At 56.6% G+C, this 57,671-nt stretch carries 48 protein-coding genes and 1 pseudogene (1 of these 49 running past the window's edge); 22 read left to right on the top strand and 27 right to left on the bottom strand.

Annotated elements, in window-relative coordinates:
• The 9 genes from pqqC to IB266_RS05785 form a co-directional block, all read right to left on the bottom strand.
• Positions 1-508 (bottom strand): pyrroloquinoline-quinone synthase PqqC (pqqC, locus tag IB266_RS05745; protein WP_192260531.1); only part of this gene is annotated, 508 nt, incomplete at its 3' end.
• 11 nt (positions 509-519) lie between these two features.
• Complete coding sequence (pqqB, locus tag IB266_RS05750; protein WP_060743024.1) at positions 520-1,431, bottom strand: pyrroloquinoline quinone biosynthesis protein PqqB; 912 nt, start codon at positions 1,429-1,431, stop codon at positions 520-522.
• 72 nt (positions 1,432-1,503) lie between these two features.
• Complete coding sequence (gene pqqA / locus IB266_RS05755; RefSeq protein ID WP_020295432.1) at positions 1,504-1,578, bottom strand: pyrroloquinoline quinone precursor peptide PqqA; 75 nt, start codon at positions 1,576-1,578, stop codon at positions 1,504-1,506.
• A 333-nt stretch (positions 1,579-1,911) separates the two neighbouring features.
• Positions 1,912-3,240: a carbohydrate porin gene (locus IB266_RS05760; RefSeq protein WP_060743022.1), complete on the bottom strand. Its 1,329-nt coding sequence runs from the start codon at positions 3,238-3,240 to the stop codon at positions 1,912-1,914.
• 322 nt (positions 3,241-3,562) lie between these two features.
• A complete protein-coding gene (gene tcuB, locus IB266_RS05765) occupies positions 3,563-4,720 on the bottom strand; it encodes a tricarballylate utilization 4Fe-4S protein TcuB (protein WP_060743021.1) in 1,158 nt (385 codons plus the stop codon).
• On the bottom strand, positions 4,707-6,161 hold the full coding sequence (tcuA, locus tag IB266_RS05770; RefSeq protein WP_060743020.1) for an FAD-dependent tricarballylate dehydrogenase TcuA: 1,455 nt from the start codon (positions 6,159-6,161) through the stop codon (positions 4,707-4,709). Before tcuA ends, tcuB begins: the two co-directional genes overlap by 14 nt.
• Before the next feature lie 323 nt (positions 6,162-6,484).
• Positions 6,485-8,920 carry a pyrroloquinoline quinone-dependent dehydrogenase gene (locus tag IB266_RS05775; RefSeq protein ID WP_060743019.1) on the bottom strand — a complete coding sequence of 812 codons (2,436 nt, stop codon included), beginning with the start codon at positions 8,918-8,920 and terminating at the stop codon, positions 6,485-6,487.
• Between the two features lie 58 nt (positions 8,921-8,978).
• Positions 8,979-10,220 carry an SMP-30/gluconolactonase/LRE family protein gene (locus IB266_RS05780; RefSeq protein ID WP_203225771.1) on the bottom strand — a complete coding sequence of 414 codons (1,242 nt, stop codon included), beginning with the start codon at positions 10,218-10,220 and terminating at the stop codon, positions 8,979-8,981.
• A 144-nt stretch (positions 10,221-10,364) separates the two neighbouring features.
• Positions 10,365-10,922: a hypothetical protein gene (locus IB266_RS05785; protein ID WP_013692809.1), complete on the bottom strand. Its 558-nt coding sequence runs from the start codon at positions 10,920-10,922 to the stop codon at positions 10,365-10,367.
• Between the two features lie 554 nt (positions 10,923-11,476).
• On the opposite strand from IB266_RS05785, the gene IB266_RS05790 reads away from it, so the two are divergent.
• From IB266_RS05790 to IB266_RS05815, 6 genes are all read left to right on the top strand, one after another.
• On the top strand, positions 11,477-13,591 hold the full coding sequence (locus IB266_RS05790) for an acetate--CoA ligase family protein (RefSeq protein WP_060743018.1): 2,115 nt from the start codon (positions 11,477-11,479) through the stop codon (positions 13,589-13,591).
• Positions 13,592-13,659: 68 nt separating this feature from the next.
• Positions 13,660-14,700 carry a CDP-6-deoxy-delta-3,4-glucoseen reductase gene (locus tag IB266_RS05795; RefSeq protein WP_060743017.1) on the top strand — a complete coding sequence of 347 codons (1,041 nt, stop codon included), beginning with the start codon at positions 13,660-13,662 and terminating at the stop codon, positions 14,698-14,700.
• A gap of 49 nt (positions 14,701-14,749) precedes the next feature.
• Complete coding sequence (locus tag IB266_RS05800; RefSeq protein ID WP_060743016.1) at positions 14,750-15,487, top strand: enoyl-CoA hydratase/isomerase family protein; 738 nt, start codon at positions 14,750-14,752, stop codon at positions 15,485-15,487.
• A gap of 63 nt (positions 15,488-15,550) precedes the next feature.
• Positions 15,551-16,345, top strand: a complete 795-nt coding sequence (locus IB266_RS05805) for an enoyl-CoA hydratase/isomerase family protein (protein WP_060743255.1) — start codon at positions 15,551-15,553, stop codon at positions 16,343-16,345.
• Between the two features lie 55 nt (positions 16,346-16,400).
• Positions 16,401-17,333 carry a LysR family transcriptional regulator gene (locus IB266_RS05810; protein WP_013692814.1) on the top strand — a complete coding sequence of 311 codons (933 nt, stop codon included), beginning with the start codon at positions 16,401-16,403 and terminating at the stop codon, positions 17,331-17,333.
• A 193-nt stretch (positions 17,334-17,526) separates the two neighbouring features.
• The gene (locus IB266_RS05815) at positions 17,527-18,279 is read left to right on the top strand and encodes an IclR family transcriptional regulator (protein ID WP_060743254.1); all 753 of its coding nucleotides are present in this window, start codon (positions 17,527-17,529) and stop codon (positions 18,277-18,279) included.
• 121 nt (positions 18,280-18,400) lie between these two features.
• Here IB266_RS05815 and IB266_RS31060 read toward each other — a convergent pair whose 3' ends face one another.
• The 6 genes and pseudogenes from IB266_RS31060 to IB266_RS05840 all read right to left on the bottom strand — a co-directional run bounded on the left by IB266_RS31060 (position 18,401) and on the right by IB266_RS05840 (position 25,661).
• Positions 18,401-19,168, bottom strand: coding sequence for a methyl-accepting chemotaxis protein (locus IB266_RS31060; RefSeq protein WP_374005037.1), 768 nt, complete (start codon positions 19,166-19,168; stop codon positions 18,401-18,403).
• A gap of 87 nt (positions 19,169-19,255) precedes the next feature.
• Positions 19,256-20,365: pseudogene (locus tag IB266_RS31065) on the bottom strand (sensor histidine kinase); the annotation flags it as partial.
• A 160-nt stretch (positions 20,366-20,525) separates the two neighbouring features.
• Positions 20,526-21,896 (bottom strand): MFS transporter, encoded by a 1,371-nt coding sequence (locus IB266_RS05825; RefSeq protein ID WP_060743014.1) that lies wholly within the window; start codon positions 21,894-21,896, stop codon positions 20,526-20,528.
• A gap of 423 nt (positions 21,897-22,319) precedes the next feature.
• Positions 22,320-23,654, bottom strand: coding sequence for an NAD(P)-dependent oxidoreductase (locus tag IB266_RS05830; protein WP_060743013.1), 1,335 nt, complete (start codon positions 23,652-23,654; stop codon positions 22,320-22,322).
• A gap of 111 nt (positions 23,655-23,765) precedes the next feature.
• Positions 23,766-24,542: an SDR family oxidoreductase gene (locus tag IB266_RS05835; RefSeq protein WP_013692819.1), complete on the bottom strand. Its 777-nt coding sequence runs from the start codon at positions 24,540-24,542 to the stop codon at positions 23,766-23,768.
• Between the two features lie 3 nt (positions 24,543-24,545).
• Positions 24,546-25,661 carry a CapA family protein gene (locus tag IB266_RS05840; RefSeq protein WP_103308710.1) on the bottom strand — a complete coding sequence of 372 codons (1,116 nt, stop codon included), beginning with the start codon at positions 25,659-25,661 and terminating at the stop codon, positions 24,546-24,548.
• A 360-nt stretch (positions 25,662-26,021) separates the two neighbouring features.
• Between IB266_RS05840 and IB266_RS05845 the strand changes: the two genes are divergently transcribed.
• Positions 26,022-26,861, top strand: a complete 840-nt coding sequence (locus tag IB266_RS05845) for an SDR family NAD(P)-dependent oxidoreductase (RefSeq protein ID WP_060743011.1) — start codon at positions 26,022-26,024, stop codon at positions 26,859-26,861.
• 52 nt (positions 26,862-26,913) lie between these two features.
• Here the strand turns inward: IB266_RS05845 and IB266_RS05850 are convergent, their stop codons facing one another.
• From IB266_RS05850 to IB266_RS05860, 3 genes are read right to left on the bottom strand one after another with little or no spacing between them, the layout of a single operon-like run.
• Positions 26,914-28,086 (bottom strand): lactonase family protein, encoded by a 1,173-nt coding sequence (locus IB266_RS05850; protein ID WP_060743010.1) that lies wholly within the window; start codon positions 28,084-28,086, stop codon positions 26,914-26,916.
• Complete coding sequence (locus IB266_RS05855; RefSeq protein WP_060743009.1) at positions 28,087-28,500, bottom strand: Zn-ribbon domain-containing OB-fold protein; 414 nt, start codon at positions 28,498-28,500, stop codon at positions 28,087-28,089.
• A gap of 4 nt (positions 28,501-28,504) precedes the next feature.
• The gene (locus tag IB266_RS05860) at positions 28,505-29,674 is read right to left on the bottom strand and encodes a thiolase domain-containing protein (RefSeq protein ID WP_013692824.1); all 1,170 of its coding nucleotides are present in this window, start codon (positions 29,672-29,674) and stop codon (positions 28,505-28,507) included.
• Positions 29,675-29,957: 283 nt separating this feature from the next.
• Here IB266_RS05860 and IB266_RS05865 point away from each other — a divergent pair, with 283 nt between their 5' ends.
• The 8 genes from IB266_RS05865 (at position 29,958) to IB266_RS05900 (ending at position 38,482) form a co-directional block, all read left to right on the top strand.
• On the top strand, positions 29,958-32,069 hold the full coding sequence (locus IB266_RS05865; RefSeq protein WP_060743008.1) for a 3-hydroxyacyl-CoA dehydrogenase NAD-binding domain-containing protein: 2,112 nt from the start codon (positions 29,958-29,960) through the stop codon (positions 32,067-32,069).
• A 183-nt stretch (positions 32,070-32,252) separates the two neighbouring features.
• Positions 32,253-32,432 (top strand): rubredoxin, encoded by a 180-nt coding sequence (locus IB266_RS05870; RefSeq protein ID WP_343226763.1) that lies wholly within the window; start codon positions 32,253-32,255, stop codon positions 32,430-32,432.
• An 87-nt stretch (positions 32,433-32,519) separates the two neighbouring features.
• Positions 32,520-33,992, top strand: a complete 1,473-nt coding sequence (locus IB266_RS05875; protein WP_060743007.1) for an NAD-dependent succinate-semialdehyde dehydrogenase — start codon at positions 32,520-32,522, stop codon at positions 33,990-33,992.
• 205 nt (positions 33,993-34,197) lie between these two features.
• Positions 34,198-35,358: an MFS transporter gene (locus tag IB266_RS05880; protein ID WP_060743006.1), complete on the top strand. Its 1,161-nt coding sequence runs from the start codon at positions 34,198-34,200 to the stop codon at positions 35,356-35,358.
• Positions 35,359-35,820: 462 nt separating this feature from the next.
• Positions 35,821-36,138 (top strand): antibiotic biosynthesis monooxygenase family protein, encoded by a 318-nt coding sequence (locus tag IB266_RS05885; RefSeq protein WP_192260532.1) that lies wholly within the window; start codon positions 35,821-35,823, stop codon positions 36,136-36,138.
• Positions 36,128-36,406, top strand: a complete 279-nt coding sequence (locus IB266_RS05890; protein WP_060743004.1) for a LysR family transcriptional regulator — start codon at positions 36,128-36,130, stop codon at positions 36,404-36,406. The genes IB266_RS05885 and IB266_RS05890 overlap by 11 nt, the downstream gene beginning before the upstream one ends.
• A gap of 61 nt (positions 36,407-36,467) precedes the next feature.
• Positions 36,468-36,956, top strand: a complete 489-nt coding sequence (locus IB266_RS05895) for a cupin domain-containing protein (RefSeq protein WP_063321885.1) — start codon at positions 36,468-36,470, stop codon at positions 36,954-36,956.
• A 497-nt stretch (positions 36,957-37,453) separates the two neighbouring features.
• Complete coding sequence (locus IB266_RS05900; protein ID WP_013692831.1) at positions 37,454-38,482, top strand: alpha/beta hydrolase; 1,029 nt, start codon at positions 37,454-37,456, stop codon at positions 38,480-38,482.
• A gap of 167 nt (positions 38,483-38,649) precedes the next feature.
• On the opposite strand, the gene IB266_RS05905 is transcribed toward IB266_RS05900, so the two are convergent.
• Both IB266_RS05905 and IB266_RS05910 read right to left on the bottom strand, forming a co-directional pair.
• On the bottom strand, positions 38,650-39,555 hold the full coding sequence (locus IB266_RS05905; protein ID WP_013692832.1) for a LysR family transcriptional regulator: 906 nt from the start codon (positions 39,553-39,555) through the stop codon (positions 38,650-38,652).
• Positions 39,556-39,717: 162 nt separating this feature from the next.
• Complete coding sequence (locus IB266_RS05910) at positions 39,718-40,800, bottom strand: AbrB family transcriptional regulator (RefSeq protein ID WP_192260533.1); 1,083 nt, start codon at positions 40,798-40,800, stop codon at positions 39,718-39,720.
• A gap of 129 nt (positions 40,801-40,929) precedes the next feature.
• Between IB266_RS05910 and IB266_RS05915 the strand changes: the two genes are divergently transcribed.
• Positions 40,930-41,826 (top strand): LysR family transcriptional regulator, encoded by an 897-nt coding sequence (locus IB266_RS05915; protein ID WP_013692834.1) that lies wholly within the window; start codon positions 40,930-40,932, stop codon positions 41,824-41,826.
• 35 nt (positions 41,827-41,861) lie between these two features.
• On the opposite strand, the gene IB266_RS05920 is transcribed toward IB266_RS05915, so the two are convergent.
• Positions 41,862-43,055, bottom strand: a complete 1,194-nt coding sequence (locus IB266_RS05920; protein WP_192260534.1) for an MFS transporter — start codon at positions 43,053-43,055, stop codon at positions 41,862-41,864.
• Between the two features lie 252 nt (positions 43,056-43,307).
• Positions 43,308-44,201 carry a LysR family transcriptional regulator gene (locus tag IB266_RS05925; RefSeq protein ID WP_192260535.1) on the bottom strand — a complete coding sequence of 298 codons (894 nt, stop codon included), beginning with the start codon at positions 44,199-44,201 and terminating at the stop codon, positions 43,308-43,310.
• 189 nt (positions 44,202-44,390) lie between these two features.
• Between IB266_RS05925 and IB266_RS05930 the strand changes: the two genes are divergently transcribed.
• The 6 genes from IB266_RS05930 to IB266_RS05955 all read left to right on the top strand — a co-directional run bounded on the left by IB266_RS05930 (position 44,391) and on the right by IB266_RS05955 (position 52,701).
• The gene (locus IB266_RS05930; protein WP_192260536.1) at positions 44,391-45,065 is read left to right on the top strand and encodes an NADPH-dependent F420 reductase; all 675 of its coding nucleotides are present in this window, start codon (positions 44,391-44,393) and stop codon (positions 45,063-45,065) included.
• 16 nt (positions 45,066-45,081) lie between these two features.
• Positions 45,082-46,722, top strand: a complete 1,641-nt coding sequence (locus tag IB266_RS05935; RefSeq protein WP_060742999.1) for a GMC family oxidoreductase — start codon at positions 45,082-45,084, stop codon at positions 46,720-46,722.
• Positions 46,723-46,794: 72 nt separating this feature from the next.
• Positions 46,795-48,246 carry an aldehyde dehydrogenase family protein gene (locus tag IB266_RS05940; protein WP_060742998.1) on the top strand — a complete coding sequence of 484 codons (1,452 nt, stop codon included), beginning with the start codon at positions 46,795-46,797 and terminating at the stop codon, positions 48,244-48,246.
• A 272-nt stretch (positions 48,247-48,518) separates the two neighbouring features.
• Complete coding sequence (locus tag IB266_RS05945; protein ID WP_013692840.1) at positions 48,519-48,965, top strand: (2Fe-2S)-binding protein; 447 nt, start codon at positions 48,519-48,521, stop codon at positions 48,963-48,965.
• Positions 48,966-49,094: 129 nt separating this feature from the next.
• Positions 49,095-51,353 carry a xanthine dehydrogenase family protein molybdopterin-binding subunit gene (locus tag IB266_RS05950; RefSeq protein WP_192260537.1) on the top strand — a complete coding sequence of 753 codons (2,259 nt, stop codon included), beginning with the start codon at positions 49,095-49,097 and terminating at the stop codon, positions 51,351-51,353.
• Between the two features lie 13 nt (positions 51,354-51,366).
• On the top strand, positions 51,367-52,701 hold the full coding sequence (locus IB266_RS05955; RefSeq protein ID WP_192260538.1) for a c-type cytochrome: 1,335 nt from the start codon (positions 51,367-51,369) through the stop codon (positions 52,699-52,701).
• Positions 52,702-52,900: 199 nt separating this feature from the next.
• Here IB266_RS05955 and IB266_RS05960 read toward each other — a convergent pair whose 3' ends face one another.
• The 5 genes from IB266_RS05960 to IB266_RS31070 form a co-directional block, all read right to left on the bottom strand.
• Complete coding sequence (locus IB266_RS05960; protein ID WP_060742996.1) at positions 52,901-53,851, bottom strand: aldo/keto reductase; 951 nt, start codon at positions 53,849-53,851, stop codon at positions 52,901-52,903.
• A 59-nt stretch (positions 53,852-53,910) separates the two neighbouring features.
• Positions 53,911-54,654, bottom strand: a complete 744-nt coding sequence (locus IB266_RS05965; RefSeq protein ID WP_060742995.1) for an SDR family oxidoreductase — start codon at positions 54,652-54,654, stop codon at positions 53,911-53,913.
• Positions 54,655-54,759: 105 nt separating this feature from the next.
• The gene (locus tag IB266_RS05970) at positions 54,760-55,323 is read right to left on the bottom strand and encodes a cyclophilin-like fold protein (protein WP_318646577.1); all 564 of its coding nucleotides are present in this window, start codon (positions 55,321-55,323) and stop codon (positions 54,760-54,762) included.
• A 256-nt stretch (positions 55,324-55,579) separates the two neighbouring features.
• Positions 55,580-56,554 (bottom strand): alpha/beta hydrolase, encoded by a 975-nt coding sequence (locus IB266_RS05975; RefSeq protein WP_192260539.1) that lies wholly within the window; start codon positions 56,552-56,554, stop codon positions 55,580-55,582.
• A gap of 979 nt (positions 56,555-57,533) precedes the next feature.
• Positions 57,534-57,671, bottom strand: the 3' portion of a protein-coding gene (locus IB266_RS31070) for a hypothetical protein (protein WP_412548292.1). 195 nt of this gene lie beyond the right edge of the window; the window shows 138 of its 333 coding nt (coding positions 196-333); its start codon lies beyond the right edge, outside the window — the gene reads right to left on this strand; the stop codon is at positions 57,534-57,536.

A 57,671-nucleotide genomic window follows, 5' to 3' on the forward strand; every position in this document is an offset into this window, starting at 1 on the left:
CCGGGTCGATCCACGGGTAATGCTGGGGCCAACTGTCCAGGCGCGACTGGTGGATCTGCGGGGCGAACAGTTCGGTCAGCGAGCTGCTGGCGGCCTCTTGCCAACTGGCCCGGCGGGCGAAGTTGACATAGGCGTCCACCGCGAAGCGCACCCCTGGCAACACCAGTTCCTGGGAGCGCAGTTGGTCGGGGTCCAGGCCCACCGCCTGGCCCAGCCGCAGCCAGGCTTCGATGCCGCCGTCTTCGCCGGGCGCGCCGTCATGGTCGAGCAGGCGCTGGATCCACTCGCGACGGATTTCCCGGTCTGGGCAGTTGGCCAGGATCGCGGCGTCCTTGAGCGGGATATTCACCTGATAGTAGAAACGGTTCGCGACCCAGCCCTGAATCTGCTCGCGAGTGGCGCGGCCTTCATACATCGCCACGTGATACGGGTGATGGATGTGGTAATACGCGCCCTTGGCACGCAGGGCCGCTTCGAACTCGGCGGGGGACAGGGGGGTGTCAGTCATTTCGGTTGCTCCTACAGTTCAATACTCATGCCGTCGTAAGCCACTTCGACATTGCGCCGCACCAGCTCGGCCCGCTCGGCGGAGTCTTCATCGAGGATCGGGTTGGTGTTGTTGATATGGATAAGGACCTTGCGCTGATTGGGCAGTTGCTCCAGCACTTCCAGCATCCCGCCGGGACCATTCTGCGCCAGGTGGCCCATTTCCCGGCCGGTGCGGGTGCCAACGCCACGGCGCTGCATTTCATCGTCGTTCCACATCGTGCCGTCCACCAGCAGGCAATCGCTGCCGGCCATGATCTCCAGCAATGGCCCATCGACCTTGCCCAGGCCGGGGGCGTAGAACAGTTTGCCGTCGGTGCGCAGGTCTTCGACGATCAACCCGATGGTATCGCCGGGGTGCGGATCGACGCGGTGCGGTGAATAGGGCGGCGCGGCGCTGCGCAATGGCAACGGGGTGAAGCGCAGGTTCGGGCAGGTCGGGACGGTGAAAGACTGGTCGAGTTCGATACGGTTCCAGCTCAGCCCGCCGTTCCAGTGGGTCAGCATGTTGAACAGCGGGAAACCGGTGCTCAGGTCTTCATGGACCATGTCGGTGCACCAGACCTGATGCGGGCACCCTTCCCGCAGGCTGAGCAGGCCCGTGGTGTGGTCGATCTGACTGTCCATCAGGATGATCGCGCCAATGCCGGTGTCCCGCAGGGCTCGGCCCGGCTGCATAGGGGCGAAACTCTGAAGCTGGGCGCGAATGTCCGGAGAGGCGTTGCACAGCACCCAACTCACACCGTCATCGGAAATCGCGATGGATGACTGAGTGCGCGCCTGGGCCCGCAGGCTGCCGTTGCGAAAACCTGCGCAATTGGCGCAGTTGCAGTTCCACTGGGGGAAACCGCCACCGGCCGCGGAACCTAGAATCTGGACGAACATGGCTGCTCCATCATTCTGGAACTTAAAATAAAGCGCCTCGGCAGGCCGAGGCGCTGTCCATCAGATACAAACTTAACGGTTTGCGAAGTACATGGTGACTTCAAAACCGATACGCAGGTCGGTGTAAGCAGGTTTGGACCAAGACATGAAAGTACTCCTATCAAGTGATGAGACGTTTGTCAGGTACATATTTCTGAGTTTGGTTGGGATCATTTTGCAGCGTTCCAAGGCGCGCCCAACCTACGGCGCCGTGTTTCGGCTGTTATACCTCGTCTTGTGCTGCCGGACGATCGGACAACAGGACGGCTTCGGGAAATTGCTCCAAGTACGAGAACGAGTGACTCGACAATTTAGAGGCCAGGGCGGCGACGCACTTCGTGAGCAGTTGAACTCGATTCTGTAGGCTGCAAAACGTCATTGTCGTAGTCTCCCGTGTTTGTGCGAATTCAGGCTGAAAATAAATTGCATAGGAAGAGCCTCTTACAGACTGGTCTCGAATTTCAAACCGGCCACCCATGCATCCCTGACCTCGCTGACTCCGCCAGGATTGCCTACAAATTGCAGGTTGGGGCGCACGGTCAGCCACTTGGTCACGCCGAAGCCATAGTAAATTTCCATGTTGGTTTCTGAGCTTTGTGTCGGTGTGTAGCGAGGGTCGTCGTAATCGCTCACCCCCGCCCGGTCGTTCAGTTGCTGCTGACGATCTGTGAAACGGTTATTCACATGGAGACTGGCGATGGCGACGCCGATCTCGTCATTCGGGCGAGATTTGAAGGGGGCCGTGTAGTAAGCGCCTACTTGCGCATAGCGATCGATCATATTGGTGGCTTTGTCATGCACGGTGGCATAGGCAAACACCGTCAGCCCGCGAGCAGCGAAGTCCGGATCTTTCCAGACTTGTTGTTGCCCGGCAATCCATGCGCCGTGTTTACTGTCGCGGGATTTTGCTATGCCGTTTTCTTCTGTGTTGACGTCGTTTGCGTCACGGCTGCTGTAATACGCCCCTACGCGATATTCCCCTGGCAGCCGTCCGGCTCCCAGCGACGTGGTATGGACCAGCTCGACAGGTACCAAGGTACCCTCATTGCCGCTGCCGCTGAGTTTGAAGCCGTTACCTATTTCCAGGTAGGAAGGGTTTTGTTCGTACGCACCGATCTGCGCATAAGTGTTATCGCTCAATGCGACCTTTACACGGCCCGCCCATTGAGTGATTGGCCAGTTATAAATGATATCGCCGGCCCAGTTACCAGGCTGCGCGCCGCAAAATGCCAAGTTCTGGAATTTGCAGGGGAAGCTGCCGAAGTCCTCGCCAAAATTCATGCGACCCAGTTTGATATCCAGCCCGCCGTCAAAGAACTTTTGACGATACCAGAGTTGCGTAAGTCGCCAGGTCTGGCCGCGCCCGTATACCTCTTGAACCTGACTGATGCCTCCCACACGAGGATCGGTGAGTACATCGTTGGTTAGATTGCGCCCGTTACGATCCGATATGGTGAATTGAAAATCAGCATCTTCCCAGCCAAGTATTTTCTCAAGGTCAAAATTGCTCATCAGCGCAAGTTGGTCGGTATACCGCGCCGTGGTGTGCGAATCGTAGCCACCAGCAAGATTCGTCGCTGCGTCGCCCGTGTAGAGCACGTTAAAGGTATAACCTTTTTCCAGCAATTCTGTGCGTAGGCCGCCCCAGTCTCCCAACATCCAAGGGGATTCGGGACTGAAGGCTTCTTGTGCATGACTGTTGGCCGCTCCGCAAAGCAGCAGCAATGCGATGGAAGTATTAAGCGTGTTGCAGTTCAAATGAGTGGTCATGATAATCTCTGCTTTTGTTTTTATTAGTCAGATAATCGAACACATCTTCAGGTTGGTCTTCCGCTCGGAAGAGCATTAAAGAATGTCTGCAACGGTTGATCCCAGCGAAGCTCTACTGGATTTTTTGTGGACGCGTCGAGCTTGACGTGACACACGGTAAGTTGATGAGAAGACGGGACCTAAGTCATGTCACGTCTGTTCTTGAGAAATGTCTCGGTAATTTATTTGAGCATCTGTAAAACTCTCCTTGTGATTCTCATGAAGGTTACTTTCAACTTAACGGCGCCGAGGATGCCGTCGGCGCGCTCTTGAAAAACACCTGTCATTCGCCGCCCGCACTGATCGGGTTGGGTTGGCGTTTTTCAATGGTGTATTTCAGCAACGCAGCGCTGCGGAATATGCCGTGGGCGAATTTGCTGTAGGGCATGGTCAGGAAGAACGCCATGACCAGGCCCAGATGGATCGCAAGCAACAGGCCCAACGCACTGGTTTCGCGCCCGGCAAGCAATGCCAGGCCGCTGGCGCTGACCAGGAACAAGAGCGCGATGAAGCCACGGTCCATGGGTTTCTGGTTCTCATCACCCTGTTGCGGGTTACGCCGCAAATTCATCCAGAGCAAACCTGCCGGGCCGATCAACAGACCTACACCACCGAAAATGCCGAGCAATACCGGCAGGCTCAAAATCGGGTACGGCGCCGACCAATCCAGCAAAAAGTGATAAAGGGTGGCAACGCCCGTGGCTGCGAAGCACAACATGAACCCGTAGAAAGTGAGGTGATGAAAGCGGCGGCGCCAGAGGGTGAATTCGTCGTCAGCGTTGTTGCAGCCTTCCCCATGTCCGCCGTCCAGGTACTTGAGTTGTGCGACGTTGGCGCCGGCCTCCAGTGCTGCACTGGCTTTCAACGGCAGCGGTGCCTCGGCGGGTGAGATTTCGCGCCAGAATCGACGCACGCCGATGCCTAGGGCCAACACGGCGAAACCGAACACCGCACTGAACATCAGTGCCAACGTGTTGTGTGGAAAGATCTTGTAGAAGTTACCGTCTGGCATGGCAATGAACAGGTTGCCCATGATCATCAAGGTCAGCGATAGGAACAGCGCCAACCCCGCGCCTGAAGCCAGTGCCAAGGTAAGGCCGTTGCGTTGGTACAATTTGCCCAGTGGCTGCGGCCAGGCGTAATTGGTGTAGGTTTCCAGACGTACCTTAGCCATGGCTTTGGGCACGTTGACGGCAAATTCGTGCGGGGCAGCGTATTGGCAGGCTGACAGGCATGCGCCGCAGTTGTGGCAAAGGTTCGCCAGGTAGTGAATGTCGGCCTGACCGAATTCCAGATGCCGGGTCATTGCGGGGAATACGGCACAGAAACCTTCGCAATAGCGGCAGGCATTGCAAATGGTCATCTGCCGTCCGACTTCGGTTTCCTGCAGGTTGAGGACCGGGATCAGTTGACTGGATACCTGGGGATCAAACAGCTGCATGTTGAAGCTCCGATTTCACAGGAGAAAGGCCAAACCCCGCACAAAGCGCGGCCTGTACGCCGGCGATTCGTCCGAAGGCGGTACCGATGGCCATGCCAATACCCGCGGTATAACCCTTGCCTAGTACGTTGCCAGCCATCATTTCTCCGGCGACAAACAGGTTCGGGCTGGCCTTGCCATCAAAGTGCACGGCGGCCGTTTCGTCGGTCGCCAAGCCGAGATAGGTAAAGGTGACACCTGGCTTGAGGGGGTAGGCGTAGTAGGGTGGTTTGGTGAGCGGCCTTGCCCAGTGAGTCTTGGCGGGAATAAGCCCTTCGGTATGGCAGTCGTCGAGCGTGGTGTGGTCGAACGTGCCGACATGGCAAGCGTTGTTGTAGTCTTCGATGGTTTTAACGAACTGCGTTTGCGGCAAGTTCAACAGGCGAGCAAGTTCTGGCAACGTCCGGGCTGTGGTTCCGGGGAACACCGGCGGCATGAAGCGGCCAAGCGCCTGTTGGTCGATAATCGAGTAGGCCTGCTGGTTGGGTTGTCCTGCAACCAGACGGCCCCAAATCGCATAACGCTTGGGCCAGAAATCCTCACCCTCATCGTAAAACCGTTCGCCATCGCGGTTGACAACCACGCCCAGGGACACGCAGTCGATGCGGGTACATATACCTCCGTCGTAAAGCGGAGCCCGGGCGTCGATGGCAACCATATGTGCCTGGGTCGGGTCGCCAACTGCATCGGCGCCAAGATCGAGCATTCGTCGCAACAACACACCGGTATTGAAGCGAGTGCCGCGGATCAGAAAGTTGTCCGATGGCCATTCACCACGCTCGTTTTGGCCCCAAGCCTCCCGTAACCATTCACGGTTGGACTCAAACCCGCCAGCCGCCAGGACGCAAGCGCGTGCTTCGATACGTTCCGCTGGGAATCGCTGTCCACCTATCATGCGTTCGGCCAGGTGAGCTGCGACGAAAGCACCGTTTTCCAGTTCTATGTCGGTGACTTGAGCGTCATAACGGATCTTCACGCCCAGGCGTTCGGCGCTGCGAAAGTAGGCATTGACCAATGCCTTGCCGCCGCCCATGAAAAACGCGTTGGTGCGAGCCACATGAAGAGCACCCGACAAGGGCGGCTGAAAGTGCACACCATGTGAACGCATCCAATCACGGCAAGATGACGATGCGCGAATGGCGATGCGCGCCAGTTTCTCGTTGGTAAGACCACCGGTGACTTTAAGCAGATCTTGCCAATATTCTTCTTCGGGATAGGCATCGACCAGCACATCCTGAGGCGCATCGTGCATGCAGCGCAGGTTGCGCGTGTGCTGCGAATTTCCGCCGCGCCAGACTTTCGGCGAGCCTTCCAGCAGCATCACGCTGGCGCCAGCCTCTCGTGCCATCAATGCGGCACATAACGCAGCGTTGCCGCCACCTATCACCAGAACGTCGACCATCGTATCTCCTCGATTCACTGGCAGGGCGAAGTGACTGCCGGCCAGTGGATTAACCATAGGGATGGGCTCATCGCGGCGAAAGGCGGATTTAGAGGTGAGGGCTTCAGTTTTAGTGAAGGGTGATGTTTCTGTGCAGGGGGATATGTGGCAGGCGTTACCACTCTCCCTGAAATACAAAACGCCCGATGCTAATGCACCGGGCGTTTTGATACTGAAATGGATATAGACCCATTTCAGAGGCAGGCAAATTTGCCCTGTCCAAGACTTTGGAGACAGGTCGCGATGGCCTGGCTCCTTAGTCGATCAGCTATTGTCAGCAGCGATCACTTGCTGTCTGGAATTGCAAAGGCAACCAGCTTCGAACCAGGCTTCGTACGATAATGCGGGCGCCCACCTTCGGCGACCACCACAAATTGCCTTCCGCTCACAGGACTGCGGTAGGTCATGGGTGTGGCATTGGCGCTGGTGGCCAGGCGGCTGCTCCACAGCTCCCGGCCGGTGGCGGCATCCAAGGCACGGAACGTATGCTCTGCTGCACCACCGATAAATACCAGGCCGCCACGTGTCGTCACGGCGCCACCGGCGGTCGGTGTACCGATTGGGATGGAGACCAGGGTCGGCAGACCGAACGGGCCAATGTCACGCGGTGAGCCAAATGGCTTGGACCAGATGAGCTTGCCACTGACAAGATCAACAGCGCCAATCAGGCCCCAAGGCGGCGCATTGCAAGGAATGCCAAGCTGCGAAAGGAAGTTGACCCGATAAGCACCGTAGGGCGTGTCAAGCATAGGCTGCTCGGCTTGTCCCCCTGCGTCCAGACCCGGTGCAATCCTGAAATTGCGTTGCGTTGCTTCTTCGCGTGTGACCAACTCGATTCGGTCAGGGACCTGAGTCCAGTTGACGATCATCAGCCCACGATCAACGTCCAGCGAGATGCCATTCCAGTTCACACCCCCCATTGAACCGGGATCGATCAAGACATTTTTGTCGAGCGTGATGGGCGTGAACTGGCCCTCGTAGCGCGATTGTTTGAACATGATCCGGCAAACCATCTGGTCGATCGGCGTCGCCCCCCACATGTCTTTTTCGCGCAGTTGAGGCCCCCTGAAAGCAGGGAGCTCGACAGAGGCAGGTTGGGTAGGGGACAGCCATTCGCCTTTAGCAATATCACGCTGAGGCACAGGCTGTTCTTCCACCGCCTTGATCGGCTCGCCAGTCTCGCGGTCGAGCACGAAAATCTCGCCGCGCTTGGTTGGTTGGATCAGTGCTGGCCGCATGCCCTTTGCGGTAGGCCAATTCAACAGAGTGGGCTGAGAAGCGACGTCATAATCCCAGATGTCATGGTGCGTGGCCTGAAATTTCCAGCGCAGTCGACCAGTCTCCGCGTCGAGAGCGATCACCGCACTGGAGATGTCCTCGTCATAGGGACGGCGCTGCCCACCGTAAGCATCAGGTGTCGCGTTGCCCACTGGCAAATAGACAAGACCGAGCTTCTCATCCGCGCTGATCGGGGCCCAGCTGTTGGGCGTGGAAGGCGTGTAATACTGTCCTTCAGGTGGCAGGCCGAGGCGATTTGGCGCGCCGGCATCAAAGGCCCAGGCGAGTTCGCCTGTTACTGCATCAAACGCCCTGATAACGCCGGACGGACCACCCCAGTATTGCCCGTCGGGAATGCCGCCACCGACGACAATCTTGCCGCGGATGACTTGCGGTGCCGAGCTGACATAGAACAAGCCATGGGGGTAAGGTGCGACGCCCTTTGTCAGATCGACTGCGCCGTTGTTACCAAACCCAGGGCAATACTCACCGGTTTTCGCATCCAGTGCCACCAGCGTGGGGTTGTGGCTGGGGGCGTAGATGCGCTCTGAGCAAAACCCATTGGCGTCAGGCACTTTGTAGTACGCCACACCCCGACAAGGTTTGCCCGACTGCGGTACGCCGTTGGAAATGTCGCGGCGCCACAATTCTTTGCCGGTTTCCGCATCGAATGCATGGATACCGTTATTGCCATCACACGCGTACAGGGAGCTACCCATCATGATGGGGGTGCCTTCGATCGCGTTGAGATCGCCGTTCACTGGCGCCATGTCGGCTTCCCAGACTTTGACCAGTTTCGAGACGTTGGTTGTGTCTATGTCTGCAAGCGGACTGAAGCGGGTCCCGCCCTGGTCATTGCCGTAGGCTTGCCAGTCGGTACGCTCGTTGTTGGCCAGTGGTTGAGGTAGTTTCGCTGGCGCCTGCGATTGCACGCCGCGTCTCAACATCGGAAAGTCCGGGGCATCGGGTCCGAAAGCGTGGCTGACGCTCCCCAAAGCAATTGCAGCGACCAGACCGCCGGCAAACGATGGCCAGCCGCGTGGAAGTTTCCGGGTGCTCGGCGCTGGCTTGAGTCGGGTGAAATGCGGTAGCAGAAGTACTGCGCCGAGAACAAACGGACCAATGAGCCGCGGCGCCAGTTGCCAGCCGTTAAAACCCACCTCCCACAAACTCCAGGCCGTGGTCCAGACCAGCATTGCGGCATAGACCCAAATCCCTCGCGCATCGCCGCGCCAGAGAAGTACAGCGCTTGTGATGAAGGCCAGCCCGGTAATCAGGTAGTACGCAGAACCTGCGTCCGCAACCAAGATGATACCGCCAATGGAAAGGGCCAGCCCAAGCATCAGTAATACAATGGCAAAGATACGACATACCCATCGCGAGGCTTTTGTCGTATCGCGCTTGGCATTCAAAGAGTCAGGCTCTGCGCCAATAGGGGTCATAGGGGTTTCTCCATGTGATCAATAGGACACACGTGTGGGGAACAAACATTGAGACGGCTCATTTGAATGACGCCGGCGGCAAGCCATGGGTAAACACCTTGGCGTGGAATATTGTCGCTCCTTGCCCCTTATCTCCATCACTGGTGACGGAGTACAAGGTGTTCGTATGGGGATCAATTGCGAGGCTAGTCGATAGCAGATTGTGCCCTTGTTCGCGCCCCGGCAGCAGCACCTGGCCAATCGGGATACCGATCTGGTTAAAGACCATTACACGACCTTGCCCATAGATCGCCACATAGACATTGCCATCGGCGTCGACCCGCATCGAATCGGGGGAGGGCCCCGTGAAACGGTAGGGGATGGACGAACTGATGGTGGCGATGGTAGTAGCGTTGGCCAGGTCGATGCGATGCAGAAGGTTGCGGCCAAATTCGGTTGCCCACAGCGTTTTTCCGTCTGGACTTAGCGTAACGCCGTTGGCCATCGAGAGATGCGGCAAGACGACAACGGGAGGCGAAAGATCGGGAGAAACGTAATAGATCCCGCCCTTTGGCTCGGTCGAGATACCTTTGAAATCACTGAAGTAGAAACCACCCTGTTTGTTGAACGCCAAGTCATTGGGCATGAATCCGGTGTCTTGCGCGATGATGGTTTGCATTCCCGTGCCATCGGGTTTGACCGCGAAAATCGCGCCGAGGTTGCGGTTCAGATCGAGAGCCGCGATGAACAGACGTCCGTCGGGATGAAATGCCAGTCCGCCAGGGGAGAGGTTCTCTATCGTGGCTACGATTGAAAGCTGTTTGGTCGGCGAGAGGCGAAGTACGCGTTTACCCGAAACATCACAGAAAAGCAGGTTGCCCTCGCGGTCAAATATGGCGCCTTCCAGTATCCGTCCTTCGTTGGATGCTTTGAACCAGGTTTGAGCAGTAACCGTTGGAAGGCCTCGTTCCGATACCGGGATGGGTACTGGGCCTTGGGTCTGCTTGTCGTAGGCCAATGCTGAAGAGGGGGGGAGTGGCCCGGCATATGCGCCTGTAGCGACGCTGGCGGCGCCAAGGGCCAGACAGGCCAGCAGGCTGCGGAGCTGGAGTTTTTTGAGCGCTCCATGAGCACTGGTGCTTTTTCTATCCGAACGTTTCCTACAGACATGGATGCTTGTCGCGTTTATCGCTGTGTGCGGTGCAGGCATGTCGAGTTGTGTCAGCGTGGGTAAAGCGGTCGTAGCGAATAGCCGGCTGGGGGGCGCGCCGGATATCGGCGCGACCAGCCTTTTGAAATTGAACGTTACGCCAATGCTCATAACGAACTCCATTGTGCAAAGCCTTTTACTCCCCCTCAGGGGCGTAGACTTGTTTATTGTTTGATAGGGTGAAGCTGTGTTTCTTACGCGTTAAGGTTGGGCACACGACCAGCGAATGTCAGTTCGCCGGAGGGAACCCCTACTTCAAATCTCTTCCCGGGGGTACTGGAGCACGAGAACCTCGGCACCTTGGTCACCTGCTTGGATCTCGAACTTTTCCTCAGTTGATTCCACGACGATCATGGACCAGAGAGGAAGCTCCTCTTCGCCATGCAGCACGCTGCCGTTTCCGACGAAAACGTAATAACCCGACGCAATACCAGGGGGCGGACCGTCCACCTTCATACCAGCGCCCAATCGTAATACCTGAGCGCGCAGGCCATCTGCCTCATCTTCAAAAAGCAGTTCCCAACTCGCTTCTTCGCGGGCCTGCATCACAGGGGCAATGGAGAACTTGATGGGCTCGGACGTCAGGTGCCGGCGTTTGCTGGGACGCAGTTGTTCCCGGTAGCCAGGCTCACTCAAATAGACCGGTTGGGAGTTTCCGGTGTACATCCGCATGGCGACGAAGGACAGCCCTTGCGGACCCGCCACGATCGGCCCGTAAGCCGTGTGATGGTCTTTGAACTGGACGGTGAGCGGCTCAAGTACCTGCCCGCGATTACCCAGTGTGCCACTGCCAGCGATGAACAACTGAAACATCGACACCCCGTGGAAATGGGGCACTACTGCTTCGTGTGCTCTGAGTTCAGACATTGTCGCCTGAGGGCCTGGGGCCCGCGCTTGAGAGCTCCGCGGGCCAAAGAAGGTCGTTCCCCAATGCTGGTTTCCGGTACCGGGCGAAACGATAACGCTCCGGTTTGCAAGGGCGTCTGCCCCACTGCGCGTGTAAATCATCACCAATGCTCCTATTGAATCTGCATGTATGCAGGACAAATCAACCGTCCATACGAGGCCGTAGCTGCCCTCGGTCGACGCAAAATCATACTAGCATGTGTTTTGATAATTAGCACAAGTTTCAATGAGTGGAACTTGTGCGTAACAGACGCGTGCTGGGTTAGCGCCGGTTCAAGCTTGTGTAAAAGGGTGTTTTAGGTTTCATTCATTGGAACCAATTCCAAAAATAATTGACTTTCGGCTGGCTGCGGACGACAGTGCACCGTGGCAGCTCTGCTTTTGGGGAGAGCAGAGAAACGACTGCATCTCTTTACCTCGTCTCCCGATTTTCGATAGCGATCAAGGGCTTCAGTACCGATATGAATAATTACAAAAACTTGCTTGAACCACGTTCGATTGCGGTTGTAGGCGTGTCGGAGGATGCGGGACGTCCCGGCTCTCAGGCCGTAAGAGCTCTGATGAGCAATGGATACACCGGTGCGATCTATCCGGTGAATCCCAAATACGAAACCTTTGAAGGTTTGAAGTGCTATGGGTCCGTTGCCGATATCGAAGGCGACGTCGACCTCGTAGTGGTTGGCGTTCCTGCGCAGGGTGTTTTAGCCGTGCTGGAATCGAGTGCGCAGAAGAAGGTTCCTTTTGCGGTGGTTCTGAGCGGTGGCTTTCGAGAGAGCGGTCCGGAAGGGATTCTCCGGGAGGAGAAAATGCTCGCGATTGCCCGGGCGGCGGGCATGCGTATTATCGGGCCCAACTGCCTCGGTTTTGCCAACATCCATTCTCGTGTCTACGCCGCATTCGGTAGCATTACGCGTGAACCGAAACTCGAGAAAGGGTCGGTATCGCTGGTGACGCAGAGTGGGGGATTCGGCTACAGCATCGCCCTTGCATGTGCCGAAGCCGGTATTGGTTTCCGGCATGTCATCGCGACGGGCAACGAAAGCGATGTCAACACGGTACAGCTCATTGAGGCGCTGCTTGATGATGACGAGACACACACCATCGTCGCCTATATCGAGGGAACCAATGACGGTCGTGCGCTGTTGGAAATCGGCCGCAAGGCTACGGCGCGCGGCAAGCCGATCCTGCTGTGGAAGGGGGGCGTCACCGAGCAGGGCGCACTAGCGGCCGCATCGCATACCGCCAGCATGACGGGTGTCTATGATTTCTATCGTGCCCTGTTCAAGCAAACGGGGATCGTCGAGATCAGAGAGATCCATGAAGCAGTGGATTTCCTCAAGGCATTGGAAAGCAAAAAATACCCGGACAATGGGGGTGTCGCGGTGATGGGGGTATCAGGCGGGTCTGCGATCGTATTCGCAGATGCGGGTGAGCCTGAAGGTCTGACCTTGTGTGAACTTGGTAACGATACCCAGCAAAAGCTGCTGGCGGTCGTGCCTAACATCGGGGCCGTCCATAATCCAATCGACCTTACCGCAGGGTATTTTTCAGCGGCCAATGCGCAGAAGTTGGAAGCCGCTGTAAGCGCGACGCTTGAAGACCCCGCCGTAGGATCGCTTTGCATTAACCTGGCAACCACAGGCGCCTCTGGCAGCCTGGCGGCAGCCCAGGTATTGGCCCGAATTGCCGCGTCGGCGTCGAAGCCGATCCTGGTTTTTTCCTCAGCCCCCAGCGTTCAGGTTGCAGAGGCGCTGCGTGTATTCGCTGATGCGGGAATTCCGGTGTTGCCTTCGCCGTCGCGAGCCGCCAAAGCTATCGCAATGCTGATGCGATTCAAGCGGACTCAATCGCGCATTTTGCAGATGCAAGAGGATGAGGGGCTCAAAGTAGAGCGAGCTTCTGTACCGCTTAGCACCGCCGTTGGCAGTCGGGCATCGTTGTCCGAGGTCGAGTCCAAGGAAATGCTGCGTTCCATCGGTATCCCCGTCACAACCGACCTGATCGTGAAGGGTTTTGACACTGCGCTGTTCGACAAAGTCAAAGCGCCCCTAGTCGTCAAGATTGTCTCTGCGGACATTGCGCACAAAACCGAAATAGGCGGCGTAAAGGTCGGCATTCGGACAGCCCAGGAGCTGGAGTCAGCGATCGAGCAGGTGTTAGCCAGCGCGCAACGGCATGTGCCTGCCGCCCACATTGAAGGTGTCCTCGTTTCCGAGATGGTGACAGGTGGCTTCGAACTGATTGCCGGGGTGGTCAAGGATCCTTCATTTGGCCCAGTGGTGGTAGTCGGCGCAGGTGGGATTTATGCGGAAGTACTGAAGGATTCCGCGTGTCGAATCGCCCCTTTCGGCCTGCCAACCGCTATGGAAATGCTCGATGAATTGCAATGCAGCGTGATCATGAACGGGGTTCGGGGCGCGCCTCCCCTTGACGTCGATGCTGTTGCCCGCGCGTTGGTGGCGTTATCGCAATTTGCCTGGCAGCAGCGCAGCGATATAGCCGAAATCGACATCAATCCAATGTTTGTATTGCCCCACGGTGTGATTGCCGCGGACGCCTTGATTGTGCGCGGTTAATGAACCGCCCCCAAGCTTGTCGCGAGGAAGAGCAATGTACAAAACATTCTGTAAAGGGGTGAATCGCTATGAATGACAGCCTGTCCGCCACATTGACGCATCGGGTCAATGTGAAGCCTATCGACCGCACGTTCGAGGTGCAGCAAGACGATACGATACTTGCTGCCGCCCTCAAAAGCGGGTGTCAACTGCCCTACAGTTGTCAAAATGGCATCTGCGGAACCTGTCGGGCCAAAGTACTCGACGGGGTGGTCGATCATGCGGAGTCCAGCATGGCGATACTTTCCAACGAGGACCGGCAGCAGGGATACGCGCTCCTGTGCCAGGCAAAGGCTTTAACCGCATTGACGATCGCCTGCGAGGTGGTGGAAGCAACACAAGACATCCCTATTCGTCGGCTTGTTTCCCGTGTCGATCGTCTCGAGCGCCTGGCCGAGGATGTGATGAGAATTCGCCTGCGCCTTCCTGCCAAGGAGTCTTTCAGGTTTTTGCCTGGGCAATACATCAACGTGGTGATGCCAGGCGGTATTCGTCGCAGTTTGTCGCTGGCAAACGTGCCCGACGACAACGTGTTGGAATTGCATCTCAGGAATTACGGTGGCCCGTTTAGCCAACACGTTTTCAATGTCATGAAAGAAAACGACCTGGTGCGCCTTGAAGGCCCGCTAGGTACTTTTTTTGTGCGTGAAGACAGTAACAAACCAATGGTCTTCGTTGCCAGCGGCACAGGGTTCGCACCGATCAAAGCCATGATTGAGCGCGAACTTGAAAAAGCATCGAGTCGTGAAATAACGCTCTATTGGGGCGGGCGAAGGGCCTCGGATCTGTATTTGAGTTCCGTTGCCGAGGCTTGGACGAAAAGTCACAACGTCACGTTCATACCTGTCCTGTCAGAAGCGCACCCCGACGACCTATGGGAAGGTCGGGTCGGCTTTGTTCACCGTGCAGTCATGGAAGATTACGAGGATCTTTCCCAGCATCAGGTCTATGCCTGTGGAGCGCCCGTCGTCGTGCAATCGGCAAGGCAGGATTTTGTGGCCTTACGCAAACTCCCCGAGGAAGAGTTTTTCGCGGACATGTTTGTGTCGGGACAAAAGACTCCCCAGTAGAACTCGGGTCGTGTGTCTCGATGAAATAAAAACAAGCACGTAGAGGAAGATGTCCGTGGATGAACTAGCCAGCGAGTTGACGGTTGAGCGACATGAGTCGCTCCTGTGGATCACTCTTAATCGTGCCGCTAAGGCGAATGCGATGACGGTGGATATGATGGAGCGTATGACGGCTGCACTGCAGGCGGCCACTGATGACCCGCAGATAAACGCGGTGATGTTGACCGGGTCTGGTGAGCGCGTGTTCTGCGCAGGGGTCGATATTCGTGAACAACCGGCGGATGGTGATACGGCACGCCAGCGTGAACGAAGGTCGTTGGCGTTGGCGGCGCTACAGGACGCCGTGATGGACTGCCCCAAGCCAGTTGTCACAGTGCTCAATGGTACCGCGACGGGAGGTGGCGCGATGCTTGCGCTCTTGGCGGATGCCTGTGTCGCCGTCGATACCGCGAAACTGTCGCTGCCCGAAATTGATTTGGGTATCGCCACCTTCTCGGGTGCAAACATTTTAGAGGTCATCGGCGGACGCGCTTTGGCGCTTGATCTGATTCAGAGTGGCAGGGCGATGAAGGCTACCGAAGCATTGGCGAGAGGGCTGGTCCGCGAGGTAGCCCTGCGAGACGAACTCCATTTGAAAGCTTCGGCGCTGGGGCAGGCGTTGGGGGCAAAGAACCCGCGCACGTTTGCCGAAAACAAGCGGTGGCTCAATCGTTCGCTGAGAGCTGCATTGTTGCAGGCTCGGGACGAGCATGCACGACACCGTGCACTGGCTCAGGCCGAGCAATAGCGCAGCGGGCAACGAGTGTGGTTTTGCACGGGCGGCGTGTCCATATCGAACTGAGGGAATATGATGTCTGATCTAGAAGTCAGTACCGTTGGCCGGGTGATGGTAGCCAAGCTAAACCGGCCCGAAAAAAAGAACGCCTTGAGCGAGAGCATGCTGGATTCGCTTCGCACTGCATTGCTGGCTGCCGATGAAAATGATGACATCGGTTGTTTCGTCATTACCGGTGCCGGTGATGCATTCTGCTCCGGAGGCGACCTGGGCCGTCGGGCCGCCGAAAGCGCAGAGGGGGATCCAACGCCGCTCGAGCGTAAAATCAGATTGCAAAAAGTCACCCACCAGGTGGCATTAGCGATCGAGAACTTTGAAAAGCCACTCATCGCGGCGGTAAACGGCGCGGCGGTGGGGGCGGGCATGGATCTTTCGTTGCAGTGTGATATGCGTTTCGCATCAGAGTCGGCTCGATTTGCTGAGGCTTATATTCGTGTTGGCCTGATCCCTGGAAATGGTGGCTGCTATTTGCTGCCGCGCATAGTCGGTACCGCGAAAGCCCTGGAATTATTATGGACGGGCGATTTCGTCAGTGCTGAGGAGGCGTTGGCATTAGGCATCGTCAACCGAGTATTCAGTGATGACGAACTCATGCAGCAAACGCTGGATTTTGCTACACGCCTGGCGGATGGCCCTCCCATCCAGCAACGCAGCATAAAGAAGCTGCTATACCAATCGCTGCGGACTGATTTGCGGACGAGCTTGGAGTCGGTGGCTGCGCAGATGGCCGTGGTGCAATCCACGGATGATTACAAGGAGGCCATCAAAGCTTACAAGGAAAAAAGGAAACCGCGTTTTATCGGCAAATAGCGTGTCGTGCCTGGACCGACCGGTCCAGGCATCGTTGTGATAGTGGAGGTGTCCGATGGAACTGCGTCAACTGCGCTACTTTGTCCGGGTAGTTGAGTGTGGAAGCATGGGGCGAGCAGCGCTTGAACTCGATGTTGTCACCTCGGCCCTCAGTCAACAAATCAGTCGACTGGAGAATGAACTGTCCGTTCGGTTGCTGCTAAGAAAGAAGAGCGGCGTGCAGCCCACCAGCGCCGGATTGGCATTCTGGCATCGAGCACAACTGGTATTGCGCAACGCAGAGGATGCGGCCCACGCGGCCCGGACTGGACGGTTCGCCGGGCATGTCACGGTGGGATTGGCTCCATCCACCTCAGGCGTCGTTGCACTGCCGTTCATGGAGGCGATGCGAGAGCGATACCCGGATATTTCCCTTCGTATTGTCGAGGCGTTATCGGGCAACCTGGAGCGGATGCTGAGTGCTAGACAGATCGATCTTGCGATATTGTTTGGCGCTGATCATGGGCGCAGATTCAGCACTCAACCGCTGGTAAATGAACGTCTTTTCGCTATTTCCGCAGCTGACTTTTCCCTGGTCCGCAAGAGTGAATCGCTGTCAATCAGTGAGCTTTCCAACGTCCCCCTTATATTGCCCGGCAGTACGCACGGCCTCAGGGCGCTGATAAACAATGCTTTTGAAAGAGAAGGCTGCACGATGAACGTCATCGCGGAAATCGACGGGCTTGCGATACTCATGGACGCGGTGGGGGCGGGCTTGGGGATGACGGTGCAACCTAGCGCGGCACTTGCAAGGCATGATAAAGACCGTTTCGATACGGTACCCATTTCCGAGTTCAATTTTACCCGCTTGAATCAAGTCGCCAGTTTGTCGGACGATGAGTTGTCGCCGGCGGGTTTGGCAGCACGTGTTGTTTTGGCTGACGTCGTTCGTACGTTGGTTTCGGATAAACGTTGGCTGGGCACGCAGCTGGTAACGGTGCCCGACTGAACAAGGCGCGTTCGCCAGCCGTCGCGATGTGCCTCCGTTCTCAAGTTCGGTGGGTGGAACTGAAGTTGGCGAGTGAAATAGCGTCATGCTAGTATGTTATTTTGAGACTGATTCTCGTTTGTTGGCGAATGAAGCATTTCGTGTCGAGGAGGATCGTTACGATCAACGATTTTGATGGGGTTTTTCAAGAATGATGCGCTCTGTGCAACGTATCTTGGCAGTTTTCGAAAGCTTTAGTTCAGACCGCAGCAGCCTTACGCTTCAAGACATTGCAGACCGTATCGAGCTACCGAAGTCGACGACGTTTCGTATTGTCCAGAGTCTTGAAAAGGCTGGCTACCTGGTACGTCTCGAGCAGCAATATTGCTTGTCCTTCCGGTTCACGCGCTTGGCTGGCCTGGTAAAAAGTACCCTGGGTATTCGTGAGATCGCTCGACCCGTATTGCAAGAACTCGCTGAGCAGACTGAAGAAACAGTCTCCATTCATGCGGTGAGTGATCGCAATCGAGTCTGTCTCGACTCGGTCACTACCAGCTCGGCACCGTTGCGCGCGGTGGTCCAGGCGGGTGAACAGATTCCCTTGTTGGTAGGGTCTGCTTCAAAGGTCTTGATGGCCTATATGCCCAAAGCCCAGCTCACCCCGTTAGTCAAAAATGTTGCCAAAGCGACGAAGCGCACCAATGGCGCGGTGCTTGAAGAGTTCGCCATGATCCGGGAGCAGGGTTATGCCGTTTCCCATGGCGAACGGCTGTTAGGCATCTCGGCGATCTCGGTACCCATCAAGGACGTCAATCAAGAAGTGCACTATTGCTTGTCGGTGGGGGCACCGACTGTCCGAATGAACATGAATGAAAAGGAGTTTATCGAATTGGCGATCAAGGGTGCCGAAGTCATATCGCGACAATTCGGTGGAGAGGTGGCCTTGCCCGCCCCTACATCCGACTGATGATGTGCGCCTGGCCTCAAGCCTGGATGTCTTGACAGCGGCTCATCGCGAGAACGAAACGCTCCGCTGGTCACTTCCATGCGAATGGACCAGTTGGGACTTCCAGGCGAACGACGACGGTTCACGATTTGAAGCGCCCCACCAGACCGTTCAGTTCATCTGACAGACTCGACAACTTGCCGGAGTCATCTTGTGCAGAGTTGGCCAAGCTCTCCACCAGCCGAGCCTCGTCATAAATCTGCTGGATATGCCGATTGATCTCTTCGGCCACGCTATGCTGCTCTTCAGCAGCGGCGGATATCTGCAGGTTTTGATCCCTTATTTCATTGACCGACAATTGGATGCCTTCAAAGCTGTCTCGAGTGCTCTCGATGGACGATACGCTGGCGTGCGAGAGCTCCAGGCAGCTACCCATTTTGCCCATGACCTCCTGGGTCTTGCTGCCTAGTGCGCCGAGCAGTTGCTCGATTTCGCCGGTCGAATCGGATGTGCGCTTGGCCAGTGCTCTGACTTCATCTGCCACCACTGCAAATCCTCGGCCTTGATCGCCCGCCCTGGCGGCTTCAATGGCTGCGTTCAGGGCCAGCAGATTGGTTTGCTCGGCAATGGCGCGAATGGTGCCAAGGATCTGGTTGATGCTGCGACTGCCGGCTTCGAGCTCTGTCATGGACTGCGACGACTCGGTCAGACGGCGTCCCAGGCGATTCACGTTGTCCGTGGTGATCTCGATCTGCTGCTTGCCCTCCGCCACGCGGCGATGTCCATTCTCGGCGGACTCTGCTGCGCCGCTGCATGAACGGGCCACCTCATTGGCGGTTGCGACCATCTCGTTGAACGCGGTCGACACCAACTCCACCGCTTCGCGCTGTCTCCCGGCGGCCTCGTTCATGTTGTTGGCTACCTCGCTGTTAACCCTCGAGGCATTTTGCAGATTGCTCGATGCGGCGCCGATGTGTTGGATCAACTGACGTATGGCGCTGAGAAACTTATTGAACCAGCCTGCCAGTTCAGCGGTTTCATCGTTACCCTGAAACTCTAGTTCGCGACGCAGATCTCCCTCGCCCTGTGCGATCGATTGCAGTCCGGTGCTGACCTGGCTGATGGGTTTGACGATGGACTTGGAAAATGCCACGGCGACCAAGGCAAAAATGACTGTCAACCCTCCCACGATGAGGGTGGTGAGGTAGGTCATGCGAGTGGCCGCGCTCATGACTTCACTACGTTCGATCAAGCCGATATAGCGCCAGCCAAGATCAGGCGACGTCCAGACGTTGGCCATGTAAGGGATCCCATTGAGTTCAACCTCGGTTGATCCCTGCGGGATGGTGGCCAACTTTGCATAGGCCGCGCCCAGGTCCTTGAGCGGCTTGAAGCTATGCGTCGTGTCGCGGGGGTCTACCAGTACGATTCCGTCCTCGATCAACATCACGTAGCCGCTTTCGCCAAGCTTGATACTTTTGACCAGCTCTGTGAGGTTTTTCAAAGACACGTTCACGGCTAACACACCTTTGACGATGCCATCGCTCGTGATCATTGCCCTGGCTGTCCCCACCAGTGCTGCATCTTCCTTACCGTAATCATAGGCTGGATAAAAAGCGGGTGTTCGTACGGTTTTTCCAGGGCTCGCCATCGCCGCTTTATACCAAGGGCGTGAACGCGGATCGTAGTTGGCCAGCTGAGGATCATCTGGCCATTTGGCATAGGAGCCGTCCTCCAGGCCGATGGAGAGAATCGCCGCGGACGGGTGGGCCGCACCGTAATGCGCAAACCTTTCGATCAGTTGCTGGGCCGCAGGAGGCAATGGTCGGCTGGCGGCATCGCCGGTCTGGTAGTTCTTCAGCGCGCCAACCGATACATAAACTGGATCGGTTGCCATTTGATCGACATTTTGCTGGCTGGCGTCGAAAAACTGGCGAATGTTGCCATCGATCTGACGTATTTCCCGCGTACTGCCATCCATAAACTGATCAACTGCCAGCGTTCGTGTGTTAGTCACCGAAATCACTGCGACCAAGCTCACGGGTATAAACGCGACCAATACGAACGTCAGCACAAGCTTGTTTTTTATTTTCATAGTTAAGCCCATAAACAGGGAGGACGGGCAAACGGCCAATTTGGAGCGGTAGTCGCCTTTACAACCGATCCTGTTCGGGTGCGATATGTTCGGCGGCTCAGCCGATGAGGCGGACTGTTTTCAGTCCGCGCACATCTTGAGCCGCTCAGCGATCAGTTGACTGCAAAAAGGGTTATGTAGAAAGCTCTTGCCGCATTGCTTTCTGGGGCTGCGGCAATTCACTCGCCTTGTTGCTTGTCTTGTTGCCCACCGAGGTGCGCAGGTTTACTCCACGAGTCTCAGGAACAAACTGAGTTGTGATCAGACAGAGCACGGCAATCAACGTGACGTAAAAGGCCGGCGCCAGCGGGGAGCCAAACGCCTGGGACAGGTACGCAGCGATCAATGGGCACGTTCCGCCGAACATCGCGACACTTGTCTGATAGGAAATCGCGTGTCCGGTTGCACGGAACGATGTCGGGAAAAATTCCGCTGCGGCCACAAAGCTGGCTGCCCCATAAATCCCCAATCCGGCAGCGAGGAGTGTTTGCCCGGCCACAGCGCTAGCGAAGGAACCCGAGGCAGCCAAGTACATGGCCGGATATGCCGAGAGCGCTATCCATGCCGCACCAAATGTCAGTACTCGCTTGCGGCCAAACCGATCGCTCAATAAACCTCCTAACGGAAGTAGGGCTGAAAGTACGATGACGGCGATGGCGTTTGAGATCAAAGCCGAGGTGGAATCCAGCTTCCCGACCTCAATTAGAAAGGTGTACATAAAGCCGAGCAATAGGTAAGCCCCTACCGAAAAAACCGGTTGGACCATGAACACGTGCAACATACCCCTCAATCCACCGCAGCGAATGGCCGCGATCAGCGGATTTTTCTTGATTTTGCTGGCTTTACTGGCCTGGCGGGCTTGCTTGTACTCTTCAGGCTCATCGATGTTGCGGCGCAACCAGAACCCGACAACTCCGATAATGCCTCCAAGAAGGAAAGGGATGCGCCACGCCCAGTCTGAATACGCTTGATCCCCCGCTCCAAGCTGGAGTGCGACGACCAAACCGGCCACGACGGCGTTGGGCAGGTGAGAGAAAATCAGCGTGAAGCCAAGCCAGTATCCTCTGCGGTTTTCCGGTGCCGACTCGACGATGTAGCTGGTCGAGCCGGTCGTTTCGCCACCCAGTGCCAAGCCTTGTGCGATTCGACAGAGCAACAGCAGTAACGGTGCGGCGATCCCGATGGTTGCATAGGTCGGAAGCAGCCCGATGATCGCGGTGCCTAGTGCCATGAGCCAAACGGTCATCGCCATGACCCTGATACGGCCAAGGCGGTCCGCCAGATAGCCAAACATCAAGCCACCCAGGGGGCGGGCTACGAAGGCCACTGCATAGACTGCGAACGTGCTCAGAAGCGCGGCAGTTCGATCTGAGCCGGGAAAAAAATGAACGGATAAAATGGGTATTGAGAACCCGAATACAGCGAAATCGTAGATCTCACCGAAGTTCCCGATAGCGCCAGCGGCTAGCGATCGCCGAGAGCTGGTCGTTTTCGTCTTCGTCATGCGTCTTCTCCTGTGACAGGATGGTTTTTATTAGTTGATGCAAAGCTGATGCATCAAGACTGCAGGATGAAACAGTGTTGCTTCGCCATCAGGCCTTAGAGATGTTCGAGGCGTGGATCAATATTGCATTTTCGCCAGATGAATCTTGGTGGTCAGCGAGCGTAATGTTTGTGAAAAGCGTTTCTGCGATGACGCAATCCGCTAACGAAGGTTATGTTAGAAAGACGCGTGTTGCTGGGGTTTAAAAGCAATACGCGTTCACTATTTGTTAATAGGTTGGCGAGGTTTGCCGGACCAGGCAGGTAGCCGAGCGTGGGCTTGTTTCCTGCAGAAGGTGCCGCTGGCTTACCGCCCCATCGGGACAGACTTTGGTTTTCATATAGACCTCGATCGATTCCACGCTCACTATTCGTGAGCCGCCAATCAATTGCAGTTGGAGGAGGGCTTGAACTGAACCGCGGAAATAGAGCTGTAGAACGTGCTCAAGTCTTTTATCGGGACTGGATCGCTGATCTGATGATCCGCTTGCTCGAAGAGGCTTCGTGCAGCATTGGCGATCAACATGGGAGCTCCAAGATCATTGCCGCGCAAACAGGCCGCTTTGAGGATGGTTTTTTCGCTCGAGAGTGCCGTGTTGTCCAGGGCGTGACTGGATAACAATTGGGTATAAATAGAGCGAGAGGATTCACTCCATCCCGATGTCTTTTCCAGGACCTGTGCCATGTCTTCCAATGCCAACCCATATCGCAGGCCTGCCGCCGTGCATTCATAAGTAATCGCGCTGCATAGCGATGCGATCGCACCTGTGACCAACTCGATGGCGTCACCTTCAGGGCACGCTTGAGGGGCGCCATCCGTGGTCAGCTTCACGGCGTCGCCGTCGTACAGTTTTGTCGCCGCCATGCTTTCGATGAGCCCGACCATGTCTTCGAGCTGCGCAATTGGCCCCAGGGTGTTGGTTCCGATTTGCAACAATGCCCTGACCAGAGCGGTTAGCGGCATTGGGACATCCCTGGACATTCCCAGCGCGACGGCTTGATCGACGTCTTTGAGCATCAATGCGAGGGCGAAATTGGTGGAGGGTTTTCCCTGGGCAAGCGCGGGTAGCATTCTATCCGTGGTTTGATTTCGCGCTTTGTTGCGGTTCAACACGTCCGCCATCAGGGGCAGTGACAGGCCGGCTTTTTTGCCCATGGCCACGACTTCAAGGGTCCCGAGTCGGCAGCCAGCATTCATGGCGTTGTTGACCATTTTCATGGCTTGACCGTCGCCGACCCTTTCGCCACAACGATAAATCGTTTGGGTGATAACTTGTAAAACGGGGAGGGCGCGCTCGTAAACCGTATCCGGGCCCGCAACCATCAGGGTGGCTTTGCCTTCGGCAACGACCAGGGGGCTGGCAGACACCGCAGCATCCATCATGTCGATACCGCGTTCGGCCAGTTCTTCGGCCATACGTCTGGTCTCGCCCGGGATACCACTTGTTTGATCAATGATCAGCGTCCCCGGCACCAATCCGGCCGCGAGGCCGTTTGGACCGAACAGCGCAGACCTGACGTCCGAACTGCGTGGCAGGCACAGGAATATGACGTCACACCGGCGAGCCAGGTCGGCCGCCGTAGGCGCGACATCGGCGCCCAGTTTCTTGAACGTGTCGACGGCAGCCGTGTTGATATCCCACACGCATAACGAGTGAGACAGGAATCGACGAGCGAGTTGACTGCCGAGGGCGCCGAGCCCGATGTATCCGATTTTCATTGCCTGTCGCCTCTCTTGTGACCATTCAACCGACGCATGCGACGTATAGGGGGAATGGTGCAGATAATTTTATTGTTCTTGGGGGGGGGATGAGAGCATATTGCCTGAATGCTAAAGCAATGAACCGATCATGCCGCCATCAACGCTGATGCTCGATCCAGTGATGAAACCCGCCTGTGTGGATGCGAGAAACGCGACCACGCCACAGACCTCGTCTTGCTCCCCCATGCGGCCGAGCGGCGTAAGTTTGCGGCGCGCCTCTGCCTGCTCCGGGGTGTACGCGGCGGTGCCGGTGCGGTGCGATGTGTCGATCAACGCCGGTGCTACGCAATTGACAGTGATGCCGCAAGAGCCCACTTCGTTCGCGAGATGTTTCATGTACGCGGTAACGCCGGCGCGAAAAACGGTTGAAAGGCTATGGTGCGGCATGGGTTGCTTTACTGATGCCGAGGTAATGGCGATGACGCGACCCCATTGCTTCTTGAGCATCTGAGGAACCATTTCCTTGGCTACCTGGATGGTTCCCCAGAGTTGATTTTGATAGGCCTCTTGCCACCGTTCCTCTTCAGTTTCGTCGAGCGTCGCCCGCAGCGGATTGGGGGCTCGTCCCGTGTTCAGGACGAGGATGTCGGTGCCGTTGAATGTGGCGTTCACCGTGTCGGCGAGGCGCTTTACGTCAGCGGCGACGCGCATGTCGCCGGCAATGGCGACTGCACGCACGCCGTGCTTTGCCGTTATTTCCTGGGCGAGGGCGGCCAGTTTGTCCGCCGAGCGTGCAAACAGCACCACGTGAACGCCCTCGGCCGCCAGTGCGTGAGCAATGTTCTTGCCTAAACCTGCGCTGGCGGCGGTTATGACTGCCACTTTTCCGTTGATCTTCAGGTCCATGATTTACTCCGATACGATGATTTCATTGCCTTCAACGCTAAATCGATGTGGCATGTCTTCGGAGGCCCATTCCAGGTAGGAAAGCACTTCATGGAATCGAGGATCGTCGTGATCCAGCACTTCAGGCCGATACCGTGCGTCCATGACCATCGGAAGGAACGAAACTTTTTGTATACCGTTTTTGGTCGCCACTGCTTTGGCGAGCAAGCTCAAGGTACAGGCCTTGCCGTAGGGCATGAAAGGGTATTCGGGGTCGAGGTCCGCGTGATTGCGAACCGCACCGTGGGACCAGGCGGGTTCGTTCCATGAAGGCGCGGGAAACGACTTGGTCATTGCGAACACGCCGAGACTGTAGAAGATGGCTTTGCCCTTATACATCTCGATCGCTTTGGGAATATGCGGTGCGTGACACACCACCATATCTGCACCGGCATCAATGGCAGCATGGGCTACGGTCACCTGGTAATCGGAGATCACGCGTGGCAGCCGGATGACGCCGGAATGAAAAGCCAGGATAACGACGTCTACCTCACCTTTCAGCTTCTTGATGTCCTCGATCAGGTTCGCCAGGTCGCTGGAATCGGGTTCCGTGCGAATGCGAACGGGCTGGTGGGGACCACGTGTTTCATAGGAGGTATCGACCTTGATACTGGACACGCCAGGTTTTTGCGGGCCTGCCTCACTGCCGGCAGGACCGAGCGAGGTATAGCCCATATAACCGACCTTGATCCCGTCGTGTTCAATGATTGCTGGACATCGTGCTTCTTCCAGATCCCGACCTGCGCCTGTCACCTGGATGCCGCGCGAGACAAAGAAGTCCCGGGTATCCACGAGGGCATCCGGGCCGCTGTCGTAGCTGTGATTGTTTGCCAGGGTCACCGCATCGAACCTGCCATTGGTGAAAATAGCAGCCATTTCAACGGGCTGACCGACTTGTGGGGCATGATCTGCGCGCACGGTGCGGTCCGAGTAGGTGCGCATGCAGTTGATGAAGCGCATATCGGCCGAGGCAAGGGTCGGCAGGACGAGCTCTGTGTATCCCTCCACCGGGAAGCCGTCTTTCGGTCCATGCGTGGGTCCGCAGTCCCCGCCGATCAATATGGTGGCGTTCGATGTCATTTTCCCTCCTATTATTTTTGTGGGGAATTTATGGTTCCGATGAATGAAACATATGCTGCTAGTTAGAACTGATAATAGCACTGCGAAAACGGCATGACCACGATTTGTACAGGCATCATGTCGTTGGATAAAGAGTCAGCTTTGATTTTCTTGGTTCTGATGATCGGAACAGGTATCGATAATAAGAACATGTGATAGTATCAATTTCGACTTCCTTCCGGGCGCGGGCGTTACCTGCCTGAGCGTCTCTGTGGCAGGTCGAGGGTCGACGCCTGTTCAGGAAAACGGCGTTGGTGCCAGTCTACTATTTGAAATTATCAGTTAGTTCAATCGCTTACATGAAAATAAGAGAGGGCGGAAATGGCAGGCTCACTGGATCAAACGCAGGGGTACACACCGGCAGGGCGGCTTGCCGGGAAAGTTGCTGTTGTTATTGGTGCTGGACAAAGCCCGGGCGAAGGCATGGGTAACGGTCGAGCGGCGGCCATTCGATTTGCACGTGAAGGGGCGCACGTTCTGGCCGTTGATCGGCAAATCGAGTCCGCTGAGGAAACTGCGGCGATGATCATTCAGGAGGGCGGTTCCGCTGCAGCATTTTCTGCGGATGTGACCCGGGAACATGAGTTGGCCCTTGCCATGCAGATGGCAAAAAAACGTTGGGGGGCCCTGGATGTCCTGCACAACAATGTGGGGGTCAGCCTCGCCGGTGGTGACGCCGACTTGATGGACATCACCGAAGATCAGTTCGATAACATTTGCCGTATCAATCTTCGCGGTACCGTCTTTGCCTGTAAGCACGCAGTAGCACTCATGCGCGAACAAGGGGGCGGGGTTATCGTCAATGTGTCATCCGCGGCGGCATTGGGTAAGTATCCCTACGTTACCTACAAGGCTACAAAAGCGGGTGTCATTGCTTTCACCGAGCAGTTGGCGCTTCAAAATGCTCCTTATGGGATCAGGGCAAACTGCATCCTGCCAGGCTTGATCTCGACGCCGATGGCGGTTGAGGCGCGTATTCAAGCGTGGAACCAGACGCGTGAGCAGGTCAGCGCGGAGCGCAACGCCAAAGTGCCGCTCGGCCGCCAGGGAACCGCTTGGGATGTTGCGAATGCGGCCCTGTTTCTTGCGTCCGATGAAGCCAATTTCATCACTGGTATCTCATTGGCGGTGGACGGCGGCCGGCTGCTCAATCGTATTTAATTGTAGTCCCCCACTGCTGGCAGTGGGGGACCATCGGCGCATTGCCGCTCAATCAACGTAGCCCGACAATACCCATCCAGTACTGAAGTTGATTTCCTGGCGTCTCGACATCGACGCTTCGAGCGTACTTGAGATGCCCGTCATCACCTATCCGGAATATCGACAGTGTCGCGGGCGTTACAGCCAGCCCTTTTTCATCATCGTATGTGGCCAAGGCCTTGATACTCGCCGTGACGAGCAAACGGCCACTGGGATCACAGGCAAATGTTCGGACGTGAAAGGAACGAGTGTCCACATGCTGAACGAGTGTGGGCTCGCCTGTTTCAGGGTTGATAGCGTAGACGGCTATGTTGTTTTCACCTCCGGAGAACACTTGGTGCCCCTGGTCGGAGTGCGTCGCATCTGCGCGATTTACCAGGTAAACAAACTTCCCGTTTGGATGAACATGGATTGCACCGGCGAGTTGTCGCGGGCGCACGTGCTCAGGGGTTCGCAGCGTTCCCCGCGTGAAGGCTGGCTCGGCCTCGATCCGGTCACCGTCATGTCGGAACATGTAGAGACGGTTGGTTCGCTCGTCGGCTGCGTAAAGCCACGGATGCGTCGGATGAAAGTCGACATGCCGCGGGCCGAAGTCATAGCCATGATTCGGCGCAACCACATCGCTCATTTGGAGATGCTCTTCAGTTAGCCGAAATGAACGGAGTGCCCCGGGATCTTCCAGCTTGTCTGTCGTTGCGTTATTGCCGCGGTCAACTACCAGGACTTGTTTGGCGGATGGATAAAACATGACTTGGTGCGGATAGACCCCAAAGTCGGTGTCCGGATCCTGAGCCTGGCAACTGCCAATTGTACGGTCTGCGTTGATGCGGTGCACAGTCAATGAGCCGCGCTTGAAATTGTGGGCATTGACGATAAATCGTCCCAGGGGGTCGATACACAAATGTACCGCTCGGTAGGGAAGTCGCGCAGGTAAGCCGTGAGTGTTGAGTTGCCCGTCAGGTCCCAACGAGTAAGCGCTGACGTGATTGTGATGGGACTCCACCCTCGGGCCACCGTCGCTTGTTGAGACATACAGGAAGCCGCCGGATGGATGAGGCCATGCGTATTGCACCTTTGAGGCCACAGTGACGCTTTCCATCCTGTGGAGCGTTGCGCTGTCTACGTCAATCATATAGCGCGTGATGACATCATCTACGGCGCTGTAGAGTACGGCGCGGCTGCTCATTCAAGCCTCCGAATGGTCAATTGTGAACATGGGAACGGACATGCCGCTTTCTGATTCTTTAAACGCGACCCTGACCCGCTGCCCGATGCGAACACTGTCCAGATCAACATCGACAATATTCGTAAGCATCATCAGTCCCTCGTCAAGGCGCACATAGGCAATGCAGTACGGTGCTGATGCGCCGCGTCTTGTGATGCTGAAGGTGTAGATTGTCCCGGTCCCGCTTGCGGTGATCCATTCGACATTGGTGCTCCAGCAAAACGGGCACAACGCACGAGGATAATGATGCGGTTGATGGCAGGCATTGCAGCTCTTCAAGAGCAGGCGCCCCTCGGCCGCAGCATCGAAATAGGGTTCATCACCGGGGTTCAGGATGGGGTCGCTGATGGGGCGTTCTGTGTAGGGGGTCGACATGTTTTTACTCCCTTTCCATGATGACGGTGGCTGCACCGTGCCGATGACCTATCGCGCCGCCGATGCCGGTGGCGAGGGCTAGCGAACAGTTGGGAACTTGCACCTTTGGATGAGCCTCGCCTCGAAGCTGTCGTACGGCTTCGATTATTTTTGTGATCCCGCCGCGATTGGCGGGATGGTTATTGCACAGGCCGCCGCCATCGGTGTTGAACGGCAACTTGCCGATGCCCGAAATAAGGTTGCCGTCCGACACGAATTTTCCGCCTTCGCCTTTTTTGCAGAATCCCAGGTCTTCAAGTTGTAGGATGACGGTGATGGTGAAGCTGTCATAGATGGAGGCGTACTGGATGTCGGCCGGTGTCACACCCGCCTCTTCGAAGGCTCGAGGGCCGGTCCACGCGGCTCCGGTATAGCTCAAGTCGAGGCGTCCACCCATCTGGTGTTTAGTGGATTCACCGCAGCCAAGTATCCGTACCCGTGGTCTGTTGAGGGCCTTCGCAATCTCCGGGCGGGCAACGATAACTGCGCCGCCGCCGTCGCTCACGACGCAGGAATCGAGACGCCGCAGCGGGTCAGAAATCATCGGCGATGCCAATACATCTTCGACCGAGACCACTTTGCGCAACATCGCCAGAGGGTTGTGTTGCGCATGGTGAGAGGCGGCGACCTTGACCCACGCCAGTTGCTCGCTGGTTGTGCCGTACTCATGCATGTGGCGCATCGCACACATGGCATAGAGGTTCAACGTGACTGGGTTATAGGGCATCTCGAATGGCGCGTCCGGTAGATTGACTCCTCGTACGCGCGCCTGTATCCCAGAGATACCTTCAGAGTTGGGGCGACCAGCCAGTGTAATCAGAGCCACGTTGCATCTGCCCGCTGCTATTGATTCTGCAGCGTGGGCGATATGGGCGAGATAAGAGCATCCTCCCATATCGGTCGAATCGACATGCCTCAGCTTGTCCAGATTCAGGTAGTTGGCCATCGACCATACATTCCCGCCGGGTGCATCGCCCGCGCAGAAATATCCGTCGATGTCATCTTTGCTTAATCCCGCGTCTTCAATTGCCCCTTTCGCCGCCTCCGCATGTAGTTGTGCCACCGAATGGTGGGGGGCCTTGCGTAGGGGGTGCTCATACGCTCCGACGATGTATGCCCTGCCTTTTATTGTCATCTCTAGGGTTTCCTCAGTGCATGAAGATGAAGCTCGAATGTGCTTTCCGGTACCTTCGTTCAGGGGGATCGGTCCAGCGTCAAAGACTAAAGTAGCACAGCAAAAAGTTCCGATCAGTGAAATCCGTGCTGATTATCAAAACTCATGCTACCATCGATTCAACGTTGTTTGGAGCGCAGGATGGCGCTGCACTCAAATTTCCGGGCCAAACCTGGATGCTCATTGGGTGCGAGCGGTCGCGGGGTAGGGGCAGGCCATATTTTTTTTGAGACAGGAAGATGAGATGAGCGAAAGCCTGATGGTCAGTTACGAAGTCGAAGGTGTTGTGGCCGTAATCACAGTCAACAATCCGCCCGTCAACGCCCTGACTCCCGAGATGAGAGGGAGCATCATTGACGCCGTTACCCATGCGAACGCCGACCCGGCTGTCGCGGCGATCGTGTTGATGGGGGGTGGCCAGAATTTCATCGCGGGTGCTGATATTCGACAGTTCGGCAAGGCGAGAACAATCACTACCAGCATGAGTGCTGCGGCACTCGACGCCAGCGCCAAGCCGACTGTCGCTGCTATTCATGGATATGCGCTGGGAGGCGGTCTCGAGCACGCCCTCGCTTGCCATTACCGGATTGCATTGCCCACAGCCAAGCTCGGATTGCCCGAGGTCGCTCTCGGGCTGATACCAGGAGGCGGCGGTACGCAGCGTTTACCAAGGCTGGTCGGGGCGGCCGTAGCCACCGATTTGCTCGTCTCCAGCCGCCATATCCATGCCCCCGAAGCATTGCAGATCGGGCTTATTTCCCAGATTGTTCCAGGAACACAAAACCAAGAGCTTCGTGACGCTGCCGTAAGGTATGCAAAAGCAGTGGCGCACGCTCAACCGCAGCGCGTACGCGATTTGGCGCTCGAACCGATGGATGCGACAACCATGGATTTGCTGCAAGCGGCACGCCGCGAAGCAGCCAAAAAGTCTCCTCACAACAAGGCGCCTCAGTACGCGATCGATTGTATCGAAGCAGCTTTCAACCTGCCGTTTGATGAGGCTCTAGAGGTTGAGAGCCGCTTGTTTTCTGAGCTGGAGGGTTCTGATGTTGCCAAGGCACTTCGCTACGCATTTTTTGCCGAGCGCGAGGCTGCCAAGGTTCCGGATGCGCCCCCGGGTTTCAAGCCTGCTGGTGTGACGTCCGCTGCTGTGATCGGCGCGGGAACGATGGGCGCCGGTATTGCCATTTGCTTCGCTGATGCAGGCATTGTGGTGAAACTCCTGGAAGCGAGTGCCGAAGCACTGGACAGGGGCCTGCAGCGCATACGTGACATCTACGCCGTAAAGGTCAAGCGCGGACGCATGACTGTGCAAGAAATGGATGCATGCCTTCAGTTTGTCCAGCCTGTCTCTCATTACGAAGAGATCGGCGACTGTGATGTCGTGGTTGAAGCGGTGTTTGAACGGATAGATCTGAAGAAGGATGTGTTCACCAAACTTGATGCGGTGATGAAGCCTGGCGCGCTGTTGCTAACGAACTCTTCCGCGATTGATATCAACGTCATGGCCAACATGACAGGCAGGCCTCAGAGCGTCGCCGGCGCTCATTTCTTCGCTCCCGCGAACGCGATGAAACTGTGCGAAATCGTGAAGGGTGATCAAACCTCGATCGAGACAGTTGTGCGGGCAATGAAGATGGGTCGCGATCTTAAAAAAGTCTGCGCGGTCTCCGGAACGTGCGATGGCTTCGCGGCAAATCGCAGTCGCGCGCCGCTGGTCACGGAAATGATGCTACTGCTTGAGGAGGGAGCACGCCCTGAGCAGATCGACAGGGTCATGGTTGAATTTGGCTATCCAATGGGACCGTTCGCAGTGAGCGATCTGTCCGGTCTCGATGTCAGCTATGACACGCGCAAGCGTCGCGCGGCAGCTGACCCTCAATACAGGAAGCTCCATGTCCCGGATCGGATGGTCGAGCTGGGCCGCAAGGGCCAGAAAAATGGGGCCGGGTGGTATCGCTATGAAGAAGGTGACCGCACACCTCGTCACGATGAAGAAGTGATGCGGATCATCGCGACCGTCGCCCATGAGCTTGGCACGCCTCAGCGTACCTTTACCGACAGTGAAATCCTCAAACGTCTGTTATTTGCCTCGATCAACGAGGCTTGCAAGATCCTGGATGAAGGTAAGGCATATCGAGCCAGTGACATTGATGTCATGTGGTTGTACGGCTTTGGATTTCCTCGCCATCGAGGAGGGCTGCTGTACTGGGCTGACACGATCGGGGCCACGGAAATCCATCTGCAAGTGCAGCAATGGCATGAGCAATACGGCAGGCGTTGGGCACCTAGTCCGCTGCTGTCGAAAGCGGCCAATGAAGGGCTGTCCCTGAGAGAGCTGAAATCAGTCATATGAAAGCACGGCAATGGCAACCATGGCCGCGTGCGGCCGGTAACAGCTGTTCTGGCAAAGTGAAAGCAACGCCCTGGTTGCTGTCCCCCAAGGGTTACGAAACGCTTCCCATGGTCGGCAAAGGGGCCAACAAGTAGAAAATGAAACGGAAGAAAAATCATGAGCAATGACACGTCCACACAAGCCTTGTCCGAGGGCGAATTCAAAATTTGGCAATGCATTTTATGCGGTTTCATGTATGACGAAGCCGAAGGTATTCCGGAAGAGGGCATACCTGCTGGAACTCGGTGGGAAGATGTTCCCCAGGATTGGATTTGCCCTGAGTGTTCGGCGACGAAGCTGGACTTCGAGATGGTCGAGATTTGATTAATTGCCTTTCCGGCACAGTGTTTTTTCGGTGATTGAGGGCGATATCAACCGAGCCCCTTGGCGCCAAATGTAGAGGGAATTCAGATGTCCATTGAAACCAATAATAATGTCATCGCCGACGCTGATCATCCGCGCGTAGGCCTCTTCATCGACGGTGAATGGATTTTCGACCGCCCCTCTTGCTTTGAAGTGTTGGACCCCAGCACCGAAGCATCGCTCACCAGCGTTCCCGGGGCCACGACCGCTGACCTGAAACGCGTGTTGGCCGCCGCTGAGCGGGGGTTCAAAATCTGGCGGGACACACCACCGGCTGAGCGTAATATCATCATCAGTCGTGCCATCGCAGGCGTGCGTTCACGTTCCGAAGAAATCGCGCAGATCATCACCCGAGAGAACGGCAAATTAATTGCAGATGCGCGTGCGGAGGTGGAGCGTTCGGCGAGCTTCTTCGATTGGGACATGGCACAGGCCCTGCGAGCCTACGGGACCATCGTTCCGGGCGAAGCTCAAATGCAGAAATCGATTCTTCGTCAGCCAATTGGTCCAGTCGCAGCGTTCACGCCTTGGAATGTGCCGCTAAGCGCACCGTCGCGAAAAATCAGCGGTGCACTGTGCGCCGGGTGCTCCATCATTTTGAAAGCCCCAGAAGAAACCCCTGGCGCGGCAGTAGCAATGGTTCAGTGCTTCGAGCGAGCCGGTTTGCCCAAGGGCGTATTGAATCTGGTGTTTGGCAACCCGGCGCTAGTGTCTTCGACCCTGATCGAGTCGCCAGTGACCCGCATGGTGACCTTGACGGGGTCGGTGGCAGTCGGCAAGCACTTGAGCCAACTGGCGGGTGCGGCCATGAAGCCGGTGCTGATGGAGCTCGGCGGCCATGCCCCGGTCATCGTTTGCGAAGGGGTCAATGCCGCGGAAATCGGCAAGATGGCACTCAAGAGCAAAATTCGGATCAACGCTCAGTGGTGCGCTGCGCCAGGTCGCTTCCTGGTACACGAGAGTATCTACGACGAATTCGTAGCGGCGTTTGTGGCAACCGCCGATCAGGTACGTGTGGCCGACGGCATGGATACGAAGGCAGACATCGGACCGGTCACCAGTGTCCGGCGCCTCGCCGCGATGCAGCATTTTGTCGATGACGCATTGGCGCGTGGCGGCAAGGTTGCCGTGGGTGGGCATCGTGTAGGTGAGCGTGGTTATTATTTTGCGCCGACTCTGCTGGTCGACACTCCACTAGATTGCGCCATCATGACCGATGAGCCTTTTGGGCCGGTCGCTGTCGCGGTTCGTTTCTCGACCCTTGATGAGGCCATCGAGATTTCCAACAGTCTATCCGTGGGTTTGGCTGCTTTTGCGTTCACCAATTCACTGGAACAGGCTGAACGATTGAGTCGTGAGCTGGATGTTGGAGTCCTGTCGATTAACCATTTCGGTGCGCCGGATCCTGACACTCCGTTTGGCGGTGTGAAGGACAGTGGTATTGGTAGAGAGGGGGGGCCGTGGAGTCTGGACTCGTACATGGTCAGCAAGACCGTGCTACAGAAAACTGCTCGCGTCTGACTCAGTGCCCCCAGTTTCCGTGACGGGCGTTGGGGGCTTTGGCTTTATCCGATGATCAAGGCCAATCCAGTGACCACTTGAATTCATAGGAGCATTCACTGAGGCAGGCATTTCCTGAAGCTGCTTCCTGCTAATGTCGGACTTTTTTTGATGCGCAAGGCATCAATGCGCTTCGCACGAACGCATCCGATTAAGGAGTTTGCCCATGAGCGCCAATAATGGTCGCCTGCCTATGATCGGGCTACTTGCTCTGTCCACTACAGCGTTTCTCACCATTCTGACCGAGACGATGCCGGCAGCGGTTCTGCCTGCGATGTCGGAGAGCCTTGAGCAGCCCCCCGCTGGTATCGGTTTATTGGTTTCCATCTATGCATTGGCCTCCGCTGCAGCCGCAATCCCCATTGTGGCGCTCACTCGAAGTCTGCCTCGCAAATCGTTGTACATCATGCTCGTGCTGAGCTTTGCAATGGCTAACGGTATTACCGCCATCTCGACGTCTTATGCGCTGACGGTCGCGTCACGGGTGGTGGCTGGCCTGGCCGCAGGAGTTGTCTGGCCGGTCATCTGTGGTTATGCCATCCGCTTGGTCGATCGCAAAGACATGGGACGGGCTGTCGCGATTACCCTGGCGGGGAGTACCGTGGCCATGGTCGCCGGTTTGCCCTTGGGTAGCATGCTGGGTTCATTGCTTGGATGGCGTTTCAGCTATGGATTGCTTTCGCTGCTCGCGCTGCTTGTCATCGTTTGGGTTTTGCTGGTCGTGCCGCCCATGCCGGGAGAGGGGCGCAAGGAAGGCACTTCGATTCATGACGTCATTCGCACCCCGGGGTTGAGAGTGATCTTGCTGTCGGCTTTTTGCGCGATCCTGGCTCATTACACGCTGTACACCTACATGGCGCCGCTTGCGGAAAAAAACAGGCTGTCAGGCGGGACCGCTCAGGGCCTGTTTCTGTTCGGTACGGGTGCCATCCTGGGCGTACTGATCGCCGGACGTTTCGTCGATACAAGGCTGCGGCTCATAGCGACCACCGCGTTGACGTGCACGGCTGTGACGATGGTTGTGCTGATAGCAGCTCCGTATCAAATGATCGCTTCGGCTGCGATATTTGTGTGGGGGGCTTCGTTCGGCGGCATGCCTACTGTTTTTCAATCAGCGACGGGGCGGGTGGCAGAAGATAATGCGGAGGTGGCAACGGCGATATTGACGACCATCTACAACTTGGGGATTTTTGGCGGAGGTGCCGTAGGTGGTTTGCTCCTAAGCTACTTCGGGATAGTAAGTCTCTCGGGGTTTGCGCTGCTCATCGTTAGCGCTTCCCTTGTGGTGGTCATGGGAGGGAGGTGTCACGCCTTTCCACGGCAGTAAATTATTGCGGGATATATCTCCCTGGAAGAGCGCGCGGCGTAGATGCAATCCTCACGACCGCGTTTCATGGCTGCCAAAAGCTCAGTCGGCATTCACCGGATCGCGCCCCGACGATGTTCAAGTGCTGCCATTCTGTTTATCGCGATAGCTCTTAACTCGTTGTTTTCATAGGTGCCTTCTTGATTCGGCGATATCTGTCTTTGCAGGACGTGCCGCTCATGGCTTAGCCACCGTTGTTCAACGGGACTCGTGGTGGCGCAGTTCAAGCACGAGCACTGTTGAGAAAAGCTCATTAGCGTATCAATCAGGTGCCGTATAGCCATGGCGCCATTGCCGGGGCTAGTTTTGTCTCGCTGGTGCAGCAGAAATGCTTTCGTTGGATGCGGGACTTGATTGCGCGCAACACAGGCATTGCACGCAGTTGTCATTTAATTTTATTACCCAAGCAAAGCAGGGCCGGATATGAATATCGCCGCAGTTAATACCTTGGAGATTCGGGTGATCGAAGAGGTTGACCAACACTTTGAACAGCGTTTGAAGGCGTACGCGGAGACCTTTGAAAAAGTACACGGATGCCTGGGGTATAGCGTGATTCGCAGCTCCCGCGATCCTGGTTTGTGGGTCTTCAGTGGCTACTGGAGCGCGGCATCGATGATGACTGAGCACTTTGAAAGTGAGTCGATGACGGCGTTGGTCAATCATTTGGTAACGTCATGTTCCAACCTGACGTTTGCCAGTTTCACGCCCCCAATCGGAAGGGGGCCGCACGATGAAGCTTGATGAAGCGCTATTTACGGCGATCGATCTCAATGCCTTGTTCATTCTCTTGGTGGTCTATCGCGAGCGAGGCGTGACGCGGGCAGCCGAACGACTGAACGTAAAGCAGCCAGCGGTGAGTAATACGCTGGCGAAGCTGCGCGTTCACTTTAAAGACCCCTTGTTCATTCGACGTTCGAGGGAGCTGGTGCCCACGGCCAAGGCCAACGAAATCGTACGGGGGTTGGCGCCGGCATTGATGAGGATCCAGGACGTTATACGCCCCTTGTGAGGATGATCGGCCGTGCCGTCCCTTCCTGTTCAGATAACCCATTCCAAGCAGGATTTTATCGATGAGAATAACGTTTGCCATGTCAATGCTTAGCGTAATCTTGATGGTTTCAAGTTCGTTGCACGCTGCAGAGGAGCCTGACAGCGCGATGCAAATTGTCAGGAACGGGGAGCAACCTTCTGTCCTGGGCTCGTCCAGGAATTTCGTCGGCACCGTCAGGGTTGATCCTTTATTTGCAGCGCGCCCGCCATCAAGGGTTACGGCAGGTGCTGTGACCTTTCAACCAGGGGCCCGATCAGCTTGGCACACTCATCCGGCGGGCCAAAATCTTATCGTCACGGCCGGTGTTGGATGGATTCAGCAAGAAGGGGGGGAGAAAATCGTCATCAAGCCTGGTGATGTGATTTGGACCCCGCCGGGTGTAAAACATTGGCACGGGGCCACGGATACCACTGGCTTGACGCACTTGGCAATTCAAGAGGTACAGGGCGGGAAAAATGTCGAGTGGCTGGAGCCGGTTACTGATGAGCAGTACGGGCATTCGCGATGAAGCCGCCAAGGCATCTGCGGATCAACGCGATATAGTCTGAAACCGGTATGGAAGAATCGACGATTAGGTCTGCATTATTCTGTTACATTGATGCTTGGCGCAGTGGGGCGATGGAGTTTTTTCGTCAATGATTAAAGGTGGGATTTAATGAATCTCCCGTTCTCCTTGGGCACTCCCTGAACTGCAGCTAATAAAATCGTCAGCGCACCAGTCCAGGATTGCAGGCAGTCCGGTATCTATTAATCAATTTTATGCATGACTCCATTCAATTGGATGTGGTGTTTCCAGACAGCGCTTCGAATACATTGACGTCGACGAATTGATCCTTTGTGGGCTTAGACCTAATGCCATGAAGGGTAGTGCCCGGCGTCAAAGCCCAATGCTCCGTTCAGCGCAGTTGACCAGCTAGATTTGATTCCACTGGCGTTCATCGAGCCTGGGCCAGGCCGCAGTCGTTCTGGATGTCCACACATCGGTTCTTAATTAGGAACAACACCATGAAGAAATTATTTTTTACGCTGGCCCTGCTGGCTAGTTCGTTTACCGCGGTGGCAGCCGATATGTCCAACGGCGCGAACAACTTTTTCAAGAGTGATAAGGTGACTGAGCAGAAGGTATCCTTCAATAATCAGTACCGAATGAAAGTCGTCGGGAACCTGTATGTCCCGAAAAATTTGAATAAGGCCAACAAAAGCCCTGCGATTGTCATTGGCCACCCGATGGGGGCGGTCAAAGAGCAAAGCTCAAATCTTTACGCTCAGAAACTCGCTGAACAAGGCTTTGTGACCCTTGCGATCGATCAATCGTTTTGGGGCGAAAGCGAGGGGCAACCGCGTAACGCCGTGGCGCCGGATATTTACTCCGAAGCGTTCAGCGCAGCGGTCGATTACCTTGGAACCCAGTCGTATATCGATCGCAACCGCATCGGCGTTCTCGGCATCTGTGGTAGCGGCAGTTTTGTCATCAGTGCGGCAAAAATCGACCCTCGGATGAAGGCGATTGCCACCGTCAGTATGTATGACATGGGCGCAGCCAACCGCGACGCGCTCAAGCACTCGCAAACACTTGAACAGCGCAAGCAGATCATCGCAGAGGCGGCTGAGCAGCGTTATGTAGAATTCACGGGTGGGGAAACCAAGTACACCGGCGGTACCGTGCATAAACTGGACGCGAACACCCATCCCATCCAGCGCGAATTCTTCGATTTCTATCGCACGCCTCGTGGTGAGTTCACCCCGGCCGGGTCTTCGCCTGAAGTGACGACGCATCCAACGCTGACCAGCAACGTGAAGTTCATGAACTTCTATCCGTTCAACGATATTGCGTCGATTTCGCCTCGTCCTATGCTGTTCATCGCAGGCTCTGAAGCACACTCGCTGGAGTTCAGCCAAGAAGCCTTCAAGCTGGCGGGTGAGCCTAAGGAGTTGTTCATCGTGCCAGGCGCGGGCCACGTGGACTTGTATGATCGGGTGAACCTGATTCCGTTCGACAAGCTGACTTCTTTCTTCCGAACCAACCTGAAGTAACCCATCTTTGAAGCCGCAACTGCCCGGTTTGCATAGGATGTTGTGGCTTCAAGTCTGAACGTAGGTCGTAGTGCGCATCGCTCGACTTGCCCTTGGTGGAACGTTCATCCCTTGAGTCTTCATGGCTCTTTCGGGCCCTGCACGCTGTGCAGGGCCTTTTTTTTCTGTCATGACTCGTGGCGCAACGCGGCGATTAATAAAGCCATAGCCCCGGAGGGTTGCCGACGGCTTGGGTAATAGAGATGAAGTCCTGTCCACAGCGGGCACCAGTCTTTCAGTACCGGAATCAGGTGGCCAGCCTTGACATAGGGCTCAGCGATGTCTTCAGGTACATAGGCGATACCCAAGCCTGCAATGGCTGCATCAAGGCAATCATAAATACTGTTGTAAATCAGCTGACCATCAACCCGCATGTTCAACTGCCGGCCATCTTCCCCGAACTCCCAAGGCCACAATCCACCATGGGTAGGAAGACGCAGGTTTATGCAATTGTGCTGCATCAAGTCTTCGGGCGTCTCTGGTTCAGGGCTGCTGGCGAAGTAGCGCCTGGTCGCTACTGCGGTGAATCGCATGTCAGGACCGATGCGTACGGCGATCATGTCCTGGGCTATCGCCTCACCCAATCGGACGCCCGCATCGAAACGATCTGCTGCGATGTCGATAAGCCCATTGTCCGCGAACAGCTCGACTTTTATTCCAGGGTACTTCGGCAGGAATTTCTTCAACTTTGGGGAGATGATCGATCGGATGGCATGATCCGATGCGGTGATGCGTACGGTCCCGGTTGGGCTTTCGCCCAGCTCTGACAACGCCAGTAATTCAGCGTCGATCTCTTCGAAGCGGGGACCGACAGTTGCCAGTAACCGTTCACCGGCTTCCGTTGGCGAGACTGAGCGGGAGTTGCGCGCAAGCAAGCGCGTGCCCAGATTTCGCTCCAGTGAGCTGACGGCATGGCTGACCGCGGATTGAGACAGGCCTAGATGCGCTGCTGCTCGAGTAAAACTCTTTTCCCGGGCGACGGCAATAAAGGCCATCAACCCACCAAAGGATTGCTTAAGGATGTCATCTTGCATGGCTTGAATGATCTTCGTGAGTGCGCATGAACAATAACATTCCGGTGCGTGGTGCGTAGAGTTTACGGAGGAGTTTGCTAGCGATGGTGAGCGACAGGGAAGTGTTGCCGAGTAGGAGAAACCAGCCCTCGGGCATGCGGACATTTGCGGTGTGGCTTAAGCCTATGACGTTATCTGGCGGTGCTCAGACAAGCGAATGATCAGCCGTGCCACAAAAGCCCCTGTCAGGATGACCGCAAACAATCGCAGGGTCTGCATTGCCAGCACCAGTCCCACGTCGGAATGCGTGTCCACCGCGATGATCGCCATCGTGTCGAGCCCGCCCGGGCTGGTGGCCAGGTAAATCGAGAGGAAATCCCTGTCCAATATTGATGCCAATAGCCAGGCAGATAATGCGCACAGCGCGATCAAAAGCGTGGCCCCCATTATCATCGCCGGCAGGCGCCGCCAGACGTACCCAATCGTTGGGCGGTCAAAGCGCAAGCCGACGTAGCAACCCAGTGCGCCATAAGCAGTAGCGAGGAGCCAGTCGGGCAGCGCGATGTGCAACAGGCCGCTGATTTGCAAGGCGCCACCCAGCAGCAACGGCATCAGCAGCGCCCCGGCGGGCACTCGATTGCCCAGTGCAACACCAGCAAGCAGCGTGGCGATGGTCAGGCCTAGATTAAGTAGTCCGAAGCTCTGCGGCTCGACGTTTGTCACGTGCGTTTCGCCGCCTGTCGGTGCCCCGACCCAGTGGCTCACCAGTGCGCCGATCATCACCACGCACACGACTCGTACGTATTGCATGGTGGCGACTACTCGCGAATCGGCACCGTACTCATCCGCCATCGAGACCATCGCCGAGGCAGCGCCTGGAGCCGTTCCCCATGCGGCGGTGCTGGCCGGAATGCCTGCCCATACCAAGGCTAGTCCGACCAGAGCACTGAGGCAAACCGTTGCGGCGGTTGCCAGCAGCATCATCGGCCAGGACTGGGCTATCGAGAGAAGCACTGCCAGCGTCATGGAATGGGCCGCCAGAATGCCAACACAACCTTGGCCCAGCTTGAAGGCGTAGGGATGGAGCTGTATACCCGCACCGAACGTTCCAAACACGATGGCGACCATCATCGGCCCCAGGAACTGGCCGGCTGGCACCCCTAGAAACTTCAGCAACTGACCGGCTGCTCCAGCCACTAGCGCAAGCGCCAACCATTTGAATGGCGCGGGGTAGGCATGTAGAGAAAATCTGGCAGAAGAAGACAAGAGTCGTGCTCCAATCGCTGGTCGCCTTGAGGGCGTGGCATCGCTATCGATGTGCTGATAATTATTGATAGCGTGTTTGATAAAGTCTATTTTCTAATATCGATTGATTGATAACTTTGGTTGATGAATATGGACCTGCGTGACCTTGCCTATTTTGAAGTCATCGCCGAGCTGGGCCATCTGGGCAGGGCCGCACAAAAGCTCAACCGCAGTCAGCCGGCGCTGACTAAAAGCATCCAACGACTTGAGGAGTCTCTAGGTGCCCGGCTGTTCGAACGCGACGGGCGTCGGATCAAGCTGACGGCAGTGGGGGAGTTGCTGAAGGTGCGTGGCAAACAGCTACAGCAGAGCGTTGCCGAAACCCAGCGAGAGATACGTGATGTTGCCAACGGGGTGATGGGCAATATTCGCCTGGGCTGCGCTGCTTCCATGGCTGATCACCTACTCCCGCACCTGACCGCGACTCTGCTTTCACGTGCGCCGCAGATCACCTTGAACCTGGTGATTGGGCAGGACGATTTACTGCGCGAATCACTTTTTTCCGGGCGGCTGGACATGGTGATCTGCCCGCAGTACGAAGCAGATCCTTTGTTGGAATTTCATGCGTTGTTTGACGATGAGGCGGTAGTGGTCGCCAGCCGCAACCACCCGCTGTTTAGCGCAGGTTATGAGTTGCGCGATTTGTGCCAGTACCGTTGGGTGCTGCCGGCCACCGCCGTGCCGGCCCGACGCTGGATAGACAATGCGTTTCAGTCCAGAGACCTGCCTTTGCCTCAAGTGCAGATCGAAACGACTTCGATCTCCTTGCTGCCGCGCCTGATTGGTGAAACCAACCTGCTCAGTTTTCTGGCCCGGGAGACTCTCGAAGACGTAAAGGGTGTGACGCACCTTCGGGAGATCAAGCTCAAGGAAACAACAATGAAACGCACGATTGTCGTTTTCGTGCGAACCGGCGCCTATTTGTCGCCGGCGGCGCAAGTACTGCTGAACGTGCTTAAAGACGATGCACCGCTGTTATTGAGGTAGCGGATGCATAGCGACGGCTTGGGCACAAGAGGCTATCAGGCGGGCGTGGACTGGGTAAGCCGCCCGCCATTCCCAACGACTAGCGCTGCCAGGATGAGCAATACGCTGCCGCCAATCAGCGGGGCTGTTACCGATACATGATCCAGCAAGCTGCCACCGAAAGCGCCTCCGACCATGATCGCCATCTGGATAGCTGCAACCATCAGTCCACCGCCAGTTTCGGGCTCATCGCTTACCTCTTTGGCGAGCCAGGTCGACCAGCATACTGGGATGGCCGAGTACAACATCCCCCAGGCAAACATCATGATGGCGGCGGCTGCGAAACTGTAGCCCAGCTCGGCCAGAGCCACCGTCATGACAGCCAACGCCACCGGAAGCCAGCGCAACAATTGGAAGAGGAATTGTTTTTCCAGCAGTCGGCTGACGATGTACGTACCACCGAAACCGGCTATGCCCAGGCTCAACAATAAAACCGACAGTTGAGTGGAGTCGACGCCAGTAACCTGTTCGAGAAATGGCCGCAAATAAGTGAAAGCGGTGAATGTACCACCAAACGTCAGCATGGCGGCCAGCAGACCGAACATGACGTTCCGACGTTTCAGCACCCCGAACAGACTGGAAAGGGGAATGGTTTTTTCTGGCTGCATTGCGGGCAAGCTTTTGTATTGCCAGATCACGTTAATGATGACAATCGGTACAAGCGCCGCGAACACAAAGCGCCACCCCAGATGACCTCCCACATAGGCCCCAATGGGTGCGGCAAACGCAGCGGCCACTGAGTGGCCCATATAGATCATGCCCAAGGCTTTGGGCACAGCCTCCTCCGGGACTATCCGAAGCACAGTGGCGGTGGACAATGCCCAGAAACCACCGATTGCGACGCCTAGAAAAGCTCTGGCGATCATCAACCAAGTGAAGCCCGGCGCCAAAGCGATGACCACCAGCGAAATGAGCATCAGCAGGGTCATCGAGACCAGGACATGACGTCGATCGAAGCGTCCGGCGATAGAGGCAATGCAAAGACTTGCCACCACCGCAAAGAAGCCGGAAATGGAAATGGCCTGGCCAGCCATGCCTTGTGAGGTGTGAAGGTCGTTGGCGATGGGCGTCAGGAGACTCACTGGCATGAATTCTGCGGCGATCAGCAGAGCGACGCAGAGTGTCAAAGACCCCACGGCGCTCCAGATCCGGCTGTCAATCTGGGCCGTATTCAAAGTTGAGGTAGTCATCGGTGTTCCTGTGAAATAGCCAATACATGACGCCCTCGACAACTAGGGCGCTGGGCGAATGGACGAATAATGAAAGGAAAAATAACCAGGGATCGACCCCAGCGGGCGATGGGACACTGTCTCATCGCGACTTGCTTGAGGCGAAATGATAGGGGGCTAAGGATGATCTGTAATGATCTGAAATCCGAAAGCGCCTATGAATGATGGCGAATAATTCAGATGCGAAAAAGGAAGGGCTCAGAGCACCGTTGACTATTCGGGGTGCCGTAACTCATCGATTAGAACCTGCATCGCCCGAGACTTCTCGCGCTCGCTGGAGTAATAAAGGTGCAGTCCCGGGAATGTTCTCCACCAGGCTTGCATGACAGGAACCAGAGTGCCGTTAACCAGATGGGGGTGAGCGATGTCCTCGGGAACATAAGCCAGCCCGAAACCCGATACAGCGGCATCCAAAATCTGATTGATGCCGTTGAATACAAGTCTGCCTTTGACTCTCGTATTGATTTCCTGGCCGTCCTTTTCCAGCTCCCACGCGTACAGGCCGCCACGTGTTGGCAGGCGCATATTTATACATTCATGTTCCATGAGGTCTTGAGGTCTGGTCGGCATGGCACGAGACTCCATGTAGGACGGCGCGCCCACTATCACAAAACGCATGTCGGGAGCTATACGAACTGCTTCGATCCCGTTTGCCAACCCGTCCCCGAGCCGGATGCCAAAGTCGAAATGGTCGGCCACGATGTCCGTCAAGCCATAGTCGATAACGACTTCTACACTTATTTGTGGGTATTTCGGCAGGGCTTGCGCCAATTTCGGCCAAAGCACAGTTTCGATGACATGATCGGTTGCCGTGATGCGAATGTTGCCGGCGGGGGTGTCGCCAAATTCAGCCACGGCGATCAGTTCGGTCTCGATTTCCCTCAACCGCGGTTCAACGGTATTGAGCAGACGTTCACCGGCCTCGGTGACCGATACGCTACGGGTCGTCCGAGTGAGAAGACGTACGCCGACCCGAGCCTCCAATCTCTGGATGCTATGACTGAGCATCGATTGAGAGATTCCCAGCTGGGAGGCCGCCCGCGTGAAACTTTGCTCTCGTGCAACTGCAATGAGCGCGAGCAGGTCGCTGTAGTGTTCCTTTGCCATTCATCATTCTCTGCGTGGGGGCGAATACTGTATCAGCTCAAGCGCCCGCTCCAAGGATCTATGTTCATGAGCCGGCCATGACAATCGTGGAGGGGATTAATCAATTTTGATCATACCTCTATTCGCCGTCGAGCCTTTCACCCGAACGCCATCCGTGTTTTTAATCCAAAAAATAACAAGAGGCCTTTCATGAAAATCGGAATTCTTGGCTCCGGCCGAATGGGCAGTCATCTGGGCACCATGTTTGCCAGGGTTGGCCATGAGGTTTCCTTCAGTTACTCGCGTAATCAGCAGAAACTTGCCGATCTGGCTGCATCGGCAGGCAAGAATGCACAGGCCAGCACGCCGGCAGAGGCGGCATTCAACGCTGACTTGGTCCTCTTGGCCGTGCATTGGCTTCAAGTGCCTGACGTCCTCAGCCAGGTGGATGACTTGAGCGGAAAAATCGTCGTGACCTGCTGCAATCCTTTAAACGCAGAAGACACCGAGCTTGTCATCGGCCATACGATTTCCGGTGCGGAAACGCTGGCACAGATGATTCCTGAGGCGCATGTCGTTGCGGCCTTCCAGTCGACACCCAGCGAAGTTTTGTTCGATGTATTCGCGGCCAGGGGAGAGGTGCTACGTCCCAGTTTGATCATCTGTGGCGAGGACGAAGCCAGTAAAGCCACAGTTTCGGATCTTATCAGTCAGGTGGGCTTTGATCCGGTGGACGCTGGGGCTCTGAAGGTCGCCCGTTATATAGAGCCTTTCGCGATGCTCTCCGCAGTGTTGGCTTACGAAACGGACCAGGGGCCCGAATGGGCTTATCGCTTCGAGCGTTTTGACCGGTTGTTCAAAGGCACTTCCCGCGTCGGGAAATAGCGGGAGGAGCGGGTACATGCAGATTTATGATTACATCGTTGTCGGTGCCGGTTCTTCGGGCTGCCCGGTTGCGCGCGGTTTGTCTGACGATCCCCGGAACAACGTCCTGCTTATTGAGGCGGGACCTGCTTCAGATCGTTTCTGGGTCAATACGCCCGCGGGAATGGGCAAGCTCTATTTCAATAAGTCATTGAACTGGAATTTCCGCACCTCGCCAATGGAGAAGCTTCAAGGGCGTCGGATGTACTGGCCTAGGGGCAAATTGCTCGGTGGATCCAGCTCCATCAACGGCATGGTATTCATCCGAGGTCACCAAAAGGATTTTGACGGCTGGCGTGCCTTGGGCAACCCAGGCTGGGGGTATGAAGATGTCTTGCCGTATTTCAAAAAGATGGAGCACTTTGAGCGGGGCGGCGATGAATATCGCGGAGCGAATGGTCCACTATGGATCAGTGATCCGGTCGTCAAAGAAAAGAGTAGCTACGATTTTATAGAGGCCGCTAACCGTATCGGTATCCCGGTGACCGAGGACATGAATGGCGCCTTGCACGATGGCGTAGGTTTCATGCAACACAACATCCAAGACGGGCAACGGATGTCGACTTACCGGGCATTTATCGAGCCTGTCATTGAACGGCCGAACCTGACGGTTCGAACCGGATGCGAGCTGCAGCGCGTTTTATTCGAGGGGCGTACCGCTGTCGGTATAGAGGTTTTGAAGAGTGGCCGTTTGGAGCGTATCTATGCGGCGCGCGAAGTGATTCTGTCAGCAGGCTCGCTGAAGACCCCACAGATGCTGATGTTGTCTGGCATCGGCCCAAGGGCTGAACTGGAAAAACACGCAATTCCCGAAGTTCTGAATTCCCCAGGAGTAGGGCAAAACCTGCAGGATCATTTTTATATTCACACAGCCTTCCGTTGCACCCCAGACAGTTCGTACAACGCCAACCTTGTAGGCCTGCGCAAGTACTGGGAAGGCTTCCGTTACCTGATGACCCGCAAAGGGTATCTTGCCCTTGGCTCTTCCCAGGTCGCGGCGTTTGTTAAAAGTAGCCCGGACGAGGACTACGCTGATCTCCAAATCAGCTTTCGGCCCATGACCTTTCAATACTTTCCCGATGGCACGGTTGACGTTGAAAGGCATCCCGGGCTCGGTGTGTCGGTCTATCAGTTGCGTCCCAGCACCACGGGAACAGTGACGCTGCGCTCAACCAACCCGTCTGACCCGGCCGATTACACGCCAAATTTCCTGAGCAGCGATTACGACGTCAATGCGGTGATCAGTGGTGTGCGCTGGATACGCAAAATCATGAACAGCGAACCCATCAAGTCTCGCGTGGTTTCGGAAGAATTGCCGGGGCTCCACATTCGTACCGATGAAGATATCTACAACTATCTGGTCGAAACCGGCAACTCGGCCCACCACCAGGGCGGCACCTGCAAGATGGGTAACGACGCCATGGCGGTGGTGGACGAACGACTGCGTGTCCGTGGTATCGAGCGTCTGCGGGTGGTGGATGCCTCGATCATGCCATTCATCACGTCGGGCAACACCAATGCGCCGTCCATCATGATTGGTGTGAAAGCCGCCGACCTGATTCGTGAAGATGCAATGGCTCGCCGGGCAAGCAGTTCGCCGGTCGAAACTGTTGGTTGAATCGGCGGGTACCGTGTTGCCACCTGTCACGAAAATGCTCACCGAATAACAACAACTGGAGGCACCAGCAAGATGCACGATTACGCGAAGTTTTATATCGACGGTGAATGGGTAGAGGCCGCGGCCTCCCAGCGCCAGGAATTGATTGATCCGACTACCGAAGAAGCGTTTGCCACGGTCGCCATGGCGACCGTTGAAGAGGTGGACACTGCCGTGGCCGCAGCTCGGCGTGCATTCAAAAGCTATTCGCAGTCTTCCCTCGATGAGCGTTACGACCTGATCAACCGTATCATCGAAGCCTACGAATTGCGCGCCGATGATTTTGTACAGGCCATTGCGCAAGAGGTGGGTATTCCCTGCAGTGCCCGTGCTCAGGTCATGGGGCCAATCGAACATATGAAGGTCGCTCGCGACCTGTTGAAGACGTACGAGTTCGAGGCGCGAATTGGCAATACGATCGTTCGCCGTGAACCCCTGGGTGTCTGCGCACTGATCTCGCCTTGGAATTGGCCGATCCAGACAACCGTCATCAAGCTGATCTATGCGCTGGCCGCCGGTTGTACAGTCGTATCCAAGTCCAGTATCAACTCGCCGGTCAGCGCTATTCTGCTGACAGAGGTGCTGGATGCCGCAGGCGTACCCAAGGGCGTTTTCAACATGCTCAACGGCTCGGGGCGAGTGATTGGCGAGGCGATGTCGAAGCATCCCGATGTCGACATGGTTTCCTTCACGGGCTCGACCGGTGCCGGTGCGCAGGTAGGCGAGGCAGCGGCACGCACCATCAAACGCGTGTGCCTGGAGTTGGGCGGGAAGTCGGCGAATATCGTGCTGCGAGACGCCGATCTGGAAAAGGCCGCGCGCTGGAATATTCAGCGCGGCTTCTTCAATACCGGACAATCCTGCCACGCGCCGAGTCGCATGTTGGTGCATGAAAGTCAGGTGGAGCAGATCATTCCGTTTCTGGTTGACGAAGCAAACCGATTCCGTCTCGGAGACCCGCGAGATCCCGCCACGACCATGGGGCCGATTGTCAGCCGGGCACAATTCAACAGCATACAGCGTCACATACAGTCGGGCCTCGATGAGGGTGCACGGCTGATTGTCGGCGGACTGGGGCGCCCCGAAGGCTTCGAACGTGGCTTTTTCACCCGTCCGACCGTGTTCGTCGATGTGACCCCCGAGATGACTATTTGCCGGGAAGAGATTTTCGGGCCGGTCTTGGTGGTGGTGCCTTATTCCACCGAGGCGCAGGCATTGGAAATCGCCAATGACTCGCCTTATGGGTTGGGTGGCTATGTATTCGGTGGGGACCGGCGCAAGGCGTATGAGTTCGCCAGCGGCCTGCGTGCCGGGCGTGTTTGTTTTAACGGCGCGCCGACTAACTCGCTGACGCCTATGGGTGGCTACAAGGAATCCGGCATTGGCCGCTCAATGGGCGTTTTCGGGTTGCAAGAGTATCTGGAAATCAAATCGGTCTATGGCTTTGACGAGGAAGCCGCAGCACTGCCGTCGTTGAAGGCCTGATGCGACTATCCAAGACCAAGCGGTGCCGCGCCGATTATTGGCGCGGCACGCCTGCTGTTTGAAGAGAATATTTATTCATCTGATTAATAGCACCTTGCGAGGTGACTCACGTGGTTCGCTTGCTGTGCCACGGACGAGCCCAGTAGGGTAAGGCTTGTCTAAAAAGACGACGTTGCAGTTGTTGTTATTGCGAATGGTCAGTTGCCAAAGATTATCCGCAGGTCGTGCTCGGCCAGGTTTTTCACACTGTTTTCAATCGAGGCATTCTTACAATGGAACTCAACGTAAATGGCACTGTGTATGAGGTTGAGGCGGATGCGGATACACCATTGTTATGGGTGATTCGCGACGATATCGGCCTGACCGGAACCAAGTACGGGTGCGGTTTGGCGCAATGCGGCGCCTGTTCGGTCATGGTGGACGGCGTGCTGCTTCGCTCATGCGTTACACCGGTTGAAGGGGTAAAGGGCAAACAGATTCGCACAATCGAAGCCATTGAAGACGACGAGCTGGGCAAGCGCGTGGTGGCGGCCTGGGTCAAGCATCAAGTCGCCCAGTGTGGCTATTGCCAGTCTGGCCAGGTAATGGCCGCCACTGCGCTGTTGCAGCGCATTCCCAAACCTTCCCAAGCCGATATTGCTGCCGCCATGACGAATCTCTGCCGTTGCGGCACTTATAACGCGATCAAGACTGCTGTCGATGAGCTTGCTGGTGCTTGAACACGCGCAATTCGACTGAGCTGCGATGTGCCTGGTGACAATGCCGACGTCTAATCCTGACCACCTTTAATGGAGCAGGGATTGGTCTGCTGCCAGGCCGAGCATTGAATGCAAACACAGGGGAACACTATGTCAAAACTGGATGATTCTATCGCCGAGCGCGGCGTACTCTCCGACGCGCAACCTGTGAACGTCTCTCGCCGCCGTTTTTTGCAGGCATCGGCTGGCGTCACGGCGGGTGCGCTTGTTATCAGCTTCGGAATTCCCCTTGGCCCGTTGCGTGCTGCCGAGCGTGCCCAGGCATTGCCGCCTGGCGCCCGTGTACCGGCGTTTCTGGAGATTCGTCCGGATAATACCGTTCGCCTGCAGAGCCCCTTTATTGAGGGTGGGCAGGGCATTTTCACGGGCATGGCACAGGTCGTGGGTGAGGAGCTCGATATAGATCCAGCCAGCTTTCTGGTGGAGAACGCGGCGCCCGGGAATGACTTCAAAGTCATGGAAGGTGGCATGCGCTTCACGGGTGGTAGCCGGTCGATGCGCGCGAGCTACATGACCATGCGCCGACTGGGCGCATCGGCGCGCCTGATGCTATTGCAGGCCGCGTCATCCCACTGGAAGGTGCCTCTGGCGCAGCTGACTACTGAGCCAGGGCGGGTCATTCATGCCGCTTCCAATCGATCGATCACCTACGGTGAACTCGCGCCGTTAACGCTCGATTTGCCCATTCCCGATCCGCAAACCGTTACTCTGCGCGACCCTGCCACATTCCGCTGGATCGGTAAGCCGGTCCAGCGAATAGACGTCTACGACAAATCCACTGGTAAGGCGCAATACACCATCGATACTCGTGTCGAAGGCATGCTCCACGCCGCGGTACAGCATGCGCCGCGCTTGGGTCTGCAAGTGGGGCTGGTGCGCAACGAGGATCAGATCAGAAACCTCAAAGGCGTGCATTCGGTGCACCGTCTTGAGGGGGCAGTGGCGGTGGTTGCGCAACGCTGGTGGGTGGCCAAGCGTGCCGTCGAGGCTCTGCAAGTGGAGTGGACGGAGCCGGGTGGCGATTCAACCGTGCGCTACATGCCGGCTAATTTCGACACCCAGGCCTATGCGGAGCAATTGAGTAAAACCACCGACGCCGGGGATGAGGCCGAACGTGAGGGTGACCTGCAGCAAGGGTTGGCCGGCGCCAAGAAAGTCGTCAGTGCGACTTACCATACCCAATACCTCAACCACGCCCAGTTGGAGCCGCCCTCGGCCCTGGCGCGCTTCGACGCTGAAGGCAATCTCGATCTGTGGCTGCCGAACCAGGCCCCGGATTTGTTTTTGGCCGACGTCGCCAAGCGTACCGGTCTGGACCCTTCCAAAATCACTCTCCACTCCCCGCTGCTGGGTGGTTTTTTCGGCCGGCATTTTTTATACCCGAATGCATCACCTTACCCTCAGGCTATCCAGCTGGCTCAATCCACAGGTCGACCGATCAAGGTGATCTGGAGTCGCGAGGAAGAATTTTTGCGTGACGTGCTTCGTCCTTCCGCCGTAGTGCGCTTTCGCGCTGGCCTGGATGAACAGGGCATGCCGGTGGCCTTTGAAGCAATTAGTGCCACGGAAGGGCCAACCGAGGGTATCGCTAACAAACAAGGAGACAAAATCGACCCGACCGCCGTCGAAGGCCTGGCCGGTAAAAAATACGCCATTGCCCATCGTCGGATCGCTCAACTGTACTCGCAGACCCCGGTGATGCTGGGCTACTGGCGTTCAGTCGGGAACTCCATCAATGACTTCATGTATGAAGCTTTTCTGGATGAAGTGGCGGATGCCGGCGGTCAGGATCCCTATGAGCTACGGGCCAAGCTGCTACAGGGCAACGAGCGGCTAAGCCACTTGCTCAAAGTAGTGGCCGACCTGTCCGGGGGGTGGAAACGAGGGCCGTTCACGGCGCAAGACGGCACCAAGCGAGCAAGAGGCGTTGCAATGGCATCGCCATTTGGTACCGAAACGGCGGTGATCGCAGAGGTTTCCATCAGCAACGGAGCCGTGAAGGTTCACGACATCTGGCAGGCAATCGATCCGGGTAGCATCGTCAATCCCGCCATCATCGTGGCTCAGGTCAACTCAGCCGTGGCCCTTGGCTTGTCTCAAACCCTGGTCGAACAAGCCATCTACAAAGGTGGTACGCCGGTGGCGCGCAATTACGACCTCTACCGCATCCTCACACCGGAAATGATGGCCAGGGTCCATGTCCGTGTGGTGGAGAGTGGTGCGCCAATGGGCGGAATCGGTGAGCCGCCTCTGCCTGCGGTGGCACCGGCGGTTGCTAACGCCGTCTCGCGACTGACCGGTCAACGAATTCGCAGCATGCCTCTATCGCAGTACCGCTTCGACACCTGATGAGGAATGGTTCGTGAATAAAACTATAAAGTATCTGCTGCCAGCAGGCATCGTCGTGGCAGCTGGCTTGGGCTGGTTTGTCAATCGCACGCCATTTTCGCCTTTTGCTAATGAGGCATCTGCACCCTCGGCAGATGCACAACTCGTCCAGCGTGGTGAATATGTCGCCAGGCTTAGCGATTGCGTGGCCTGCCACAGCACACCCAAAGGTGCGCCGTTTGCCGGCGGCCTGGAGATGGCGACCCCGATGGGATCAATCTATGCCACCAACATTACCCCGGACAAACAAACGGGCATCGGTAATTACAGCCTAGCCGACTTTGATCGCGCAGTACGCAGCGGAGTCGCGGCTGACGGGCACAGGCTGTATCCGGCTATGCCGTACCCATCCTATGCCAAGCTCAGCGACGATGATGTGCGGGCGCTTTATGCGTTCTTCATGGCCGGCGTTAAGCCGGCGCAGCAGCAGAACCAGCAAAGCCATATCCCCTGGCCGCTCAACATGCGCTGGCCGCTGGCTTTGTGGAATACCGCGTTTGTCGATGACGGTGCCTATCAGGCCAAGCCCTCAGAGGATGCGCTGTGGAACCGCGGCGCCTACATCGTCCAGGGCGCGGGGCATTGTGGCAGTTGCCATACCCCACGCAGCTTGACGATGAACGAGAAGTCGCTGGATGAAAGCAGCGCTACTTTCCTCAGCGGTTCGCTGCTCGATGGGTGGTACGCGCCGAGCCTGCGCCAGGATCCGAACACTGGATTGGGGCGCTGGAGCGAGCAGGAGATCGTCGACTATCTGAAAACCGGACGTAACGCTCACAGCGTGGTCGTGGGCACCATGGCGGAAGTCTTCAACAACTCGACGCAATACATGTCCGACCCGGACTTAAAAGCCATTGCGCATTACCTGGTGTCGTTGCCGGGCGACCCAAAGCGTGACGGGCCGCCATGGAAGCCAGCGGCCAAACTGGCAGAACAACCTCTGTCGACACCTGGGGCAGCCAACTATATGGTCAAGTGCAGCAGTTGCCACGGCAGTGACGGCAGCGGGCAGGCGCCATGGATACCTCCTTTGGCAGGCGCATCTTCATCAATGGTGAAGGAAGGCGCTACGAGCATCAATGCCACCTTGAACGGTTCCGAACGTGTCGTTGCTAATGGCATTCCGGATTCATATCGCATGCCCCCGTACCGCAACCAACTCTCTGATCAGGAAGTCGCCGATGTACTGACTTTCGTCCGCACGTCTTGGGGTAATCAGGGAGGGGCAGTGAAGGCTGACGAGGTGAAGGAGCTGCGTGAGCGAACCAATCCGGCCAGCAGCAACCCGATCATCCTGCAGATGCGTTGAGAGAGTATGGTGAGGGCTTGGCCAAGGCCCTCGCCATACACAAGGAGTCCCCGTCGGGGAGAAGTGGTTCGTGAAGAGGTGGTCCTTGTTTTCGATCATTACGCTTCGGCGTGCATGATCCAAGCAGAGCTCTGGTGTTAACGCCGTTGTGGGGCTAGTAATCAGAGGGACAGGCGCCACTTTCGACGTCCGGGTGCGTTCAGGGAACGTTGTGACCTGCCGCTCGGATAAGCCCGTACCATTCGGGGCGGGTGAGCGGAATATTCGAGCCCGCGGCTGCCTCGACTAGGCGCTCGGGTCTCGTGGTACCCAGTACGACTTGGATGCCGGCGGGATGACGGGTGATCCAGGCTGTAGCGATCGCGGTCGGAGTGACGTCGTACTGTGCAGCGAGTCGTTTGAGTTCAGCGTTAAGTTCCGGATAGTCGGGAGAGTCGAAGAACACCCCATCCTGAAAGGCTTTCTGAAATGGAGACCACGCCTGCAGCGTGATTTTGTTGATCCTCGCGTAGTCGACAATGCCGCCACCGTCACGAGTAATTGAGTCGTCGAATCCGGTCATGTTCGACGACAGGCCCTGGGCGACGATCGTCGAATGCGTCACCGAAAGCTGGACCTGGTTGGCCAGGATCGGTTGGGTCACGGCGGTTTTGAGCAGATCGATTTGACGGGGCGTATGGTTGGAAACTCCGAATGCGCGGACCTTTCCGGTGGACTCCAGATGGTCGAAGGCGCGGGCGACTTCTTCCGGTTCCACGAGTGCGTCGGGCCGGTGCAGCAGTAGCACATCCAGATAGTCGCTACCGAGCGCTTTCAGCGACCTCTCGGCCGACGCCACGATGTGCTCATAGGACTGATCGTAGTGCCACGGGTCGGCGACAATACTGGTTTTGGACTGGAGGAAGATCTGCTCGCGCTCGGCGCTGCTGAGTCGCAGCGCCTCGCCGAACCGGCGTTCGCACAAGTGCGGGCCACCGTCGGGATGGTTGAATCCGTAGAGGTCGGCGTGATCGAAAAAATTGATGCCCGATTCGCGCGCCGCGGTGTAGAGCGCGCGGATCTGGTCATCGGTGCTGCCGGCGATGCGCATCATGCCCGCGACGACGTTGGGAACCCGAGTGTCGGTTGATCCTAGTGGTACGGTCTTCATGAAAGCTCCTTGTCAGGACAGTGGTGGGCTGTCGGACGCCTTGCGTGAATGCAATGCACTCACCAAGGCTGGTTCGCAGGGCCAACTGTGAACTCGTTGATTGTCGTGTCATCGGGCTGGTCGATCGCGAAGGCGACGATGTTGGCGATTCGGTCTGGAGAAATGCCGTACTTGTCATAGATGTCCTGCATCTGGTCAAGCGCCAGCTTATCGCTGATCGTCGCCAGCAGTTCCGTCTTGACGGCGGCCGGGTAGATCGTCGCGGTGCGGATGTTATTGCCTTCCATGGCGGATTCCATGCGCAGCACCTCCATGAAGTCGCGAACGAACCACTTCGTCCCGCCATAGACGGCGCCGCCCGGATAGGCCTTTAGTCCCGCCACCGACGAGGTAGTGATGACGTGCCCAGCCTTCTGTGCCAGGAACTCGGGTAGCACCGCTGCCACACCATTCAAAACGCCCTTGACGTTGACATCTATCATTTGGTGCCAGTCTTCGGTCTTCAGTGCGGACAGGGGGGAGTTTGGCATCAGCCCTGCATTCAGGAAAATCACGTCCACGCGACCGAACCTTTCTTTGGCCAGGCGGACGATGCTGTTGTTGTCCTCTTGCTTGGTCACGTCCAGCGCTTGATAGACCACTTGGCCTCCGTTCAGGAGAATCTCGTCCGCGATCTGCTTGAGCTTGTCTTCTCGACGGGCGCCGAGCACGATTTTTGCGCCCTTGCTCGCGAGCAGCTTGGCGGTTGCCTCGCCGATTCCGGACGATGCGCCGGTAATGATGACTACTTTGTCTTTGATCATGATCTCTCTCTCTGGATTCGGGCTGCGAAGGAGATGCAGCAGACGATGACGCGGTATTTCAGGTCGGTGTTGAGCGCGTGGGGACTACTTTGTCAGCGCACGCTGCTATTGGGAAAACATCACCCGAACATCGCCACTGCCGAGCGCTTGGGCCATGCCAGTCGGATCGTCCACGCGGCCCAGACGGGTGTATGAGTAAGCTGAGTCGAAGGTCTTGTAAAAGATGACCACGGTGCGCGATCCCCAAAGCATAAGGTCTCCGTTGCGGATCGTGCCGGGCCGGCTCTCACTGGTGGGCAGCGCTTCAGGCAGTTCTTTTTTCTTCTCGTTTCCGTGGAGGTCCTCCATGTCCAGTGTCAGCGGCAGCGTGGCAGCGAATGCGCGAGTGGCCTCGTTGTTGGCAAGGGTGATGGCGAAGCGACGTTCCCCGACGGTCATCCACAGGCGTGATTCATCCGATTTATTGGGTGCTTGAGTGATATCCTGCTCCGCGGCCACGGGCAGCGCAGTGCTGGCGGCGTGGGCGGGATGGCCGCTGCACAGTGCAAGGAGAACCAGCGGCATTCCAAGCTGTCGCATGGCCCGCCGGTGCCAGGAATGCCTACGGCTTGCAGCGCCAAGAGAGGAGAGAGTGCCGCCTGCACCGACGTCAACGTGTTTGCTCTGCATGTTGTTCTCCTTGCAATGCGGAAAATGGGCCAGACGCGTTGCCGCGCCTGCACGTGAACTCGTAGGTTTCGAGCGCGAATTCGCGCAGCAATATGGCGCTAATGCCCCTCAGCGAGTGGTCTATTGCCAGTTCTGGTTGCGATCCCCACTGGAAAGTCAGAAGTGTTGAGTGGCATGAGTCCATACCGTAGGGCGCGCCAGCCAGTTCAGCCGCATCGTGGCATTTCGCTCGCCAGGATGCGGCCGCTTCAATGCGTCAAGCGGCGCCTGCCACCGTGGCCAGGTGCTGCGTGAAGAAGGTCGTCAGCTTGTCGAAAGGAATCACGTCCACACGATCGTACAGATCGGTGTGGCTGGCCTCTGGAATGATCATCAGCTCTTTTGGCTGCGCCGCGGCCGCGTAGGCGGTTTCGCTGAAGTAGCGCGAGTGGGCGTTTTCACCATGGATGAACAGGACCGGGCGTGGAGAAATTTCCGCGATGTAGGTCAGGATCGGCATGTTCATGAACGACAGCGGTGTAGTGACCGTCCAGGAGTTGCCCGAGTTGACCGCGCGCGGATGGTGTCCGCGGGTCGTGCTGTAGTAATCGTGATAATCGACCATGAACTGCGCTTCACCACCCCTCAGTTCGTTGTAGGGGGGCTGGTAAGCAGGGGCACCATTTTCCGCGTCGACCCAACGTTGTGCGCTCAGTTGTTCGAGCCCTTGCGTGCGCTGTTCGAGGGTTACGCTATCGTTGTAGCCCTTGGACATGACGCGGGTCATGTCGTACATGGTGCTGGCGACAACCGCCTTGACGCGCTTATCCAAGGCCACGGCATTCAGCGCCATGCCACCCCAACCGCAGATGCCGATGACGCCAATCCGTTCGCGATCAACGGAGGGTTGCAGGCTGAGAGCATCAACTGCCGCGCTTACGTCCTCGGTGTTGATGTCTGGTGAGGCGACGTTGCGCGGCTCACCGCTGCTTTCCCCGGTGTAGGATGCATCGAAGGCCAGCGTGACAAAGCCGCGCTCGGCCATGGTTTGCGCATAGAGCCCGGAGGACTGCTCCTTTACCGCGCCGAACGGGCCACAGACGACAATAGCTGCCAGCTTTGCGCTGGCGCTCTTCGGTTGGTACAGGTCGCCCGCCAGGGTGATGCCATAGCGGTTCGTGAAGGTGATCTTCTTATGGTCCACCTTGTCGCTCTTGGCGAAAGTCTTGTCCCATTCCTGTGTCAGTTGCATGTGCTTGCCTTACATGTAGTTGAGATTGTTCCTGCCAGCCTGAATACCCGTCGAGCAGCAGGGCTTGTCGTCGGCGTAGGCGTCATAGACTTTTCATGAGGAATATTCGTTTCGCAAATGGCGTCGCGCGTCGGGATTGGCTTTGCCAACTAATGTATGCCAGTCCCTGCCCCAAAACATCCCATGAAATTGCAAGCATCTATGCACGCTATTGGATAATCGCGCCCCCAAGTCCCAGGCGGTTCGAAATGGAAACCTATCCCGATGAATTCATGCTTGTTCGAATGACATATCACCACGCTGCGATGACCATTGATCATCGAGTCCCGTACATGGAAGTATTCGGTCCGCCTGCATCAGCTCAGCCTTGCTATATGACCGGCGGAAAACCCGCCGCAGGCTGCGTTGGTCGCCGATTCGAGTGACTCGGTCTGGGACAGGCGATGGAGGAGACCTTGTAGAGGACATCCGCCAGGCTTAACGGACGTGAAAGCTTGTTTGGTCAAGGCTTGTTGGGCTGCGTCGAAAGAGAGATCACAACCTCTGTTTCCGTTCCGGCGCTTCCTGCGGAAGCTGCTTCTAAACCCGTTCTTCAGGTCTGTAGGGGCAAGAGACCATTTGAAAAATTAGCCGCTGGCCGAACAGTAATACTTCATCCAGATTGTGGGCTGGCAGGTTTTTCCAAAAGAAAAAATGCAAGCCCTGAATCGGTAACGGTAATCGTCTCAAGCATGTTGCTTAGTTGTGAGTCGTGCTCGCTCGTAGTTGAGCGGGCACTAAATCACTGTGTTGATGTGCCATCGAAGCGCGGTGATTTCTTGCATTGCGTGCTTTTATTCATAGGGCCTAGCACGTGGCTGCATGATTGAGCCCACTAAGCTCGTGATATTTTCAAACCATGTATAGGTAGCCATTACGCGATGCGCCGTTAATAGTGCTTTTTAGAGCCAAGATGGCTAGAGAGTTATGGAGCTTTAGATTAACGATAAGAGAGTGATTGCTGCCCCGCAATCGTTGGGCAATGCGCTGACCCCCAGACCGGGATGAGTGGGGAAGGGCATGCGCAGGCACTTTTCGGCGCTTCGACAGGCAAGCCCTGATCTACGAGCATAAACGT

Origin of the sequence: Pseudomonas sp. Pdm06, assembly GCF_014851795.1 — a bacterium.
GTDB lineage: Bacteria > Pseudomonadota > Gammaproteobacteria > Pseudomonadales > Pseudomonadaceae > Aquipseudomonas > Aquipseudomonas fluorescens_AA.

Excerpts from the sequence above, each read along its gene's own strand:
- IB266_RS05860 (WP_013692824.1), bottom strand. The coding sequence starts at position 29,674 with ATGACAATAAAAGGCAGGGCATACATCGTCGGAGCGTATGAGCACCCC.
- IB266_RS05785 (WP_013692809.1), bottom strand. The coding sequence starts at position 10,922 with ATGTTTCAGTTGTTCATCGCTGGCAGTGGCACACTGGGTAATCGCGGG.
- tcuA (WP_060743020.1), bottom strand. The coding sequence starts at position 6,161 with ATGGTCGACGTTCTGGTGATAGGTGGCGGCAACGCTGCGTTATGTGCC.
- IB266_RS05965 (WP_060742995.1), bottom strand. The coding sequence starts at position 54,654 with ATGATCAAAGACAAAGTAGTCATCATTACCGGCGCATCGTCCGGAATC.
- IB266_RS05830 (WP_060743013.1), bottom strand. The coding sequence starts at position 23,654 with ATGAAAATCGGATACATCGGGCTCGGCGCCCTCGGCAGTCAACTCGCT.
- IB266_RS05905 (WP_013692832.1), bottom strand. The coding sequence starts at position 39,555 with ATGCAAGATGACATCCTTAAGCAATCCTTTGGTGGGTTGATGGCCTTT.
- IB266_RS05875 (WP_060743007.1), top strand. The coding sequence starts at position 32,520 with ATGTCCATTGAAACCAATAATAATGTCATCGCCGACGCTGATCATCCG.
- IB266_RS05790 (WP_060743018.1), top strand. The coding sequence starts at position 11,477 with ATGAATAATTACAAAAACTTGCTTGAACCACGTTCGATTGCGGTTGTA.
- IB266_RS05975 (WP_192260539.1), bottom strand. The coding sequence starts at position 56,554 with ATGCAACTGACACAGGAATGGGACAAGACTTTCGCCAAGAGCGACAAG.
- IB266_RS05890 (WP_060743004.1), top strand. The coding sequence starts at position 36,128 with ATGAAGCTTGATGAAGCGCTATTTACGGCGATCGATCTCAATGCCTTG.
- IB266_RS31060 (WP_374005037.1), bottom strand. The coding sequence starts at position 19,168 with ATGAACGAGGCCGCCGGGAGACAGCGCGAAGCGGTGGAGTTGGTGTCG.
- IB266_RS05960 (WP_060742996.1), bottom strand. The coding sequence starts at position 53,851 with ATGAAGACCGTACCACTAGGATCAACCGACACTCGGGTTCCCAACGTC.
- IB266_RS05970 (WP_318646577.1), bottom strand. The coding sequence starts at position 55,323 with ATGCAGAGCAAACACGTTGACGTCGGTGCAGGCGGCACTCTCTCCTCT.
- IB266_RS05900 (WP_013692831.1), top strand. The coding sequence starts at position 37,454 with ATGAAGAAATTATTTTTTACGCTGGCCCTGCTGGCTAGTTCGTTTACC.
- IB266_RS05885 (WP_192260532.1), top strand. The coding sequence starts at position 35,821 with ATGAATATCGCCGCAGTTAATACCTTGGAGATTCGGGTGATCGAAGAG.
- IB266_RS05760 (WP_060743022.1), bottom strand. The coding sequence starts at position 3,240 with ATGACCACTCATTTGAACTGCAACACGCTTAATACTTCCATCGCATTG.
- IB266_RS05800 (WP_060743016.1), top strand. The coding sequence starts at position 14,750 with ATGTCCGTGGATGAACTAGCCAGCGAGTTGACGGTTGAGCGACATGAG.
- IB266_RS05795 (WP_060743017.1), top strand. The coding sequence starts at position 13,660 with ATGAATGACAGCCTGTCCGCCACATTGACGCATCGGGTCAATGTGAAG.
- IB266_RS05950 (WP_192260537.1), top strand. The coding sequence starts at position 49,095 with ATGTCAAAACTGGATGATTCTATCGCCGAGCGCGGCGTACTCTCCGAC.
- IB266_RS05930 (WP_192260536.1), top strand. The coding sequence starts at position 44,391 with ATGAAAATCGGAATTCTTGGCTCCGGCCGAATGGGCAGTCATCTGGGC.
- IB266_RS05810 (WP_013692814.1), top strand. The coding sequence starts at position 16,401 with ATGGAACTGCGTCAACTGCGCTACTTTGTCCGGGTAGTTGAGTGTGGA.
- IB266_RS05815 (WP_060743254.1), top strand. The coding sequence starts at position 17,527 with ATGCGCTCTGTGCAACGTATCTTGGCAGTTTTCGAAAGCTTTAGTTCA.
- IB266_RS05915 (WP_013692834.1), top strand. The coding sequence starts at position 40,930 with ATGGACCTGCGTGACCTTGCCTATTTTGAAGTCATCGCCGAGCTGGGC.
- IB266_RS05945 (WP_013692840.1), top strand. The coding sequence starts at position 48,519 with ATGGAACTCAACGTAAATGGCACTGTGTATGAGGTTGAGGCGGATGCG.
- IB266_RS05825 (WP_060743014.1), bottom strand. The coding sequence starts at position 21,896 with ATGACGAAGACGAAAACGACCAGCTCTCGGCGATCGCTAGCCGCTGGC.
- IB266_RS05845 (WP_060743011.1), top strand. The coding sequence starts at position 26,022 with ATGGCAGGCTCACTGGATCAAACGCAGGGGTACACACCGGCAGGGCGG.
- IB266_RS05805 (WP_060743255.1), top strand. The coding sequence starts at position 15,551 with ATGTCTGATCTAGAAGTCAGTACCGTTGGCCGGGTGATGGTAGCCAAG.
- pqqB (WP_060743024.1), bottom strand. The coding sequence starts at position 1,431 with ATGTTCGTCCAGATTCTAGGTTCCGCGGCCGGTGGCGGTTTCCCCCAG.
- IB266_RS05925 (WP_192260535.1), bottom strand. The coding sequence starts at position 44,201 with ATGGCAAAGGAACACTACAGCGACCTGCTCGCGCTCATTGCAGTTGCA.
- IB266_RS05840 (WP_103308710.1), bottom strand. The coding sequence starts at position 25,661 with ATGACATCGAACGCCACCATATTGATCGGCGGGGACTGCGGACCCACG.
- IB266_RS05880 (WP_060743006.1), top strand. The coding sequence starts at position 34,198 with ATGAGCGCCAATAATGGTCGCCTGCCTATGATCGGGCTACTTGCTCTG.
- IB266_RS05895 (WP_063321885.1), top strand. The coding sequence starts at position 36,468 with ATGAGAATAACGTTTGCCATGTCAATGCTTAGCGTAATCTTGATGGTT.
- IB266_RS05865 (WP_060743008.1), top strand. The coding sequence starts at position 29,958 with ATGAGCGAAAGCCTGATGGTCAGTTACGAAGTCGAAGGTGTTGTGGCC.
- IB266_RS05775 (WP_060743019.1), bottom strand. The coding sequence starts at position 8,920 with ATGACCCCTATTGGCGCAGAGCCTGACTCTTTGAATGCCAAGCGCGAT.
- IB266_RS05850 (WP_060743010.1), bottom strand. The coding sequence starts at position 28,086 with ATGAGCAGCCGCGCCGTACTCTACAGCGCCGTAGATGATGTCATCACG.
- IB266_RS05855 (WP_060743009.1), bottom strand. The coding sequence starts at position 28,500 with ATGTCGACCCCCTACACAGAACGCCCCATCAGCGACCCCATCCTGAAC.
- IB266_RS05920 (WP_192260534.1), bottom strand. The coding sequence starts at position 43,055 with ATGACTACCTCAACTTTGAATACGGCCCAGATTGACAGCCGGATCTGG.
- IB266_RS05935 (WP_060742999.1), top strand. The coding sequence starts at position 45,082 with ATGCAGATTTATGATTACATCGTTGTCGGTGCCGGTTCTTCGGGCTGC.
- IB266_RS05780 (WP_203225771.1), bottom strand. The coding sequence starts at position 10,220 with ATGAGCATTGGCGTAACGTTCAATTTCAAAAGGCTGGTCGCGCCGATA.
- tcuB (WP_060743021.1), bottom strand. The coding sequence starts at position 4,720 with ATGCAGCTGTTTGATCCCCAGGTATCCAGTCAACTGATCCCGGTCCTC.
- IB266_RS05940 (WP_060742998.1), top strand. The coding sequence starts at position 46,795 with ATGCACGATTACGCGAAGTTTTATATCGACGGTGAATGGGTAGAGGCC.
- IB266_RS05835 (WP_013692819.1), bottom strand. The coding sequence starts at position 24,542 with ATGGACCTGAAGATCAACGGAAAAGTGGCAGTCATAACCGCCGCCAGC.